Genomic DNA, 46,968 nt, shown 5'->3' with positions numbered 1-46,968 from the left:
CCGAAATGGCCCCGCCCAGCAAGCGAGAAATACGCGATCTTAAAGATGAAAACCATCAACTCAAGCGCGAATTAAATCGCAAAGAGAAAGCTTTGGCGGAGGCTGCTGCTCTGCTGATACTGCAAAAAAAGTTTCAAGCTCTGTGGGAGGACGAGGAAAAATGACCTCTCTCACAGAGCGCAACAACATTATTTCTTTGGTCGCTGACAGCATCGCTGCAGGTGCGCGCCAGCGTCAATGCTGCACAGTAATAGAACTTTCTGAACGCACGCTACAACGCTGGCAGCGTGATGCTAACAGCGAAAATAGTTTAGGTGATCAACGACCAGGCAGAATGCAAATACCCAAGAATGCCCTCACTCCAGAGGAGCGCGAGCAGATAATTACTGTCGCCAATTCAGAAGAATTTGCCCATCTTCCACCGAGCCAAATTGTTCCTTGCTTACTCGACCAAGCTTGCTATATTGCCTCTGAATCGAGCTTCTATCGCGTCTTAAGAACAGCGAAGCAACTCGCCCATCGTGGTAAGGAACGGCCAGCACAAGCGCGGAGCAAACCTCGTGCATTGTGCGCGACAAAACCCAATCAGCTTTTTAGTTGGGACATTACTTATTTGCCGACACAAGTCAAAGGTATTCACTATTACCTGTATTTGTTCATCGATATTTTTAGCAGAAAAGTAGTCGGTTGGCAGATCTATGAAAACGAAAGCAGTGAGCTAGCCAGTGAAGTGGTGAAAGACATTTGTGTCAGAGAAAATATCGCACCAAACCAAGTGGTTCTTAATTCAGACAATGGCAGCCCCATGAAAGGCGCAACCATGCTAGCGACCTTACAACAACTTGGTGTCGTTCCGTCATTTAGCAGACCGGCTGTCTCAAACGACAATCCGTACTCTGAGTCGTTCTTTAAAACCCTCAAATATCGATCAAGCTATCCACAGCAGGCCTTTGCCAATCTGCTAGAGGCCAGAGTGTGGGTTGGTGGCTTTGTTCAATGGTACAACCACGAGCATCGCCATAGCGCGATCAACTTCGTTACGCCAGCGCAGCGCCATGATGGCGAGGATCGCGCCTTGCTAGCTAAGCGTATCGCTATCTACAAAGCGGCTAAAGAACAGCATCCTGAACGCTGGAGTGGTGAGATCCGAAACTGGCAACGTATCAACATCGTTCATTTAAATCCAGAGAAGCAAATAGACACAAAGGAGCTGCAAGCAGAACTCAAAAAAGCCGCATGACAACAACTACTTTAGGCGACAACTAGATTGACAATTACCGCTACTCCAGCAATACGTCGGGGCCGGTAAATACGCGCCGTTTGTAGAAGAGTATTTAAAATCAGCAAACCGAGGTTTTTTCAACATATTTATGATTAGCGGTGCGGGCAACGACGCCGTTGACTATCATCTTGCTCTGCGCAGCAATTGCTCTAACATTCCTGACCCTAAGGATTGTATTGATCCTGACGGTATCGATAATCTGTTACGCATCATCGTGACTGCAATGGGTGGACTGATCCATGAAATACGATGGGCATATAAAGACCTTCCTGCACAGCCTCGCCCCATTTTCATCAACGGTTATGATTATCCTGTACCTGATGGCCGAGGTTTTACGTTAGCCGGTATTCAATTCAACGGACCATGGCTAAAGCCGGCACTAGATCAATCGAAAGTGAATCCTGATTTAATTTATCGTATCGCAGTAATCAAAGAGCTGATTGTTCGACTGAACACAACGCTCGCGAGCTTCAACGATTGGGAAAATGATGTTGTATTTGTGAGTTCGCCAGGGACGCTACGCACGGACGACGGATATCAAGAGGATTGGGCAAACGAATTGCACCCAACACCGAGTGGTTTTAATAAAATTGTTAATGCTCATTGGATACCGCATTTTAAGCGATGGGGTATGGCTAATTAGATTCGCGACGCGTCTATCTAGTCTTGACCAGGACAATTAACGCTTCCCAGTCTGCAATTATTAAACCCCACCTAAAATACACAAGATTGCTGCGACGTTGATTGTGCTTAATGGTTCGTGAGCAAACAAGCACCCGATCATCAGTGCAACTACTGGCGGTATGTAAGTCACACTTGCGGCTTTTACAGCACCCAAGTGCTGAACGATAAAATAATAAAGTACATACGCCAAACCTGTGCCAGTGAGTCCTAGTCCAAGCACTAATCCTGTCAGAGCTATTTTATCTTCGAGGATATGCTCGATGCCCTTAAGATCGGTAACGAGCAATAGCATTAGCAATCCCAAGCCAATTTGATAGGTCGACAGCGCTACAGCGGAAATATTCTTGTCTGCCAAAAATAACCTCGCATAAACAAAAGAACAACCCACGCTGAGTGAGCCGACGATCATACAGCCCCCCCTTTTTGGATCTATACCTAATTTCATCGTGATTTATCGACAGTTTGATAGGTTAAATTTAATATACTCCCCCATTATCTTTAATAATATGCCTTGATATCCAATGAATATATGGACGACTAAAATTACTGGGATGGAGTATATTTATGGGCATTGCTTAGATCGCATTATTATTTGATACGAGGAGCATTGCGATCTCAGGAGATTTTATCGTTGCTTAGCCTTCTCATTTGCCCTTGATACGCCGTTAGGGCGGTCAGGTTTTCTTCCTTCCACCAAAATATAGTGTCATTGCAACGACACCAGACAGCAACATCATCATCAGGCTAATGGCATTGACTACCGGAGTTGCGCCCTCCTTCATTCGTCCATACATTAAGACAGTGAGCGGTGCGTCACTTCCGGCAAGCATGTACGTCGTATTGAAGTTTTCAAAAGACAGTAGGAATGACATCAGTACAGCGCCCCAAATCGCTGGTTTTAAATAGGGTAGCGTGATGGTTAAAAAGATGGCGCGTTTGTTGGCACCTAAGTTCATTGCAGCTTCTTCCAGGCTCATATCCAGACGCTTTAAGCGGGCGCTGATCGTCAGTGTTGCGATGGCGACGATATAAGAGAATTGCCCTAACGCGACCAGAAACAAACCGGGCCTTAAAAAATCTAGCTCCCATCCAAATACATCATCAGCAAACTGAGCGAGTTTGCTCATCAGCGACAAAATAGAAATTCCTAAAATGACACCAGGAATAACCAGCGGGATCAACATCATCTGCGATAGCAATTGTTGCCCGCGAAATCGGAATCGCTCCAGTAAAAATGCATTTCCCGTGCCCACAAGAACACTAAAAAATGTCACGCCCAAAGCCACCTTGCCGCTATTGATTAGGCTATCCAAAATCTCCTGGTCAAAAAATAAACCTGTTCTCTCGCCTGTTCCGTTGGCAAAAAACCAGTCCCAGGTAAAACCTTTCCAAGGTGGCAAAGGGTAAGGAGCATCATTAAACGAAAAGACCGCAACAATGGATAAAGGCAGGAACAGAAAAATGAAAAAATAAACCAGGTAACTGCTTCTGATGAATTGCGTGAAACGCGATTGTCGAATACTGGGGATCATGAACGCCTCATTACTTCATCAAATGATTGGCCGCTCAATTTCAGGCCCAACCAGACAAAACAGCTGGACAATCCTAAGAGAATAAAAGCCAGTGCGGCACCCTGCTCCCAATTAAAACGGGTAATGAACTGCGTATAAATCTGCTCTGTGAACCACATAGAATTTTTGCCGCCCAACAGCACGGGTGTTAAATAATTACCCAAGGTCAGCATAAATACCATGATGCATCCGGCAGCAATCCCAGGGGCGGCGTGCGGTATGAGTATCTGCCGCAAAATATTAAGACGGCTTCCGCCCAGATCGTATGCCGCCTCTACCAAGCTGTTATCCAATGTTTCTAAGGCATTGACCAATGGGATCAACATAAAGAGTAAGGATGAATAGACCAAGCCGAGCATGACTGTTCCATCGCTATACAAAAGGTCAACAGGATGATCTGTCAGACCTAGCCGATACAGCACTTGGGGAATAACACCATTGCTGCGCAGAAGAATCATCCACCCCAGTGTTCTTACCATTTCGCTGACCCAAAATGGCAAAACGATGACCGTCATTAAAAATAACTTTGATCGTCCAGCGGCTATTTTTGCGATATACCAGGCGACAGGAAATGTCAGTACCAAAGTAATCACGGTTGCAGATAACGACATCAGTGCCGTACGCAGAAAGGTATACCAATACAAAGGCTCATCTATAAACGTCTGGTATTGCTTTAAGCTGAAATGAAATGCCTGTGGTCCGGCGCGTGTTTGCAAAGAGAGAAACAGCATCTCCAGGTGGGGAAATATAATCAGCATCGACAACCAGATTACTGCTGGTGCCAATAGAACCCAGAGCAATACGGGCGAATTATTGGTTTTCATCATTGGCTGTTTAATGTTTTCCGTGCTGAGTCGCATCGATAGCAAATGCATGCACATGCTCGGCATTAAAGCTCAAATAAACATGCGTACCAGACTGGAATGCATTACTTAACCCGGTGTGAGGCATCGCTACCTTAACGGACAAATCGGTGTGCGCGATCTTGACTTCAACCGATGAATTAGCGCCGTCAAATAAAACATTGCCGATTTTTCCTGCCAATTGATTGTCACTAACGATATCCGTTGGCCGCGTCAAAGACATACTGATGTTTTCAGGCCGAATAAATAGTGAGGCAGCTATACCGTCATTTAATTTTTGTACGTTAGCAGAACGAATAAAGGTATTTTTATCTATCTTTATTTCAAGTAGCTTATCGTTCGCGACAGCGACATGACCTGACAACTGATTGCTATTACCCACAAAGCTGGCGACGAACGCGGTTTGCGGCCGATAATACAAATCTTGTGGCGATCCCAGCTGTTCAAACTTCCCTTTATTCATCACGCCAACAAAATCGGACATGACTAATGCCTCAGACTGATCATGGGTGATGTAGATAAATGTGGTGCCAATTTCTGCTTGCAACTGCTTTAACTCCAACTTCATGTGTTCGCGTAACTTAAGGTCAAGCGCGCCTAATGGCTCGTCAAGTAATAGCAAGGTAGGATCGAGAATTAGCGAGCGTGCAATCGCAACCCTCTGTTTTTGTCCACCAGAAAGCTGGTCGATGCGCTTATCCGACGCATCAGGCAAGCCAACCCGGCGTAACATATCGGCGACTTTTTGTTTGATCTCTGCTCGCTTGATAGAGCGTCGTTCCAATCCGTAGGCGACATTCTCACCCACCGTCATCATGGGAAATAAAGCCAGGTGCTGAAAAATCATGTTCACTGGACGAGCATTGGGAGCAAGCTGCAGCATGCTTTTTCCACCAATGAGAATATCCCCCTGATTTGGCTGAATAAATCCAGCAATCATACGAAGCAAGGTAGTTTTTCCACAGCCGGAAGGTCCTAATATGGAACAGAAACTCCCCTTCGGAACTTCAAGAGATACGTTATCAACTGCGGTAAATAACTGGTTTTGATACGTATATTGTTTAGTGACGTTACAGACCGCTAAATCGATTTTTTTATTAGAAATATGACTCATGTACTCTTGCAAAAGTGAGCTGCCAGGTTAGAAAAAAATCGATTAGGAACTCGCTTTAATACGATCAAGGATTTTTCCGTCGATTTCTTCCAAGCCGGCGGGAATAGCGGGATACCATTTGATGTTTTTAAATGCATCAGGCGAAAATGAGTCATTCAATTGTGATTTCATCTTGGCATCCATAAAACTATCAGCCCCTTTTACCGCAGTAAAACTGCCTGAAATTTGCGCCATGCGTGCTGCGATTTCTGGGCGGGTGACAAAATTAATCCATGCGTAGGCCGCAGCATCATTTTTGCCCTTCGCAGGAATAGCATAGGCGTCAATCCAGCCCAACGCGCCTGACTTTGGCGCAATGAATTTAAGTGCAGGTAATTCGCGATTCAATTTCCATCCGCCGCTGTCCCACATCTGTGCGGCAACCAATTCGCCGCTACGTAAATCATTTAATAACTGATCTTTGCTTTCCCAAAAATATTTATAATTCTTCTTACATGCCATCATTTTTTCGCCTGCTGCCTGCATGATTTGTTCATATTGTTTAGGGTTTCCGTACGCCTTAAACGGGTCCTGTCCCATCGAAAACGCAACTGCAATCAGACTCGGGCGTTTTAATCGTACTGCGACTTTTCCGCTATATTCAGGACGGCATAAATCGAGGTAGTCTACAATTTTTGCTTTGTTGGTTGCTACGACTAATCCATCTGTTCCCCAGAAAAATGGTACGCCATAGGATTTACCTTGATACGTCGTGACCTTTTTTGAGGCCTCAAACATTTCTGGTAAAAAACGATCTGTTTTTATTTTTGTGAGATCAAGCGGCTTATACATGCCGAACTCAGAAAGTGGTCCGATGATCCTGTCCTGACTTGGCTGAGCAAGATCAAAACCGGCACCACCTGTGGCACGTAACTTCGAAATCATTTCCTCATTATTAGAGATAGTGACTTCGACGACGATGCCAGTTTCTTTGGTAAATTGCTCGGTAATTTCTTTGGGAGCGTAATCCGCCCAAGTTAATAAGCGGAGCTTTTCTGCGGCGATACCTGTCTGAGAAAGAGACATTGCGACAGCAGCGAGGACGAACGATATTTTTCGGGCGGTCAATACATTGGCAAAATACATGGATGTTTCCCTAGAGAGCGGCAAATAACCCAATATTTTTTCATACAGATATGACCCTCTGATGACCAAAAGGTTTTTTATCAATCTGTGAGTGAACTCGTGTCTTGTTGCGTCAACATTGAACACTAAGATCAACAGGTTATTAATGCGATGTCTAAGTATTCGTGCTGGAATGCAGCAATACGACGCCAGCAATGATCAGTAGTATGCCGATGATTTTGGGTATGCTGACACCCTCATTAAACAAGAACACACCTAAAATGGACGTAGCTACCGTCCCTACTCCCGACCAGACGGCATAGGCTATGCCGATTTCTAAACGACGCATGACAACTGACAATCCCCAAAATGCCAATCCATAGCCAACCACCACAATCGAGGATGGAATAATTTTGGTAAAACCATCTGACAGACGTAAATTAATCGTCGCGATGACTTCGCTCAAAATGGTCAACATGAGTAAGAGCCAGGGATTCAAATTTTTTCCAATACAGTACAAATGAGTTGAGTCAAGCAATCCTAAAGTTGTGCCCTGCACTTCAGCACTAAGACGCTTGTGTGAGGACTATTTGGTGGCAGCTGGCGCACGTTGTTCAAGGCGCAGACCAACCGCGCTGCGGGCCGGAAAACCTTTCCAATAAGTGTGATCACTTTTAAACGTGCCGTTAGGTTCAGCTGACCATTTGCCGTCTTTAGCGTTCTCTACCAAGCTCAGGTAGGAATCCATAGCGGATTCTTTTTTCAAATATTTACCTAAAAAAACCGTACTAAAATGCTGCGCAATATTATTCATCCGGGTGTTATCCCATACTGCGTCGATATAATGTTCGGCCGGAATAACTTTAAGATTAGGGACCGGCAACCAGGTTTCTTTAGGGGCAGGTATAGGTGCACCTGCATTGTGGTTAGCGTTTTCATAGGTGAGCAAATAACGTGGCGCATTGACGCTGGCCTCAAAAATATTTCTTACCCCCGGCGAATAACCAGACACATCATCTGCGCTACCTGCAACAAAAAATACTGGGATTTTGATCCCCGCTAATCCTGATGCATCCCAGAAACCGGCATTCCATCCCCAGGGGGCAAATACCACTGCCGCTTTAATGCGAGTATCAATTGAGGCGACATAGTCGGCGTTACCCGATTGACGCACCGCTAAAGCACCGTTCGGTGTACCCCATGAAAAACCGACACTCGCAGCCGTAACCCCGGCACCAATGGTGTTCAGCGCGCCATACCCACCCATGGAATAACCGATCAATCCAGTCATATCCGCATTGATCATGCCTTTGAGAGAATCGGTCGAATCATTGTTGAGTTTTGCCATCGCATTAAGTACGAACAACTGATCCAGTGAACGATTTAATAGTGTGCTGCCAAAAGCACCTTGATCGCTATAGGTACTATCAGCATGATCAATCGACGCAACAACATAGCCTTTGCTTGATAAATTTTCTGCTAAGTGGCTTAGCAAAAAACGATTGCCCGGATAGCCATGCGACACAATCAGTAAAGGATAGGGCCCGCCAGAACGATCCGCTGCGGCATTGCGTACCGCTTTGCCATGCAAGGTCACTTCTGTTTTACCGTCTCGTGTCATGACGCGTAAATCACCCGAATTAGGCTGATCTTTCTCTAGCTTTGCTGGATACCAGACTTCTACCGTAACTGGCCGGTCGTAATACGGTGTTGGTAATCCCGGCTTGGCATGGACGATATCCAGCTGGTGTGGATTAGTAAAATTAAACGTCTTCACCCCGATAGAAAACTTGCCGTAGTGTGCAAGTTCTGGCGCATCAGGGCGTATCGTATCGATATGATTGTCCTCAGCACTCACATCGATGGCGAGACACGACAACAACATAAATCCAACTAAGCCAAATTTCAGCATATATATCTTTTAGACCTTTTGAAATGAAGTTCCGATGTCTGCCTGACGGGCGTCCGAGCAAAACAGCACAAGTTTGTTTGTAAGGATTGAAAAAGCAGGAATTTTAATATACTCCCCCATTATTTTAATAAATAAGGCTTATTGTCCAATGATTATATGGACAATAAATAATACTCCCTATTTTTTCTATGAGCGGATCTGCAACATGTTTATATCTGACGGCTCAATTTTAGGGACTACTTTCGTTACTGCTTTGCGTCACTAAGCCACATCATTGCCGCGCATTTTTAGCTAAATTTTTAGCTAAATTTTTAGCGGCGACAGCATTGCATCCGGCATTAATTTTACTGCCTCTTTTACCCTAAGTTTATGTCACTGAAATGACGAGACTACAAACTAACATCAAACTGTGGTGAAAAAGTTGATTGGTGCCTATTTGTTGCGAGTGTCATTTTTTCGTCATATCACCGCGCTACAGTGCGCTGCGTTGAGGTCAATTTTAGTCTACTACTTCACGAACACCATTACACCAATTCAGATCAACTATTTATCCACTGAAGGGATAGAACTGTGTCACACAATTTTCGCAATTTTCGATACACGCCTCTTTATCTGATTTTGTTGCAAGCTTTTGCAAGCAACGCATTTGCGCAAGATACGCAAAATGAGCCAATCAATGTCACAATTTTTGGCCAAGGTAAAACACGCCAAGTACAAGACATTACCAAAGATGATTTGATGAAGGTTTTGCCAGGATCAAGCCCTTTAAAGACATTGGACAAATTACCTGGCGTGTCATTCCAGTCCGCCGATCCTTTTGGCGCGTATGAATGGTCGACCCGTTTCAGCGTACGTGGATTCAATCAGAATCAAATGGGATTTACCTTAGACAATGTGCCATTGGGTGACATGAGCTACGGCAATAACAACGGCCTTCATATCAGCCGTGCGATTTCTTCTGAAAATATTGGCCGAGTAACTTTATCTCAAGGCGCGGGTGCCGTTGGTACAGCATCGACCAGTAACTTAGGTGGCACAGTTCAATTTTTCTCGTCGGATCCGACGAACGATATGGGTTTCAGCGCAGCGCAAACAGTTGGCAGTGACAGCACCTACCGCACCTTTGCCCGTGTTGATACCGGTTTGTTATCCACTGGTACCAAAGCGTATTTCAGCGTTACACGTCAACGTGCAGACAAATGGAAAGGCGCGGGTCCGCAAGATCAAGATCAATTTAATTCAAAACTGGTTCATGTTTTTGGCGAGAATAAACTGACGGCTTTTTTCAATTATTCTGATCGTCGCGAGACTGACTATCAAGATATGTCCATAGAAATGGTTAAGCGTCTTGGGTACAAGTGGGACAATTACCAACCTGATTGGCAGCGTGCCGTCAACGCCGCAAAAGGTATCTTTACCGGTGGCGTAAATAGTCTGGACGACGCGTATTATCTTGGTAGCGGCCTGCGTAAAGATTATTTGTTTGGTGCGACCTTAGACAATAAATTAGGTGAATCGACGTATTTAAAAACGACGGTTTACCATCATAGCAATGAAGGTCAAGGCCACTGGTACACACCGTACACGCCATCTACCAACGGTATTCCTATTTCTATTCGCACCACCGAGTATTCAATCAGCCGTGATGGATTGATCTCTGATGTGACATGGGATGTCGGCCAACATTCAGTGAACGCTGGTTTTTGGGGTGAGCGCAGCCTGCATACTCTGACCAGAAATTTTTATGATGTCAGCGGACCGCAAGACACCAATTATTTCTTAAGTAATCCGACCAGCACCGGATTCAAGCAAGACTTTACAACGACGACGACACAGTTCTATGCGCAGGACACAGTGTCTTTAATGGCAGATCAGTTAAAGCTGAACTTTGGTTTTAAAACACCGAAAGTCACGATTGACTCGACTAGCCTGATCGGTACACGTGCGGCAGGTCAGATTGTGGCGAAGAAAACCTTTTTGCCTCAGTTGGGCTTAAGCTATTCGCTGAATAAAAATGATGAGCTATTTACTAGTTTGTCTCAAAATATGCGTGCTTTCCAGCCCGGTGTGAATGGTCCGTTCTCACAGACACAGACTGCATTTAATTTAAGCTCCGCAACGATCAAGCCAGAAACATCTACTACACTTGATTTGGGTTATCGCTTTAAGCGTGACAATCTGGTTGGCTCTGTAGCAGCTTATTACGCGAACTTTGATGACCGCCTGTTGCAGGTCGCTACTTGTGCAGGGATCGTCGGTTGCCCAAGTACCTTCGTCAACGTCGGTAAAGTTCAGACTAGCGGTGTAGAAGCTGCGGCGATGTGGACTTTGATGAAAGACTGGTCCTGGTTTAACTCGCTGACGTACAACAATTCTCAATATAAATCTAACTATCTGGACAACGGAAAAGTCGTAAACATCGAAGGCAAGCAAGTTGTTGACTCACCAAAAGTTATGTTTAAGACAGAAGTGTCGTATGAGAATCCAGTCTGGTTTACCCGACTTGGCGGTAAGTTCACAGACAAGCGTTTCTATACCTACACCAATGATGCACAGGTTCCTTCTTACGTGATCATGAATTTGTCTGCGGGTTACAAACAAAAGAGCTTTATGGGTCTGAAAGACTTCTCTGTACAAGTCAATGTTGAGAACTTATTAGACAAACAGTATTTCAGCACGATAGGCTCAAATGGTTTTACTACATCTGATCCAACTGGCACTTTCCAGACCTTGCTGACTGGTGCTCCACGTCAATTATTTGTGACGATTAGCGGACGTCTGTAATTCTCTTTTTGTCATAAAAATTAAAAATGGAGTGCTGTATCTGTATAGCACTCCATTTTTTATTCTTTACTTGAGTACGTAATGGAAGCTTAGCAACCCGCTACGCATTTAGCCTCTTTATCAAACTCCATGGTTTTTCCGCTTAAGGGAACGTAGGTCGGTACTTTGACCGCAGTTTTAAATTCCATGGTTTTACTTCCTTCGATTAATTTTCCCTCCTTAGTCGCGGCCTCATTTGCGTGTGATGCGATCACGGCATTCGGTTTAACCAGATCATTAATCACATAGGCAGCCTCTTGAGGGCCAGTTGAAAAAGTGCCGCCAATATTTAATACTGCCAGCTTGGCTTTATAAAACCGTCGCACAACGGCCTCCTGATCGGCGATGATGCCGGTATCTCCCGACAAGTAGACGACGAGTCCGTTTGAAAATGTCAGAACGTAACCGCCAGCAGGGCCGACATACGCGGTCAGGCCATTACTGGACAGTGTATCTGAAAGAGGTGCTGCCAGGAACTTAGAATCCAATCCGTTAGAGTGAGCGGCAGGGACACTCGCAATTTTGACTCCGCCGATTTTGCTCTGCCCACCGAACCGGACTAGCTGAACAAGGTCGGTACTACCTCCGGCTTCTTTAATTCTGCGGGAGAAAAAGCTAGCCATCTCACCGCCAACAAATAGTTTCGCCTTCTTACTCAAGACCACCTCTTCCATCACCGATGATGGAATACTTTTTACTGAGAAATCAGGGGCCGCACAAGTACCCGCGTTGGCTGCCGCCTGATGCACATCACCCAGATGGTCGCCATGCACATGACTCAGCAGGACACCATCAATTTTGCCTAATCGCGTGTCAGTTCCACCGCGCACCGTACGACCGGCATCGTAAAGAATACGAGTGCCATCGGGGTCTTCAAAAATCAAAGCGCGATCGGCCGCACAGAACTCACCATCATGGCTACCTAAGGGCGTAATTTTTACCGTAGCCTCTGCGGCTACAGCAGAGGCAGTCAGACTCACAGTACAAAAAATCATAACGATCAGATTACTAAGAATGGAAGTTTTAACTATGCTTTTAGTTTTCATCAAAATTCTCCAAATGAGACATTAAAAAATCAGCGTTAAGTATTAAGCGTTAACGAGTCACGTGCCAAATTAAAATTACTTTATCGAGCAAGCATAGCTTGCAGCCAGGTTAACATCGCCCTGCCCTGCATATTTGGGCCAGCTTGGGTACTCGCACAGGGGTCGGGTGCGGCCAGGCACCCCGGCACTATCAGCCACTATTTGTGGTGCCGGTGGTGTGTTGTTTTCAACCCAGTTCTCCAGCGTCGTTAAAGAATCCCATGAGGCATTGAATACGCTACTAACAGCATGGCCATAACCCGGAATCTCGTAATAACGCATGAAGCTATCTACCTTCGCCGTACCCATGACTTGTTTCACATGCTCATAGTATTGCTCGGTCGCTCTGGTACTAACTAAGGCGTCTGCCATGCCATGTGCCATCAATATTTTGCCGCCCTTTGCCTTAAATGCAGACAAGTCAAACTTGGTCACATCTTGAATTGCCGTCAGTGCGATTACACGCGATTTAAAAGTGCCGGGGTTTTGTGGATCAAAAAGTAAGCTATTAAAACTAGCGTCACGAGTAACGAAATACTTCACCCATTGATCCCAGAACGTACTGCCGTAAGGTGGGCTTGTGCTGGCAGTGACTGACGGCATCGGGTTGGCAGGTTGCTCGGTACCGTAGGCTAAGGTCAGGACAGTCGGTTGTAGCGGACTTTTATTGGGAATACCGAAATCCGTACCCCAGGTGTTAAAGCCCGGATATTGGGTTTCGCCAGTAGCCAGTGTGTAATTGAGTGTTAGCGGTGTGTTGACTACGTTGAACGCGGATATCTGCGCATCCGACAAGCAAGTGTCGCCCGTATCAGCACCTCCGGCACAGCGCACAATTGCGGGATTAAACGTTGCGCTACAGGTGGAGACGTTGCTGATCAAGCCGTCAGCTACGCCGTCTAAATTATCGCAAGCTGCCATCGCCGCATCATATAGAACTTTTCTTTTGGTTCTGTTGGAATACGCGCCCGGCTTGGCCAGCTCTCTGGTGATACGTCCAAACTGCAAATCCAGGCTAGCGGCATTCCAGGCCGGATATAAAACAATCGCGCCATCAAAGTCTTGCGGCCAATTTGTTACTGCTATGAGTGCTTCGCGCCCTCCGGTAGAGCCACCGGCAAAATAGGTTTTTACCGGTGCTACGCCATAGCGTTGTTGAATTAAGTACGTTGCAACATCATGAGTTTTTTTCAGCGCATCGCTGGAGAAATTCTTTAAGGCCTCGTCGTTGACACCAAAAGTGCCGTCACGACTTCCGTTGGCATTGGCCTGATGACCAGAATCGCTGCCGTAGGTCGCATAGCCTCGTCCTAATGGCAACAATTTATCAACGGGTCCTGCCGGTACATTGCCAACTCCAGTGGCAATACTGCCGTTATAGCCACCACCACCAAACATCATGGCTTTGTTGTTCCATGCAGTCGGCAGATTCAGCTGAAATTTAATCTGTGGCGCAGCAGGGTCAACAGGCTTGATCGCACCGATGATTTTGCAATATTCACCTAAAGCAGTTGCACCAGAACCGGCAGCCGGAATCGTCGTTGCACTGTTGATCACGGCACCCGTCGTCGGCAATGAGATCGATTTGGGTGAAACTATCAGCGCGCCCAATTCTGCACAGCTGATCGGCTTGGCGATAACAACAGGAGCACCAGAATCTGACGCACGCGGTTGCATTTCTCCACAACCGGCGATGCCAGCACTTAGTAACATCAGCGAAACCGGTAATACCTTTCGATCAGGTCGCAATTTCATGTTCATGTCTCACTCCAATTGGATATTTTTAGATTTATTTTTTAATTTATTTGCAGGCTATATTGCCAGTCAAATGTTACTAGCTTGAATTTTCAAACCTATCTGATTAATAATTTCTGCTTACTTTTACTGCTATTTAATTTGCTCTGTGAGTCCACCCGTTTTACAACTTCATTGCTACCCAGTTTAAATACCGCAACTGTTCTGGATAAATTGACTGCCTGCTCTTGCAGACTTTGTGCTGCCGCCGCCGCTTGTTCTACTAAAGCCGCATTTTGCTGCGTCATATCATCCATATGGGTGATGGCACCGTTGACTTCTTCAATCCCGGTGCTTTGCTCCTGACTTGCTGCGGTAATCTCATTCATGATATCGGCAACACGTTGAATAGACGACACAATCTCTTGCATCGTTTTGCCTGCTTCATCTACCAGCGCACTTCCAATGTCGACTTTATCAACCGAGTCACCAATCAGGGCTTTAATTTCTTTTGCAGCACTAGCGGATCGTTGTGCCAGATTACGCACCTCAGATGCGACCACCGCAAAGCCACGCCCCTGCTCGCCAGCACGTGCTGCTTCGACCGCTGCATTCAATGCCAAAATATTAGTTTGAAACGCAATGCCATCAATTACGCCAATAATATCGACCACCTTGCGTGAGCTGTCTTTGATTGAGCCCATAGTCTCAACCACGCGCGCCACCACCTTGCCACCAGATGCGGCAACATCAGATGCGGATACCGCGAGTTTGTTTGCCTGGTGCGCATTCTCAGCATTGATTTTGACGGTTGAAGTCAATTCCTCCATGGTGCTGGCGGTTTCTTCCAGCGACCCTGCCTGTGCCTCTGTACGTGCAGACAAATCAGCATTGCCAGCAGCAATCTCGCCCGATGCACCTTTGACCGATTCACTGGCAGTCCGGATCTCGATTAAAACCGATTCGATCTTATCGACGAAACGATTAAATGCGCTTGAAATTTGCGCTAGCTCGTCACCACCTTCGGTGTCAAGACGGCGAGTTAAATCGCCATCGCCTGAGGCGATCTCAGTCATTGCATCACGCACCAGCGCCATCCGTTTGAGTGACTGCGATACCAGCACCGTCAATAGCAACACCGCTAATACGGTCAGTACAATTGCAGTTACCGCAGAGGACACCAGCAAGGCACTCAACACTTGGGTCGCCTCTGACTTATCGAGTGCAATCGCCAACAGCCAATCGGTACCAGCGATCTGGGTCACATAGAGCAAATCCTCACGACCACCAAAATTCGCTTCGCTACTGCCTTTTGATGTGTTGATTTCTTCTAGCCGTTTGACGGATAGTGAGGGATCCATATCCGCCAATGGTTTAAGCATCAGATCTTGATTGGGATGCGCAATGATGTTGCCTTTACTCTTATCAACCAAAAATGCAAAGCTGTTTGGCGTCGGCTTAATCGCTTTTACGTTGCTCACTACCGAGTCTAGTAATACATCTGATGCCACTACCGCTGATACTTGACCGGCAGATCCGATTGCCTCGGCAAAGGTGACTAATAATTTACCGGTACTGGCGCTGGTGTAAGGAGAAGTCACTACCGGGCCGCTGATCTGAGCAGCCTTAACGTACCAAGGACGTGCCGTTGGGTCATAGTCAGCAGCGCGAGTGCGCTGTTCTGAAAAAGCGTGATGTTTATCCGCGTAGCCAATATATGAAAGATCAAAACCACCAGCCTGCTGCGCTGCTTTTAATGCCGGAATAGGATCAGGCGCATCCACAGCAAGCTTAATAGAAGACACCACGGTTTTTTGAGATTTGACCCATTCTGCAATCGTTGACGCATTATTCTGTGATAACTGGGTCATCTGACTATTCAATGACTCCAGCATGCGGGACTTTGTCGTGAAAAAGTTGGCGAGGACGATAGAAAACATCCCCAGCATCACGATAGAAACGCAAATAGCAATGAGCTTGTTACGCAGAGATAAAGAAGCCATCCAAATTCCCCTCAGAAATTGTAATAAATTAAATGATCGTTATGTGCTCAGGATAACTTAATTCAGTCACTTATTCAGTTACTTAATATCCCTTGTATTGATGGTCATGATCAATTGGATATGGACAAAAGGGATTACATAAAATATTGTGAGTAAGATGAAATAACATTAAGTCTGAGTGATCTGAGTGACATAGCTTGATTCAGAATAATTAAATTTGAGGAAAAAATGAACTTCACGCAACTGGGCGACCTCGTCTTGCACTTTGATCATTACCTCGGAGCCATTAGCGATCGATATGGCGCTCTGGTATATGGCGTCATATTTGCCATCGTATTTTTAGAAATGGCGGTATTGCCGTTATTTTTTCTTCCGGGAGACCCTTTACTCTTCATCAGCGGCACGTTTTGCGCTACCGGCACATTGCATGCCGGCGTACTGATACCACTATTATTTATCGCCGCTGTTACTGGCAGCACAATCAACTACTGGATCGGTCATGCGATCGGACAGAAAGTATTTGCCAAAAATTACAAATGGCTCAATCGTTCCGCGCTGCAAAAAACTCATACGTTTTATGAGAATCATGGAGGAGTCACCTTCATCATGTCGCCTTTCATTGCGGTGGTTCGCACCTTTGCCCCGTTTATTGCCGGCGTTTCGAATATGACTTTTTCTAAATTTCAATTATTTAATGTTGCAGGTGCTGCGATCTGGGTGATTTCGCTGGTGTTGGGTGGGTACTTTTTTGGCAATATTCCATTGATTCACAATCATCTCAACGCGATTGTTTTACTGGGCGTTGGTGCAGGAGTTGGTTCGCTGGTGATTGGCGGATTATGGAAGTTCATTAAAAACAACGGATCTGTCACTTAACTCTGTAAAAAATGAGCGATGCCAGTGATAGAAAATGGCAGCTACGGATTGCGTATACCTGCATCGATTTATGTCGATACCTCAAATAAAAAGCCCGAATCGACTTCGGGCTTTTTATTTTTACTCACTTTGGAAATCAGATGTTAAAAATCAAATCCCAATTTTCTCTAACATACCACCAAGCTCACGTAAGACTGGTTCCAGCTTAGGATGTTGCGCTGCAAATTTTGCTGATAGTTCTTGCGATCTTTCGCTTAAGGCGGCAAAGACCGGATCGTCCGGGCTGTCATCTTTATCTAAAACATGATGAATATCATTACTGAGTTCTTTTAACAACGATCTCAGTTCGACATCTGCCGTGTCCACTACTTGTGCGCCCTCTTGCCCGCCCGTTCCTGCACCTTCTTGCAAACCTTCGTGTAATTGCTTGAGCAAATCTTTCAGGTTTTGTTTGTCCATTTTTAGTTCTCCAGTCAATGATTCTGTATTCAGTGTAGTCCCGTCAGTTACGAAACACCAGCACCACTGCCTCGGCGGCGATGCCCTCTTCCCTGCCCAGGTAGCCAAGACGCTCGTTGGTTTTTGCTTTGATATTGACTTGGGCAATGCTGATTTGTAAGTCTGCGGCAATATTGGCAACCATACCGGGTATATGAGGGGCCATTTTAGGTGCTTGTGCGATGATGGTCGCATCGAGATTGCCCACCTGATAGCCGGCCTTGCGCAGACGTGCAACCGCTTCACGCAAGAGCACGCGCGAATCCGCACCGGAAAATTGTTTGTCGGTATCTGGAAAATGGCGGCCAATATCCCCCAAAGCAGCTGCACCAAACAATGCATCCGTAATTGCATGCAGCAACACATCCGCGTCTGAATGCCCAAGCAAACCGATTGTATGTGGAATATCGACACCGCCAATAATCAATTTACGCCCTGTTACTAAGGCATGGCAATCGTATCCCTGGCCGATTCTGAATGGCGGAAAGGTAGGTGTTTCAGCGGAAGCTTCAATTCTGTTCGATGGTTCAGTCATAGCATTCTTAAAATACAAAATATGTCAAATTAGGGGAGTATAGGCAGTAAATGGCATTTATGTCCTTATATCACATGGACAATAAATAATACTACATCCCAGTATAAATATACGCTTTAAGAAGAAATTAGATAGGATTCAAGCAAAGCCAGATCGCTAGGCAAGGTCACCTTCAGATTACAGGCATGCCCTTCGACCAGCATAGGAATCTGTCCGGTAGCTTCCATCGCGCTGGATTCATCGGTTATTTCGACTGCGGCATGTAAGCTTGCATCTAACGCAGCACTCAGCGCAGCATGCCGAAACATTTGCGGCGTTTGCGCCAGCCACAACCCGTCTCGGCTAATCGTCGTGACTTTGCCATTGGCCATACGTTTGACTGTATCGACCACCGGTAGCGCCAGCAAACCTCCAGTTGTATGGTTGCCGACTTGCTCAATCAACTTGCTGATCAGAGCCGGCGTCAATCCCGGACGTGCCGCGTCATGGACCAATACCCAATCTTGTTCGCCGATTTTGCCAATTAGCTTGTTATGAGACTCTATAGCATCGAGTCCATTCCGCACGGTTTCACGCCGTGTCGCACCACCACAGCGCAGGATGCTGACCTTATCCAGTCCGGCCAGCGCCTGTTCCACATAAACATCTTCCGCGCTGACCACTACATAGGTGTGGCTGATCAGCGGTGAGGCCAAAAATGCCTGCACCGTGTGGCGCAAAATGGTTTGACCGGCGACGGTCAGGTACTGTTTAGGCACAGCGCCACCCATGCGGGCGCCAATACCTGCGGCGGGGATTAGCGCAAAGTAAGTCACTGGAGCCGTTGGTGTTGTAATTTTCGGGACAGATGTCATCAAAGCAGGATGCTCCAAAAAAGCTGGTTCAGCTTCGTTTATAATTGGGACACATTTTAACCTCCAACATCTTGGTGGCAAAACGCATTTGCGGGCATGAACAGTAATAGTTTCAATATTAATCAATTGTTACCATGCTCCTATCTTATAGTGCGATACCCCCAGCCACACAGAATAGCCAACCAACTCCGCAATGTCATTTGATCTCGTTAAGTCGCTTCCTAAAGCGGGCAATCGCTTTGTACTCCCCACATTACATGGTTCCGCCGACGCTTATGCATTAGCGCAAGCGGCAATTGCACTCAAAGCGCAGCAGCGCATGCTCAGCGTGGTGGTCGCCAATCCGGCAGATGCACAACGTCTGCTGGATGAAATCCCCTGGTTTGTGCCGACGCTACGCTGCCATTTGCTGCCTGATTGGGAGACCTTGCCTTACGATGCGTTTTCACCGCACCAGGATCTGGTGTCGGAACGATTATCGACCCTGCATGAAATCCAAAATGGTAATTGTGATGTTTTGCTAGTGCCTGCTACCACAGCGCTGGTGCGGATGGCACCTCCCTCATTTTTAGCTGCCTACACGTTTTTCTTCAAACAGGGCGAAACCCTGAATGAAGCCAAGCTTAAAACGCAACTAACGCTGGCAGGTTATACCCACGTATCGCAAGTGATGTCGCCTGGCGAATACTCAGTGCGTGGCGGTTTGATCGATTTGTTCCCTATGGGCTCGGTCCTGCCGTATCGACTCGATTTATTCGGTGACAGCATCGAAACCATCCGCACTTTTGATGCCGATACGCAGCGCTCTTTGTATCCGGTGCGTGAAGTACGTTTATTGCCAGGTCGTGAATTCCCTATGGACGAAGCGGCTCGAACGGCGTTCCGTGGTCGCTGGCGCGAGACCTTTGAAGGCGACCCTTCGCGCTCCATGGTGTACAAAGATATCGGCAGCGGCATAGCTTCTGCCGGGATTGAATATTATCTGCCGCTGTTTTTTGAAGAAAGCGCGACCTTATTCGACTATCTGCCAAAACATACGCACTTCACACTGATCGGTGAGATTGATGAAGCCATCCAGCGCTTTTGGGTAGATACCCGCTCACGTTATCAATTTCTCAAATCCGACCGCGAACGTCCGGTTTTACCGCCAGAATCAATTTTCTTAAGTGACGAGAATTTTTTTACTGAACTGAAGTCATTGTCGCGCTGGGTGATCACGACTGGCGACGCTGTATCCAAGGCCAATTCAGAAATTTCTGGTCTGTTGCCTGATATTGCCGTCAATCGTCGCGCCGATGATCCGCTCACCAATTTGCGCTCATTTTTGTTGCAAACAGACAAACGCGTAATGATCTGCGCGGAAACCTTAGGCCGACGCGAGACGCTGCAACAATATTTCAATGAATACGATATTCGCCTGACGCTGTGTGAAGGCTATGATGACTTCATCACAGGCAGCGACAAACTTATGCTGGGCGTTGCGCCTTTGCATTCGGGCTTTATATTAGCCGATGGCGTTGCCTTCATCACCGAAGCCGAGTTATACGCCGGATCGGGCAAGCGTATTGGTCGTAAAAAGCAAGAAGCTGTCACTCAGGTCGAGCACATGGTGCGCGATTTGTCCGAGCTAAAAATCGGTGATCCGGTGGTACACAGCAATCACGGTATCGGTCGCTATATGGGCTTGATCAGCATGGATCTGGGCGAAGGCGAAACGGAGTTTTTGCATCTGGAATACGCCAAAGATACCAAACTGTATGTGCCCGTATCGCAGTTGCATGTCATCTCCCGCTACTCCGGCGCTTCGCCTGATGATGCGCCATTGCATAGCCTAGGTTCTGGTCAATGGGAAAAAGCCAAACGCAAAGCAGCGCAACAAATCCGCGATACCGCCGCAGAATTACTCAACTTGTATGCGCGCCGCGCTTTGCGCCAAGGCCATGCGTTCGAGTATTCACACAAAGATTACGAAGCCTTTGCCGACAGCTTTGGCTTTGAAGAAACCGTTGATCAGGCTGCTGCCATTACCGCCGTCATCGGTGACATGACGTCCGGCAAACCAATGGACCGACTGATTTGCGGCGACGTTGGTTTTGGCAAAACAGAAGTCGCTTTACGTGCTGCCTTTGTCGCGGTCATGGGCGGCAAACAAGTCGCCATCCTCGCGCCGACCACACTATTAGCCGAACAGCATGCGCAGACATTTGCCGATCGTTTTGCTAACTGGCCTGTAAAAATTGCCGAGTTATCGCGTTTCCGCTCTGGTAAAGAAATCGCCCTTGCGATCAAAGGCATGGGCGACGGCACTTTGGATATTGTGATTGGCACTCATAAATTACTGTCTAATGATGTCAAATTTTCACGTCTGGGATTAGTGATTATTGACGAAGAACACCGCTTTGGTGTGCGTCAGAAAGAAGCGCTTAAATCGCTACGCGCGGAAGTCGATGTATTAACACTAACTGCTACGCCAATTCCACGTACTTTGGGCATGGCGCTAGAAGGCTTGCGTGATTTCTCCATCATCGCGACGGCGCCGCAAAAACGACTAGCGATCAAAACTTTTGTGCGTAGCGAGAACGATTCTGTTATACGTGAGGCCTGTCTGCGCGAGCTAAAACGCGGCGGACAAGTGTATTTCCTGCACAACGAAGTCGATACGATACAAAACCGCAAAGCGATGTTAGAGGCCCTTATTCCAGAGGCCCGTGTGGTAGTCGCCCATGGTCAAATGCATGAGCGCGATCTGGAAAAAGTCATGCGTGATTTTGTCGCCCAGCGCCATAATATTTTGCTCTGCACCACGATTATTGAGACGGGTATCGACGTTCCAACAGCCAATACCATCATCATGCACCGGGCAGATAAATTTGGTCTGGCACAGCTGCATCAATTGCGTGGACGTGTGGGCCGCTCACATCATCAGGCTTATGCTTACCTGCTGGTGAACGACGTACAAACCCTGACCAAACAAGCGGATCGACGGCTGGAAGCGATTCAGCAGATGGAAGAGCTGGGTAGCGGTTTTTATCTGGCTATGCACGATTTAGAAATCCGCGGTGCGGGTGAAGTCTTAGGCGATAACCAGTCTGGCGAAATGCATGAGATCGGCTTCCAACTTTACTCAGACATGTTGAACGAAGCAGTGCGCTCGCTCAAAAATGGTAAAGAACCGGATCTGGCTGCACCTTTATCCAGCACGACAGAAATTAATCTGCACATCCCTGCCCTGCTACCAAACGACTTTTGCGGTGATGTTAATGAGAGGCTATCGATCTATAAACGTCTCGCCAATTGCACCAAGCAAGACGCCATCGACAATTTGCAAGAAGAAATGATTGATCGCTTTGGCAAATTGCCAGAACCGGTGAAATCTTTACTAGAAACGCACCGACTGCGTGTCGCGGCCAAACCTTTAGGTATCATCAAAATTGATGCTCATACCGAAGCCGCCACCTTGCAATTCGAACCCAAACCGCCGATTGATGCGATGAAGATTATCGAATTGGTGCAAAAAAATAAGCATATTAAAATTAATGGTCAGGACAAATTGCGCATTACTGCCAATATGCCAGACTTGGCAGCGCGGGTTGCACAAATTAAAGCAACCTTACGTGCATTGCATTAAGCTCCTAATATCAACTTACATCACTCAAAATAAAAATGCATTTAACGATACAAGGCTTACGGCAAATTTTAAAAAGCGATCTTGCGCTGATCAAGCATATCGCCAGCATAACCCATGCAGAACGCATTCTTGCGATTGGAACGCATGCAGTCCGCCTCGACAATCTGCGCTGCGATAAAGAGCTTAACGTGCTGAAAGCGCAAATTGAAGCAGATTGCCTTGCAGCGCATCTTGATGTGAGTTTTAGCGACCTGCCTCGTACCTTAGCTGACTTTAAGCTGGTCGCGATGGATATGGATTCCACCTTGATTACGATTGAATGCATTGATGAAATCGCTGATATGCAAGGGCTGAAACCACAAGTATCGGAAATTACCGAAGCTGCCATGCGTGGTGAGATTGAATTTCAAGAAAGTCTGACGCGTCGGGTTGCGCTATTAAAAGGTCTGGATGCTGGCGCGTTGCAAAAAGTCTATGACGAGCGTTTGCAGTTATCGTCAGGCGTAGAAAAGATGCTGAAGACGGTACAGCAAGCCGGGTTGAAAACTTTGCTGGTCTCTGGTGGATTTACCTTCTTTACCGACCGCATGAAGACTCGTTTGAACCTGGACTATACCCATGCAAACGTGCTGGAAATTGATCAAGGCAAACTGACCGGTAAGGTCGTCGGTGGCATCGTCGACGCAATAGAAAAACAAAATACGGTAGAACGTGTCGCCGCCGAAATGGGTATCACCACCGATCAAGTCATCGTCATGGGTGATGGTGCCAATGATTTGAAGATGATGAGTATCTCAGGCATGTCAGTCGCCTTTCGCGCAAAACCTATCGTCAGAGCACAAGCAGATGTGGCGCTTAACTTTGTGGGCCTGGATGGGATGCTGAATGTCTTACATGCTTTTCATCAGGAATAAAATCAGCTGACTATAAAAATAAATAGCCCGTCTTTAAGCGGGCTTTTTTTGGTCTATTTTTTTGCCTTAGTAGTACACGAAATAAAAATAGTACGGACGTACGATTTTTTGAGCTAAAATAGTTTTATAAGTAAGACTTACGTAAAATTATTCCATTAAAGCATAGCGGCGACGGTACACATCCTACCGATGTGACTAATACTTGGAGCTACAACGCAACTGGCGCGGTTTTACTTAATTCCTCATAAAATAAAAACACCAAACTGCAGTAAAACAGGAGACAAGATGTTTGAAGAATTTATGGGCACAATGCCCGTTGCCGATCGCCAAAAATTTGATGTAGCTACACTGGCGGATTACATGCGCCAGCATGTAGAAGGCTTTGATGCAAAAGCCGCAGATGGCATGACGGTAGAGCAATTCAAAGGCGGTCAGTCCAATCCCACTTTCAAAATCACCGCTGGCAATCAACCCAGCCAACGGTATGTAATGCGTGCCAAACCCGGTCCGGTCGCTAAATTACTTCCCTCAGCACATGCAATTGAACGTGAGTTTAAAGTCATGAATGCGTTGAATAAGGCGGGTTTCCCCGCTGCTAAACAATATGCATTGTGCACTGATGAAGACGTCATCGGTAGAGCTTTTTATATCATGGAATTTGTCGATGGCCGCGTACTATGGGATCAATCCTTGCCTGGTATGACGCCATCCCAACGAGCCGAGATTTATGATGAGATGAACCGCGTTATCTCGCAATTGCATACGATTGATTACGCCGCAATTGGTTTGGCAGACTATGGCCGACCTGGCAATTATTTTGCACGCCAGATTGATCGCTGGACCAAGCAATATAAAGCGTCAGAAACCGAAAAAATTGAGGCAATGGATAACCTGATCGCCTGGTTGCCTAATAATATTCCTCCTGGCGACGACACCAGCATCGTTCACGGTGATTATCGTCTGGATAATATGATGTTCCATAAAACTGAACCACGCATTTTGGCGGTATTGGATTGGGAATTATCTACCCTCGGCCATCCGCTTGCAGACTTCTCTTATCACTGCATGAGCTGGCATGTCACCGCTGGGCAGTTCCGTGGCATTAAAGGTCTGGATCATCAAGCGCTCGGCATCCCTAGCGAGCAAGAATATATCGCCAAATATTGCGAGCGTACGGGTAAGACGATACGTCAGGAGGATTTCAGCTTCTATCTCGCCTACAACATGTTCCGTATGGCAGGTATTTTGCAAGGCATTATGAAGCGTTATGTCGATGGCACAGCATCCAGCGCACAAGCCAAAAAATCTGGCGAAGCCGCGCGTCCTATGGCGGAATTGGGCTGGAGTTACGCGAATAAGTAATAGGCTTTAAGGCAAATGTTGAACGAGCCTAAAGAAACAAAGCAAGCAGTTAAAAAAATGCATATCAACAGCAATAATAGCAAGACAAACCCATCAGGAGACAAGCATGGAATTTGAATACTCAGACCGTTGCAAGGAACTACAAAGTAAATTACTCAAGTTCATGGATCAGCATATCTATCCGAACGAGAAAGCCTACAAAGAAGAAATCGACCGCAACGGCACAGAAAAAGGTAATCGCTGGATTGCTACTAAAATCATTGAAGACCTCAAGCCAAAAGCACGTGAGCAAGGTTTGTGGAATCTGTTCCTGCCAAAATCAGCGCGCGCGCCAGAAGGTTTATCCAATCTGGATTACGCACCGTTGTGCGAAATCATGGGTAAAGTCAGTTGGGCACCCGAAGTATTCAATTGTTCCGCACCCGATACCGGCAATATGGAAACCATCGAACGCTATGGTTCCGAAGAACATAAAAAACAATGGCTAGAGCCTTTGCTGCGCGGTGAAATCCGCTCTGCATTTGCCATGACAGAACCTGGCGTCGCCTCATCCGACGCCACTAATATTGAAACCCGCATCGACCGCGATGGCGATCATTATGTGATCAATGGCCACAAATGGTGGATCTCTGGCGCGGGCGATCCACGCTGCTCCGTCTATATTTTGATGGGCAAAACCGATTTCAATGCGGCACGTCATTCACAACAATCAATGATACTGGTTGATGCCAAAACACCTGGCATTACTGTCGTACGTCCTCTGCCGGTCTTTGGTTATGACGATGCACCACATGGCCATTGTGAAATTTTGTTTGAAAACGTACGGGTGCCGGCATCCAATCTATTGCTAGGTGAAGGCCGTGGTTTTGAAATCGCTCAAGGTCGTCTTGGCCCTGGCCGTATTCACCACTGTATGCGTGCCATCGGCGTTGCAGAGCGTGCGCTGGAACTGATGTGTAAACGTCTGAACAGCCGGGTCGCTTTTGGTAAAAAAGTCTCGGAGCAAAGTATCTGGCGTGAGCGGATAGCAGAATCCCGTATTCAGATCGACACAGCACGTTTGTTGACGATGAAAGCAGCGTACCTGATGGATACCGTCGGTAATAAGTTTGCCCAGGCAGAAATCGCTATGATCAAAGTATTAGCACCGAATGTGACTCAACAGGTACTGGACTGGGCAATTCAGGCGCACGGCGCAGGCGGCGTATCGGGCGACTTCCCACTTGCAGCGCAATGGGCAGGCAACCGTACCTTGCGTCTGGCCGACGGCCCGGATGAAGTGCACCGGAATGCGATCGCCAAATTAGAGCTGGCAAAACACATGTCACTACCTGGCGAAGAATTGAGCTTGCCTATTACTCGTTCGTAATTGATCAGTTGATCATGCTGGAAGGCATATTACAAAAAGCGTGTCGGCTCTATTAAGAGCGACACGCTTTTTTTCAACCAACATTCAAACTATGCAATAGGTAAAATATACTCCCAGTATGTATATATTAACTGTCCATAAGATCATTGGTCTATAGCCAATATCTTTAATATTTAATGGGGAGTATATTAAAATTCTCTCTTATTTATATCAGAAAAATCTACGCGAGAATGCCAATAAGTTGCCACCGTCGTCGCCAGCAAGACGATCACACAACCGATCATTGCCTGCACTGACGGCACCTCATTCAAGATAAAAAATGCCAGCATAATTCCATACACTGGTTCCAGCGAAGTCATTAAACTCGCAAATCGGGTAGGCACATGACGCAAACTAAACATAAACAAACCATGCGATAAGGCGGTGAACACCACGCCAAGCAAAATCAATCCCCACCAGACGCCCATCGACACATTAAGGACGGCGTCGTAAAAAATCACAAATGGTAACAAGCTCAGACAAGCCACGCTGTTTTGCAAAAATGCCAGTTTAAAAGGCGGAATGTCTTCGCCCTGCCACCGGTTTGCCAGCGCCAGTAAAGCAAAGCTCAAACCCGATACCACACCCGATAATAAACCAAGCACCGCATCGCCCTGCCCTGGCAAACCATCTACCAACGGTCCTGAATCGCTCACCATCACCGCCATACCGATCACCACCGCTAGCGCCGAGATCCAATCACTACCAAGCCGCTTTTCTTTAAACAACCAAGGTTCTAGCCAAGCCACAAACAGGGGAAAACTCGCAAAACCCATCAAACCATAAGCGACCGGAGCCACCTTCAGCGACGCAAAAAAACTCAGCCAATGCACCGCCAGCAACACCCCGCACAAGATCACGGTTTTAGGAATGCCGCGTAAGGACAACTGCCGCTGCACCAACAGGACGGGCAGCAAACTCAAGGCGGCAAACAAAGTACGTCCAAATACCAGCAACAAAGAACTCACCGCCAAAGCCTTGCCCAATACGCCTGCACTACCGAATAAAAATACGGCAAGATGCAGAGCTAGCATGGCTTGTAGGGATTTTGTTTGATTAGAAAGCATTTTTAAAATTTTTATCGATTGATTGAAAACAAACTTATCCGCTTAAATGACATATGCTCACGAATTATTAGCGATAGTCATACTGTCTGGTTATGTTGTGACTAAACAGATTTCAATATGTGTTTCGCCAACGCGATTACCACGTCACGCAGCTCTACTGGAGTTTGGATATCCCACTCAAAAGGTAGCGACACTAATTGTCGTGCGAACCAATTTAAATTGTCGGACTGGTTATGCAATAAGACGCCAAAGTCAGTCTGCTCCAATAAACCAATCGCATCAAACAAATGATCACGTGCTGTTGTTAGGTCAGTTTTCAGCAATACATTAATAGAAAATGTACGCGGTATTATTGCCATAGATTCGCGTAAATAATTCAATGCATTAAAGCTGACAGGTCGTTGAAAAATATCGCTTAAAAGCTCTACGGCACTAATGCGGTCAAGCCTGAAAGTCCGTATTCCGGCGCGTAAATGACACATACCAATCACATACCAAAAACCTAAATAGAACACTAGGCCGTAAGGATCAAAATTGCGCTCGCTATGATGAGCTTGCGCGGAGCAATAATGCAGATGAACCCGTCGCAACTCCATCGTCGCAGCACTCAATGTCACCAGTGCCGCGTTATCTTCTGGTGAAGTAGCTCTCACCAAATCAAGTTGGACTGATTGATCAATTGCTCTTAAACGTTGTTGCAGCTTGACTGGCATGATCCGTTCTAATTTCGCTTGAGCACTGGCTACGGCCGGTACGGCTCCAGAGAAGCCCAAGTTGCGCGCAGCAAGTAATCCCAACGCTAAGGCTAATGCCTCATCATCGGTGAACATCATCGGTGGTAACTTGTAGCCAGGCATCAGCGAATACCCGCCATATCGGCCACGCTCAGTCATTATGGGAATACCGATTTCTTCTAATGTCACGATGTAACGTCGTAACGTGCGTCGATCTAATCCCAGTTTTTCAGCCATTTCCGCGCCGCTTAGTTGGCCGTACGTTTGCAGTAATTCTAGTGCTGCGAGTACGCGAGTTGCAGCTTGTGCCATATATAAAATTGAAATCAATAAGATGGGATTAATAGGGCTAATTTTGTCCTATATTACCTATATTCTATGGTTTTTAGGCCTACATTTGCTCCCATTGTGGAACATAAATTTATGAATGGAAAGAGATGGAAACTCTGATTACTACTTCAAATGCATCTGACTTTGACTTCTTCATTGGTCGCTGGAATGTTGCGCATAGACGCCTTAAAGAACGACTAGCAAACAGTAATGAATGGCTTGAATTTACTGGCTCATGCATTACTCAAAAAATTCTTGGCGGGCTAGGCAATTTTGACGACAATATTCTCGTTCTACCAGAAGGAACTTATCACGCAGCAACGATACGTTCATATAACCCAGCAAGCGGAACATGGTCAATCTGGTGGCTAGACGGACGTAATCCTGGTAATTTGGATGTGCCGGTGGTCGGACAATTTGAGAATGGTATCGGCAGGTTTTACGCCGAGGATACTTTTAATGGGAAAGCAATTCGACTTAGATTTCTGTGGACTCAACCCGTACCGGATATGCCGCGCTGGGAGCAGGCATTTTCTGCAGACGCTGGCGAGACTTGGGAGACAAACTGGGTCATGGATTTTAGTAGACAAGCATAATTTTATGCTCTCTGACATTTAATCCCGCTTACATTTAAATGCTATAACTTTCGGAGAGACTGAATATAGTCGATCTAAGTGTTATTTAGCTTTCGTTTTTATTGTACGAAACTGGCTTGTTAATTTTTGCGGAAATTAACAAGCCAATAAGCCACAAACACTAGGTATTCTTTTCGATTTTTGACTAGGTGTTTAGTCGCCTACAAAAACATCCCACCAGAAGCCTCAATCCTCTGTGCATTCACCCAGCCACTATTCTCAGACAATAGCGCAGCGATTGCGCCGCCGATGTCGTCTGGCAGCCCTACTCTTCCGAGTGCAGTTTGGCTAGCAACAAAACTGTTTAGCTGCGCATTGTCTCTGACTGCACCTCCGCTAAAATCGGTTTCAATTGCACCGGGGGCGATGACGTTGACCGCGATGCCGCGTGCACCCAGTTCTTTTGCCAGATATTTAGTCAGCACTTCGATAGCGCCTTTCATCGAGGCATATGCGGCATAGCCTGGCAGTGCAAATCTGGTTAAACCTGTTGATACGTTGAGTATGCGTCCGTGGTCAGCGATCAGCGGTAGCAAATGCTGGGTCAAGAAAAATACGCCTTTAAAGTGTATGTTGACCAGATTGTCGAATTGCGCTTCGGTCGTATCTGCAATAGTCGCATGTGAGCCGACGCCAGCGTTGTTGAGCAAAAAATCAAACTGCTTGCGCTGCCATTGTTGTTCTAGTGTTTGTTCGACCTGATTTGTGAAGGCCGCAAACGTCGAGGCCTTACCCACATCTAATTGCAAAGCGGCGGCATTACGACCCATTGCTTTAATCTGAGAGATGACAGCTAAGGCGTCTGCTTGTTTACTTTGGTAAGTGAGGATGATATCAACGCCTTGTTGTGCCAGTTTTAAGGCGGCGCTTTTGCCAAGGCCGCGACTACCGCCAGTAATGAGAGCGATTTTTGTGGTTGTTAATGCGCTTGTGTGGCTGCTTGACTGGTCGTTAGTTTGGCCAGTGGGTACTTGATTGATTGTGCTCATGATTCTGCTCCGGTTGGGTTTGCCCATCTCAGATGGGATGAAGCGAGTTTATAGATTAGAATTATTCAAATAAAGCCCAGTTAAATGATTGCACTGTTCGTTTAATGCGAACAATCAAGTGACCATCAAACGACTAATAGCAGTCAACAGCGTTGATTAGGGTCAACAAGCGTAAAAACTAAAGAAAGCAGCGGATGAATCGTTTAGAGGCTATGCAAATTTATGTTCGAGTGGCAGAACTGGCCAGTTTCACTCAGGCGGCAGATAGTCTGGGATTGCCCAAAGCGAGTATCTCGACGGCGGTAAAACAACTGGAGACCTTGGTCGGCACACGCTTGCTACATCGCACCACGCGTAACGTACAAATGACACAGGATGGCGTCCTATTCTATGAACGCAGCAAAGACATGCTGGCGGATATGGAAGAACTGCAAGCGCTATTCCAGCAAGGTGAAGGCCAGATCAGCGGACGTTTGCGCATGGATTTGCCGAGTGCCTTCGCCAGAAATATCGTTATTCCGCATCTGCCAGAATTTTTACAACTACACCCGCGCTTGGAGGTCGAGTTAAGCAGCACCGATCGCCGGGTTGATTTGATAAGGGAAGGTTTTGATTGTGTAATGCGGGTCGGCAATCTGACGGATAGCGCATTGATCGCCCGTCCGCTGGGAAATTTGCGGCAGATTAATTGCGCCAGCCCAGCTTACCTACAAGAATACGGCACGCCACATAAGCTGGAAGATCTGGCGCAGCACAAATTGATACACTACACCAGCAACTTTGGTGGCAAGCCAGTTGGTTTTGAGTACACGGACGGCGGCAAAACAAAAACGATTGCCATGTCGGGCACCATCACTGTCAACAACAGCGACGCCTATCAAGCAGCCTGCCTGGCTGGTTTTGGCATCATTCAGGCACCGGAAATCGGCACACGAGAACTAATTCAGCAAGGTCGTTTGATCGAAGTCCTAGGCGACTATACGGCAGAGGCAATGCCGCTATCCCTGCTTTACGCCAACCGCCGCCATTTACCCAAACGTACACAAAGCTGGATGACATGGCTGACGCAACTGGTTCAGCCTTATTTGGTTTGATAAACTTTTAAATTAGAATGCCCAATAATTTTTTGACTTGCTAGCAGCAAACATTAACGATCAAAGAATTAATATGGGTTATGTCTCGGAACAAATTAATCTACTAACTTGCATTTAAATTAATTGGCTTCAGATACCTTTGCTGCATTGCCAAAAGGGGCGCACGCTGCATCTGAACTCCAGCGCCCTGCGCATATACGAGAGCGGCATAATCCACCTTCCAAAGAACCCAGATTCTTACAGCGTTGCAGAAGACTTTCGGTCGTATCGCCGGGTTTTCTTTCGACGATATCCCGGCTACGTTCATCCACTTTAATTTTATCCGAACTCGCCTTACTGTTATCCGATGCGGGCACTGGCAAAGCTTTGTCATGAGCGACGATTGCAGCAATCAGAGCGACATCACTGTCTGCAGCTTGACTAGAAGACCGAGATGATGACTTAACTTTGTCTGATGAAGCGCTCGTTGTAGAAGTTGCTATTTTTTTGGCCTTATCTACCGATTTTGATTTTTCTTGCTTGTCATTCGATGCAAGTATTTTGGTCGATGCAGAGCTCTTCTTTTTCTTTTCATCTGACAAAGCCGATTTATTCTTGGTCGCTGAAACTAATGCCGTGCCAGTAGCTGTGGCTGCCAGCATGCTATCGAGACTATTTGCTTTAGATTGCTCGCCATTGTCATTCACGATCAGCGCGGCCAAGCCAGAGATTTTTCCTGTCTCTTGTTCACTAGCTTGATTTGTCTGCGCAGTAGAGGCGGAATTAGCTAAGGGAGCCGGCTCAGCACTGGCAGCAGGAATATTTTTAGGATTTACAGTGGCGGTCGTTGCAGTGGCAAGTTGATCACTTGGTCGAGCTGCCTGTGTTGGCTCAGTTGAATCGTCAAATATAAAAAAAGCAGCAATACCAGCAATTACGATAGCAACAGCACCAATTCCCAGACTCCAATTGCGACGCTTTTTCGGTCGGGCTACGCTTTGGTTTATACGCCCACTACTTTCAAGTCCAGACAAAATACGGCTACTTTGCACATTGGCGCTATCTGCACTGGTACTAGTTGATAACAAACTAGGCTTTGACGAGCTACTTTTTGCTTCTTCAGGACTGCCCAAAATTAAACTCCTTGTAACAAAATGACAAAATTACCTCGCAATTAGTTATAATTACGGCATTACTAAAAAGTAAATACATGGTAAATTACGTTCTTTCATGATCATAATACCAATTATTTAATTAGCAATGTAATATAAATAAGTAGTAATCCGCAAATAAATGTTGTTATGACAGGGTAATCGTGTTTTTTTTAATCGTTGGTTTGTATTTTTTGCTCGCTTGTTTTGCCGCTTGGTTATTGTTGTTCCCTGCGGGACGCGAAGTATTTGCAGCAACAATAGCGAGCGTCGGGTTGCTGATAGGACAACGATTTTCCAGGCTGGAACAAAATGCAACTGAGAAATCGCTTACTTTGGGAAGCGCAACAAGGACAAAATTTAATCAGGCAATAACAGCGGTAAAGCGGCATTACCTGATTTGCGTCGCCGCCATCTCGATTATTGCAATACCGCCGTTAGTAGCACTGATGCTAAGTCATCAAAATACATTGGACGGATATGAGTCAACTGATCGCGAAGTCAATATGCAAATCGCTGAGTTGCTTAAAGGCGAGCAACTTGTAGCGCCAGCTCCCCTGCCACCGGCAATCTTTTCTACGCAAGAGGTATTGCTGGAAAGACCAATGCTAAGCAGTGCAAGCCGCAATTGGGAGCTTTTGAATAGCGACTTCAAACAGCGCTTGTTAATGGCTTTTAAAATTATGAAGGAAAAACATGGCTACGACATGGCAATCATTGAGGGTTATCGTAGTCCAGAGCGGCAAAATATGCTCGCAAAACTAGGGGCAAATGTGACCAATGCCTCTGCTTTCCAAAGTTATCATCAATATGGTTTGGCGGCGGATTGCGCATTTTTCCGCGATGGGAAATTGGTGATTTCTGAAAAAGATCCCTGGGCAATGAAAGGGTATGAATTATTCGGGGAAGTCGCAGAGTCAGTAGGATTGACTTGGGGTGGGCGTTGGAAAATGATGGATTTTGGACATGCCGAATTACATTTACCTAATGTCCTGAAAAAATAAATTGAAATGGAGAAAATATGTCAAAACCAGTAATTCGCCTGGGTGATAAAACCTCCCATAACGGTGTAGTGATCGAAGCGTCAACGCAAAGTGATAGCGGCGGGATTCCAATTGCAAGGCTTGGTGACAAAGTGTCTTGTCCAATTAAAGGTCACGGGACAACCACTATCGTTAGTGGCGATCAGACATTTATCGTAGATGGAAAACCTGTTGCACGTGATGGTGATAAAACCGGATGCGGTGCAGTATTGATTGCGAGCCAGCAAGCGACCGTTGATCTGATTTAATGAGATTAATTTTTAATATATGTGTATAGGGAACATAGTTTGATGCGTAGCTGGCTTAGTCGTAGTTTAGTGATTATCGGAACCTTTGCGCTGGTGTGGCTGGCAGTGGCCTACTATTGGCGCTCCAGCAATCGCATGCCAAGCTCTTCAGAACTGGCGCTGTATTTTATTGGCATGCCAGTTGGTGCACTCATCGGTATCTGGCTGATCAGTAAATTAATTACGTTTGCAATGGCCAAAACTACAGTCAATCTATCCCCCACTTCTGATGTCACATCTGCTGGCACGGACTCGGCTCAAGATAACAGAATTGATTCCGAGAAAAATTTATCAATCGCGATCATAGCCTCCGCTATCAGGAGTTCATGCGGCAACTCGGCAGAAGAGTTGGCTGAGACCTTAAAGTCTAGTAAAAAAGCTTTTAAGCTTGATCCTGAATTGACCAATTCTGAAGGCTACCCAATACTTTCAGGGCGCATCGCCTCTATTGATGTAATTAATCAAATTACAGCATTTAACGAATGGTCAAGTACACATCAACGCTCGAATAAAGAATGGACTGAAGAGCAATTGCGGGCAATCATTATCGGTAGTGAAGTAGTGATTGAACTTGCGCAAGAATCGACTCAACACACTTTACTTGAAAAATATTTAGCAGCAGCCGAAGGCAAGCGTGATGCAGTTGCGCTACCGACAATGCAACTCATAGCACTATTGCCAGAGAGTTGGTCAACAGAGCAAAGTAATCAGGTAACAGAATGGTTTAGTCATCTGGTGACGCTGCAAGGATGGCCAGTTGAAAAGCTGAGTTTACGTTCAGAACGTCAATCTTCCCCAACCAAAGTACTGGCTACGGTTGATCGACTTATGCTGGATTCTTTCCAGCAATCACATTCATGCTTTAGCCTCATCATTGCCTGTGAGTCGCACATTGGTTCAAATACGGTAGAAAGCTGGGAGAGTGCTGGAAAATTAGTGGATCAGCAAGGAAACAATCTCTTCATCCCAGGAGAAGCTGCAGCAGCATTATTGTTGGGCGACCATCAACAAACACAATTACTTAACCCAGAAATTAGCGCCAAAATAAGCCGGGTTTTACAAAATGTACTAAAAAAATCTGCTGATAATGCTGGCCTTAAGCCTGACGATACGACGATTGAGATAACCCAACAAGCTCTTACAATAAGCGGCGTTACAGCAGAGCAGATAACACTGCTCGCTTCAGACACAGATCTACGCCCCAGCAGAATGATGGAATTAATGGATTTTGGAGCCCAAGCCTTGCCCCATCTGGAGCCAAGCACGCAATACATGAAAATTGCTGCAAGCTGCGGAACCATAGGACCGACCGCAGGCTTACTTTCTCTGGTTTTGGGACACTATGAAGTTATCAATAACTCGGGAATTGCTGTGTGTATCAGTAATAACGACAGTCACAAACGTGCCGTCGCTCTGGTTAGTTCTTTAAAAAATACTATGGCGAATAATGCCGCTTGAGTTTAACTAAAACTTAACACTACTTCTTAACAAGATAGACTTATGATGCAACGAATCTGGCAATTTTTAACGAGTACCCGCACCCTGGTTTTTATTGGTTTTGCGGCACTTGCCGCCTTCTTATTGATAGGTGCAAGCAGCCTTGAAATTGGTGCTATTTGGGTTGGCATTTTATTGGGTATCGCACTGATTGTCTGGTTGCTGGCCATACTCTATCGACGCTGGAAAGCCAAACGAGAGGCTGAGAGCCTCGGTAATATGTTGCAGCAACAAACCAATCAGGCGCAGAACCCAGCTTCCGGTTTAAAAAGCAGCGAGGTCGAGACGATACGTAAGCGCATGCTGGAAGCGATCACCACTATCAAAACATCTAAACTTGGTTTGATGTCTGGATCAGCCGCACTGTATGAACTACCTTGGTACATGATCATCGGCAATCCTGCCGCAGGAAAAAGCACGGCAATTGCTAATTCAGGTTTGCAATTTCCGTTTGCGGATAAAAATGGCAAAGTAGTACAAGGAATCGGCGGCACTCGCAATTGCGATTGGTTTTTTACAACTGACGGCATTATCTTAGATACCGCAGGACGATATGCGGTGCATGAAGAAGATCGCGAAGAGTGGTTTGGCTTTTTATCACTCTTAAAAAAACACCGGAAACTGGCTCCTATTAATGGCATTATTATCGCAGTCAGCATTACAGAACTTACTAATAATCGTCCAGAGTTTGGTATCAATCTCGCAAAGAACTTGCGCCAGCGCGTGCAAGAGCTCACTGAAAAATTGGAAGTATTTGCACCGGTCTATATTGTTTTTACTAAAGCAGATTTAATCGCTGGCTTTAGTGAGTTTTTTCTGGATACGGAGCGTAGTGAAAAAGACCGTGTCTGGGGTGCAACGCTACCTTACAGTCAAAAAAATACGAATCAGGATGTACTCAACTTTTTTGATGAAAGTTTTGATGAGTTGTATGATGGCTTAAAACAAATGAGCCTGGCAAATATGTCGATGAATCGTGGCGATAGAATGCCACCAGGGGTCTTTACCTTCCCTATCGAATTTTCATCAATCAAAAATCCGTTACGAGCGTTCATCGCCACTCTTTTTGAAGAAAATCCATTTCAGTTTAAACCGGTATTCCGTGGCTTTTATTTGACAAGCGCATTGCAAGAAGGAAGCGCAGTCAGCGCCTCATCAGAGCGTATTGCAGACCGCTTTAACCTCAAAGTTGTACGTCCTCAAAAAATCGAAATCACTTCACAACACGGATTTTTCTTATTAGATTTATTCCGTAAAGTGATTTTTGCCGATAAAAATCTCGTTGCGCAATACGCTAGCAGAACAAAAACTCGTCTTCGCTATGCAGCATTTTTTGCCGCTACAGCGCTGGTCGGACTATCTCTTGCCGCATGGAGTTGGTCTTATGTGGCTAATCGTCAATTGACTATGAACGTGCAGGCAGATCTGGATAAGGCGATCAAATTACAAGACAAAAAACTCGATCTGCAATCTCGGTTTGAAGCCCTAGAAGTGCTGCAGGAGCGAATTGAGCAGCTGACAAAATATCGCACCGATCGGCCTTTATCTTTGGGATTTGGGCTATATCAAGGTGATCTCCTTGAGAGGAAATTGAGAGAAGAATATTTCTCTGGGATTAAAGAGGTCATGCTGCAACCCGTTGGTTCTAATTTAGAAGCGTTCCTGACCGAAATGAATGCATCTAATGACAAATTAGAACCAATGACCAAAACTCCGCAGTCCGGTGCTGTTTCCAGCTCTGCGACTACTGCAACTGGAGTAGCGGGAGCCACTGCCATCGCGGCAACCCCGGCAAATAGTCTTGCTCATCCATATAAGGATGCATCACCTACCAACGTAGAAGATGCCTATAACGCCCTTAAGACATACTTAATGCTTAGTGATCGATCGCACGCGGAGCCTGGTCATCTGAATGACCAACTGACGCGTTTCTGGCGATCATGGTTAGAAAGTAACCGCGGCACGATGAGCAAAGACGAGATGATCCGTAGCGCTGAACGTGTAATTAGTTTTTACTTAGCGCAGATCAATGATCCGTCATGGCCAACGATCGATAATAAGCTTTCGCTGGTTGATCAATCGCGCGAAAATTTACGTCGTGTCGTACGAGGTATGCCTGCCAGAGATCGTGTCTATGCTGACGTAAAAGCTCGTGCCTCAACTCGCTTTCCAGCGGTAACTGTCGCTCGTATCGTTGGTGATCAAGACAAAGAATTGATTGTCGGTAGTTATGCGATTCCAGGAACTTTTACGAGGGAAGCATGGAGTAAATTTATTTCTGAAGCATTTAAAGATGCCGCAAATAAAGAACTGCAAAGTGCGGATTGGGTGCTTAAAACATCAGCAAAAGACGATTTAACGTTAGAAGGTAGCCCAGAGCAAATTCAAAAAGCGCTGGTCAACCAATATAAAACTGAATATGCCAAAGAATGGCAAAAATTTATGCAGGGCGTGACAGTTGCCGATCTCAATGGATTCGATGCGGCAGTCAATGCAATGAATCGCTTGGGTGATCCGCAATCCTCGCCTATCAATAAATTAATTACGACTGTCTATAACGAAACTTCTTGGGATAATCCATCCTTGGTTGATGAGGGAATACAGCGTGCGCAGCGTGGTTTTATTGGCTGGTTTAAAGAAACAATTCTTCGTCAAAAGCCATCGCAAATGAATATCAATCTGGATATCAACGCACCTAAATCGGATATTCCAATGGGGCCAATTGGTAAAGAGTTTTCAGGCATAGCTAAACTGGTCGTGGTCAAAGATAAAGATGCCTCTTTAATGCGCGGCTATATGGATAATCTATCCAAATTGCGCAGTCGCTTTAACCAGTTAAAAAATCAAGGTGATACCGGACCAGGTGCCAAACAGTTAATGCAACAGACGCTGGATGGTAACGGCTCAGAGTTGGCAGACACGCTGAAGTATGTGGATGAACAAATGCTGATCGGTATGACCGACACGCAAAAGCAAACTTTACGTCCGCTGCTAGTACGACCACTAATGCAAACCTTTGTCGTGATCATCAAACCGACCGAAGCCGAGATGAATAAAATCTGGCTAGCTCAGGTATATGAGCCATTCCAAAAGACATTATCGAATAAATACCCATTTGCGACAGACTCCAAAGTTGAAGCCAGCGCTCCTGAAATCGGTCAAATATTTGGCAGTGAAGGTGCCATCGCAAAATTCGTTAATGCATCAATGGGACCATTGGTTGTGCGTCGTGGCGATACACTTTCTGCCAGAACTTGGGCCAACATGGGAATTACCGTATCTCCCGCTGTGTCGAATAATTTTGCAAGTTGGGTCGCACCACTGAGTGCAGGAGGAGTACCTACAGCAAACGGTAACGAGGGTCAATGGGTATTTCAGATTCTACCGATGGCAGCGCCGGGAACCACTGAATACACAGTAGAAATTGATGGTCAGCAGTTGCGATATAGGAATACTCAGGCGCAATGGACTAATTTGGTCTGGCCAAACGCGCAAGGCACGCCGGGTGCGCGTATTACGGCAACAAGCTTTGATGGCAAAGTCATCGAAATTGTGAATTTCCCGGGTAAATTTGGTTTCAAACGTTTGATTGATTCCGCGGTCAATAAGAAAAAAGACGGCGGAATATTTGAACTCAGCTGGGCTAACGGCAATGTCAATGTGGCGGTTGACCTCAAAATTATCAGTAAGCCAGATGCATCCGCAGACAGCAGTAATCCGCAGGCGAAAGGCTTCCGAGGGATGAAGCTACCTGATACGGTGCTTGGTGGACCAGTTGCCCCTGTAGAGCCTGTCGCAGGTGCTGCTAATGGGACGACAACAGAGGTGGGCGCAACGCCTGTAGCTGCGGGAGTAAGCAAATGAGTAATACGACGACACAAACAAAAGTAGGCTATTTTGGAAAAATTCCAAGCCGGGGCGATTTTATTAAGGCAGCAGATAATATACCGCTAATCGATGTACTGGATGACTGGTTAGCGCAAACAATGACTCTGCTGTCTGCAGATCCTCGCTGGAAAATTGGCTACGATGAGGCAAAGCCATTGGATTTTGCCTTTATCGGACCACGCAAAAAACGGGCAATCGCAGGACATATCATCGCCAGTAGTGATATGGCACAAAGACGTTTCCCGTTTTTGACGATGAGTGCGATGGAAATCGAAGACCCTGCTGAATTTGTCAGCTCCAGTCCGGTTATTTTGTCTCGACTATGGAATCGGCTAACAGCTCAGGGCATCAGCATCGTGACCGCTCCTGACCCCGTGATACCGCTGCAAAATCTCTCCTCGACCAGAGTTGATCTGGAACTTCGCAGTAATGCCTATGAGGCTGCATTCTCTGATTTTCTTGAGATGCAGACCTTAGGGGCTTTAGACAATATGCTGCAACTCAGCGGTTTTAAAGGAAATGTCCGTCAACTACTGTTAGCACTGGGCTTGCTGTTACAACCAGTCATGACTAGCAATACAACCCGACTGGAAAAAAGTCTGGTATTACCGTTGCCAAAAGATGCCATGTATCGGTATATGGTTGCCGCATTCTGGATGCATATCATCACCCCGTTTTTATTGCGGGCAGATTTTGAGCTAGCGTTATTTTTTGCTCAATTGCAAAAACATCCTGCGATGATATTAGGATTTAGCGGCGCCTCGGCACGTACTTTGCACGCCATACTCGATCCTCAAATCGGTGAAGAGCACCATATCGCGTTTGATGATACCCAGTGGGTAGAAGATCAGGTCAACGCTGACTTTGGTTTAAAGAAGTTTTCCAGTTATCTGGTTCAACCTGATCTGTCTCTCAAATCGGCCCTCGATTCATTTCGCTCAACTTTTATTGGAACTTAACGCTATGCGTTATCTGTACATCGTCTTATTGCTTTTATCGAATGTCGCCTTGGCTCAACAACCGACGCAACCGCTGGGACAGCAAGCAGCGCCTGCTGTCGCCACACCAAAGCCAGGACAAATACTGGTCAGTGGCACTGTCCCTGACGAAACCACCAAGGCTGGCATATTGGCTCGCGTACGCGAGTTGTATGGTGCAGAGAATGTGGTTGATCAAATTGCGATCGGACCTGTCGTATTACCTGCTAACTGGAATACTTACGTACAAAAACTCATCAATCCGAATTTAAAAATGATCAGCCGCGGCCAGCTCAAAATTGATGGTAGTTCCGTAAGCGTCAAAGGTGAGGTCTCGAACGAAGCCCAACGTCAACAAATTGCCAGTAATATTGCTACTAGCCTAAATCCTACTTACACTGTTAACAATGGTCTTCGGGTTTCTGCGTCGGAACAAAATGTGCTAGACGCCGCGCTTGGTAATCGCATCATTGAGTTCGAAGTTGGAAAAGCGACACTGACACCAGTTGGCAAATCGATTCTGGATGAGCTTGCCGTACCTTTGTTAAAACTTAAAGATAAAAAAGTGGAAGTAATCGGACACACTGACAATCAAGGCTTAAGAGCAAGTAATATCGCCTTGAGTAGCGCACGGGCAGAAGCAGTTAAAACTTACCTGACGTCAAAAGGTATCGCCGGAGAATTGATCAGTACCTCCGGGCAAGGCCCTGACCGCCCGGTCGCAAGTAATGACACACCTGATGGTAAAGCACGAAATCGGCGTATCGAATTCCGCATCGCTCAGTAGCAAATAAAAAAGCAGGAGAACATTCTCCTGCTTTTTTTAACGATGCTTTATTTTACAAAATTCCAATTAGGAGTTTTGATGGAATTTTGTAAAAAGTAGCGACTATATTTTTTGTTGTATTGCAGGAGTAAAGCTGTGCGAGGTTGATTCAACCCCACACTAACCAACCAGTCTTCCGGGTTGATTTAATTGCTTACCCCTTATTATCCGCTTGTGAATTCAAACCCAATAACTCCTCCACATGAGAAAGCGATGCAGCATCTTTGATGACTGTGCTTAACCATGTATGCAAAGGCATATCACCCCAGTGTGCCGCTTTATCTGCAAGATAAGCAACCGGACTATGCGGTTCAGTGCGCCTGAAAAAATCAGCTACTGCACGTAGTTGCGCTAATGCTTGCGCCCTGGTCTGTATCGCTCCATTCATAGCAAGAACGGACGATGATGGCACTGACTGTGAGGTTTCATTGTTCACTTCAGTATCTTCCTGATGAGATGGCGCAGTACCGGTCTGTACTCCAGACTCTTGCGCAAAACGAGTGATCAACTTTAAAGCAGTTTCCAGTACTTCTCTGGCAGCAGAGAACCCCGGACCATCTACGCCCAATCTGGCATCGATTGATTGCTCCAACTGCTGTAATGCGGGTAAAGTCCGCTGGGCATCTGAGAGTAATTTCTCATAAAATGCTCTTGAGCTTTTACGTCTGGCACTTTCCATATCTGCCAATTTCGGTCCCTCCTCCGGACGACCACCTTCCATCGCAATTTTTTCTGCATTGGCTGCACGCGCACGTGCTGCCTCAAAGTCAACAATAGAATAGGCAGTATCACGGCCTTCGGTAATTGGAATTTCTCTTACTAATTGCGTTGAACGAGACAATATCCAAGACAAATTGCCGATACGTTGTTCCTGATCTCCCTCATCTGGAACCGGATACATGCCTTCCCAATATTGATCAAACAAACCAGCGACTAATAAATACCCGTCGGCCAGACCAGCAAAGTGATGAATTTTGGTACTTGCCTCCGTCAGCCAAACAGCTAGTCGTAAATCTTTACTCTTTGTTTCGATTAAAGCAGCGCAATTCTTGACAACGAAGGGCCAGTCCGCCGTTTTAATCTCTGTCAACCACTCGCCCTGATCGAGAGACGAATCCTCAAAGCGTCGGGCCTCCATGATCGCATCGAGTTCGCGGGAAAATGATAAATCCTCCCCAACGGTTGTCGGGCCGCTAATCGGTTGCAATAATTTTTTAACGTCAAACATAATGTATGTAATCCCGTAAAGTGTTTTTACGCCGACAATCAACGCCAGCCGTGAGTTAATCAAGTTTCAGTTTAATAATGCCCAACAGATATTGACGAAGTTGGCAATGGGTTTCATCGGCGTTTAGCAAGCCAATCTCTGGCAAGTGCCTGTGCTGTTTCTAGTTGTGCTCGGCTCATCATGGTCTCAGCCAGTTGTCGATTTTTCAGAGCATCTTTATCGCCAGCAGTCGCAGCCAGGTTAAACCACATGTGTGCCTGCACGATATCGGTTGAAATCCCCAATCCGTTTGCATACATCCAGCCCAAATTATATTGCGCCTCTGGGTAGCCCTGATCTGCCGCTTTTCTATACAAAGAAACCGCCGCGGGAGGATCGGCGATGACGCCTCTGCCTTTGGCATAGATCGATGCCAGATTGCAGGTCGCTGCAAGATGCCCCTGCTCTGCTGCTTTTTTAAGCCAGTTCAATGTCGCAGCAAAATTACGCGGAACCACTTCACCTTTATCGTACAGGTTTGCGATTTGAAATTGTGATTCGGCATCTCCCTGTTCAGCCGCTTTCATATACCAGCCCGCCGCTTGAGATTCATCTTTGGATATCCCTTGACCTGTACTGAATAACTTCGCCAATCTGATCTGAGATTTTAAGTCACCTTGGTTCCCTGCTCTGACATACCATTCGACGGCAACGGGTATATTTTGTGTGATACCTGATCCTGTTTCTAACGCAGAGGCAAGCAAAAATTGCGCTTCTGACAGACCAGATTCTGCTGCTTTCCGGTACCAGATCGTAGCTAGCCTACTGTCTTTAGAAACACCTTTACCACTAGCATAAAATTTCCCTAGCTCTAACTCAGCCTGACCATGCTGCCGCTCTGCCGCTTTCCGCATCCATAAAACGGCGGCACTATCGTCATGAACCGGACTAGGATTGGCTGAATATAGCTTAGCCAGTTCAAACTGTGCATCCGCATGCCCCTGCAATGATGCTTTACGAAGCCATAAGACTGCTGCTTTGATATCTGTAGATGTACCACGTGCGGAGTAGCGTGAACCCAACTTAAACTGGGCATCTACATTTCCCTTATCCGCTGCTTTTGTGTACCAGACCATCGCTTGCTTATTGTCTTGAACAACACCAACGCCCTTTTCGTAAAGCTCACCTAAAAAAAACTGCGACTCTGCGTCTCCGCCCTCAGCAAGTGGCTTGATTTGCGTCAGTGCTGAAGCGAAATCTCCTTGCGCATAAGCAGTCCGCGCCTCTTTTATACCAGACCATGCACTGGCACTAAGGCAAGCAAATCCAATAGCACAACTCAATTGAAACAAGAATTTCTTCATAAATTTGGGAGGTACTTTTTTTGCAGCGATCATCATTTGCGTAGTGTAATCTGATTCGTGCCTTTTTGATATTTTATTACTAAATAATACATATCTCCTGAAGTATCACACCATGCCAGGCCACACCCGATCAAACTTCAAGGTAAATAAATACAATGTAGAGCTTTGCTCAGGCTTTACACCAATATAAAGTCATCTAAAAATCGCTGTCTAAATCTACTTCGTTTTCTAGCTTAATGCGATACGCAGACTTCAATTGTTTTTGTTGAGCCTCGAATTATTAAATCATTTTATATTCTTTCAAATAGATACTATGGATGAGTATATTTTATTGTCCATATATTTATTGGGCAATCAGCCATATTATCAATATTTTATGGGGAGTATATGCGTACTAAGCCATATCAATCCTACTCTGACTAGAGATTTTATTAGAACTTTAGGGCAGCTATCAATACTCCGTCACAGACCAGAATATTACTAGCACCAAGCTTAAACACCGAAATAATGATCAAAAAAATGCGCAGGTTTTAGGCTGCGCATTTGGTACTTAGACTTGGGTGCGTTGACCTAAATCAACTTCCTAGAAACGGTGACGGATACCTAACATGACAGTCTTTCCATTTTCGAGGCCGGTGTACTGGTCTACCAGAAATACCGCATAGAGATCAGTGCGTCGAGAAATAAAATGATCGTACACAATAGAGGTGGTATTGCGGGTCGGATTAACTCCAGATGTAACGGTGCCGGCTGGAAGTGTTGCGACTGGTGTAGGAGAATACGCGGACACGCCAGTTGCTGGCAATGTGATCGACGTATGTCCCCAAGATACTAACAATTTCCCCTCTGCATTGATCGGTATTGCAGCACCTAGCTGACTGGTATTAAACCGGCGGTCAGAATTGGCTGTAGTAAATTCCTGCTTAGTCTGGGCGAATTGTGCATACAGTTTGGCAATGCCCAAATCATAAAAAGCCCCAAGCATCAAGGATTGCTGCTTGTCTTCGGTGGCGAGTGCCAGTGGAATTTTGGTCTGTTCCAGCGCAATGCTCAGACCAAGCGGCCCTTTGATGTAATTCATATTTGCACTAATGCGATTTTTGCTATTGTTGCCTGCTACTTCTCCAAAACTGTACTGAAACGAGCCTTTCAAACCAGATAAATCGGGAGTGCTATATTGCACGGCATTGGAGGCACCGCTGTCCGGCGTATTGAGCGGCGGTGCCAATAAGGGATTTTGCCCGCCAGTGTAGGTATGCAAAAATATAGGTGCAAAAGCGGAAGAATCTCCCATTGGATTGAATATGATCATCGACATGAAATAAGGGGTGCTATTGCGTCCCAGGCGAACTTCGCCAAACGTGCCGTTCAAAGTTACCACGGCACGGCGCGAAAAAAGCGTGTCGTCTGCGACATTAGGTATTCCTGAAAAGCGTCCGCTCTGCCCTGTGTCATTACGGACGAAAGCGGACAAATCAAAACCTGCCCTCAAACCACCACCCAAATCCTCAGTACCTGAAAAACTCAAGTACGATGTGCTCATGCCACCGCTGTTCATGGCGGCTGTACTTTTTTGACCCGCATATTGTGTGATGCCAGTATTCGCATCAATTAATCCGCTCACGGTAACGCTCGATTGTGCATATGCAGAACCCGAAAACAGTGCTGCAAGTAATGTGATGAGTGTCGTTTTTTTCATGTTTGTCTCCGTCTTATTTATAATTGGTAAATCAATAAAATCATTGTTCTAATGCACATTCCTCCGTCACTACTTGAGTAAAACTCTATTTTTTGCGGCAAAATCCCCGGCTTCATTTAATGAAGCCAATTGATTTTTGGGGAAAGAAATTTTCTGGGGTGGGCGGTATAAAAATATCCGCCCTATTTTTTAACCGGTCGTCACCAAGACTGGTTTGGCCGGGACTGATGACATCAAATTATTGTCAAAAATAGCGACTGCGCGCGTCCAGCCAGCCGAGGCACCGCGTATCTTTACCGGGAAGCAGGAAACCATAAATCCGCTGGCGGGAAGTGCGGCCAGATTGCCTAATTTCTCCAGATGACAATATCCAATTAGTCGCCCTGCCTTGTGCCCTTCCCAGATCAGACTGGCATCACCAGTCTCTGCAAATTTTTTAGCAGTGTGAGCAAACGGTGCATCCCAACTCCATGCATCGGTACCGGTCAGACGCACGCCGCGCTCCAACAAATACATGGTTGCCTCAAAGCCCATCCCGCATCCAGAACGCACATAATCTGGCTGTCCATAACGTGCACCGGCAGCGGTGTTGACCAGAACAATGTCCAATGGTTTTAAGCTATGTCCAATACGTGTAAGTTCATCCTCAACATCTTGGGCAGTGACTACATAACCATCTTGAAAGTGACGAAAATCTAATTTAATACCGGGTTGAAAACACCAGTTGAGGTCAACTTCATCGATCGATAAGGCACGTTCCCCCTCATTCATCGTGGAATGAAAATGATATGGTGCATCGAGATGCGTACCATTATGAGTATTGAGCTGTACATCCTCCACGGCCCAGGCTTCACCATCAGGTAAATCTTCTTTTTTAAGACCTGGGAAGAAGGGAGAAATTTGCTCAAAACTCATCTCATGATTGGTGTAATTAATCTTAGGCCCCAGACCTGGCGGATCAGAAATCACATCATTTTCCAGATGAATCGAAATGTCTACAAAGTGACGAATGGGTGCTGTAATACTATTCAAGATGTTCTCCCAAAATAATTGATAAATTTGATTTATAAAATTAGTTGATTGATTTTTTGCCTGCTTGTCATTGCATCAGGCTTTATCTTTTCCAGATCAACAGGCGTTGTTCAAGCAAATACAAGAGAAAATTACTTCCTAGTCCAATGCCACCCAGTAGCAATACTCCTGCAAACAAATCTGCCGCCCGGAACGAGCGTGCAGCCAACAAAATAGCTGTGCCCAAGCCACTTTGCGATGTCAACATTTCACCGACAACTGCGAGGATGAGTGAAATGGTTAGTGATATCCGCATACCCGCTAGTGCATCAACTAATGCGTTCGGTAAGCCAATCTTGACAATAAAAGCGAAGCGAGACAGGCCAAGCACTCTGGATACCTCGTTTAATCTTGGCTCGATACTTGCGAACCCATGTATCGTCCCCAATAACACTGGCCAGATCGCGCCGAAGGTGATGACGAATAAGACCATGGCAGGTGATAAACCAAACAATGCGATTGCCACCGGCACCAGAGCAGAGGCCGGCAGTGGTCGAATAAACTCAAACGAGGGTTGCAACCATGCGCGCATCGTTGCAGAAACACCGATCAAGGTACCGAGCACAATGCCGAACACAGAAGCTAATAACCAACCGTAAAACATCCTCGTCACGGTGCCACGTGTCAGTTCTGGTAAATCACCATTGATCCAGGCATCTTGTAGCGACAAAAATGTGGCTGTCAAACAGCGTGCAATACTTACCAGATTAGGGGTGGAAACAGCGTCCAAAAGTTTCCACCCTAGTGTGTCACCATCCGGTGTTTTAGCCGGGGGTATCTGGAGTGATTTATATGGACATCATTTACGAAATAAGAAGACGTCATTCAGTACAGAAACAATCGATTTCTGCCATTGCGAGAGAAATGGGACTCTCCCGGC

At 46.1% G+C, this 46,968-nt stretch carries 38 protein-coding genes; 16 read left to right on the top strand and 22 right to left on the bottom strand.

Translation table 11 applies throughout. The features are described 5' to 3' along the window. Positions 1–160 precede the first annotated feature (160 nt). Both AAKU64_RS17040 and AAKU64_RS17035 read left to right on the top strand, forming a co-directional pair. Positions 161–1,240 carry an IS3 family transposase gene (locus AAKU64_RS17040; RefSeq protein WP_354362510.1) on the top strand — a complete coding sequence of 360 codons (1,080 nt, stop codon included), beginning with the start codon at positions 161–163 and terminating at the stop codon, positions 1,238–1,240. A gap of 130 nt (positions 1,241–1,370) precedes the next feature. Further along, the gene (locus tag AAKU64_RS17035) at positions 1,371–1,925 is read left to right on the top strand and encodes a hypothetical protein (RefSeq protein ID WP_354362509.1); all 555 of its coding nucleotides are present in this window, start codon (positions 1,371–1,373) and stop codon (positions 1,923–1,925) included. A 60-nt stretch (positions 1,926–1,985) separates the two neighbouring features. Here AAKU64_RS17035 and AAKU64_RS17030 read toward each other — a convergent pair whose 3' ends face one another. From AAKU64_RS17030 to AAKU64_RS17000, 7 genes are all read right to left on the bottom strand, one after another. Continuing rightward, positions 1,986–2,411, bottom strand: a complete 426-nt coding sequence (locus tag AAKU64_RS17030) for an EamA family transporter (RefSeq protein WP_354335165.1) — start codon at positions 2,409–2,411, stop codon at positions 1,986–1,988. A gap of 229 nt (positions 2,412–2,640) precedes the next feature. Next, positions 2,641–3,498, bottom strand: coding sequence for an ABC transporter permease (locus AAKU64_RS17025; protein WP_354332364.1), 858 nt, complete (start codon positions 3,496–3,498; stop codon positions 2,641–2,643). Further along, positions 3,495–4,361: an ABC transporter permease gene (locus tag AAKU64_RS17020; RefSeq protein ID WP_354332366.1), complete on the bottom strand. Its 867-nt coding sequence runs from the start codon at positions 4,359–4,361 to the stop codon at positions 3,495–3,497. The genes AAKU64_RS17025 and AAKU64_RS17020 overlap by 4 nt, the downstream gene beginning before the upstream one ends. Positions 4,362–4,371: 10 nt before the next feature. Further along, positions 4,372–5,514, bottom strand: coding sequence for an ABC transporter ATP-binding protein (locus tag AAKU64_RS17015; RefSeq protein ID WP_503012602.1), 1,143 nt, complete (start codon positions 5,512–5,514; stop codon positions 4,372–4,374). A gap of 42 nt (positions 5,515–5,556) precedes the next feature. Further along, positions 5,557–6,639, bottom strand: coding sequence for an extracellular solute-binding protein (locus AAKU64_RS17010; RefSeq protein ID WP_354332368.1), 1,083 nt, complete (start codon positions 6,637–6,639; stop codon positions 5,557–5,559). Positions 6,640–6,793: 154 nt separating this feature from the next. Beyond that, positions 6,794–7,177: a DMT family transporter gene (locus AAKU64_RS17005; protein ID WP_354332370.1), complete on the bottom strand. Its 384-nt coding sequence runs from the start codon at positions 7,175–7,177 to the stop codon at positions 6,794–6,796. 27 nt (positions 7,178–7,204) lie between these two features. Continuing rightward, positions 7,205–8,530, bottom strand: a complete 1,326-nt coding sequence (locus AAKU64_RS17000) for an alpha/beta hydrolase family protein (protein WP_354332371.1) — start codon at positions 8,528–8,530, stop codon at positions 7,205–7,207. A gap of 570 nt (positions 8,531–9,100) precedes the next feature. Here AAKU64_RS17000 and AAKU64_RS16995 point away from each other — a divergent pair. After that, on the top strand, positions 9,101–11,314 hold the full coding sequence (locus tag AAKU64_RS16995; RefSeq protein WP_354362508.1) for a TonB-dependent receptor: 2,214 nt from the start codon (positions 9,101–9,103) through the stop codon (positions 11,312–11,314). An 89-nt stretch (positions 11,315–11,403) separates the two neighbouring features. Here AAKU64_RS16995 and AAKU64_RS16990 read toward each other — a convergent pair whose 3' ends face one another. The 3 genes from AAKU64_RS16990 to AAKU64_RS16980 all read right to left on the bottom strand — a co-directional run bounded on the left by AAKU64_RS16990 (position 11,404) and on the right by AAKU64_RS16980 (position 16,175). Next, entirely contained in the window at positions 11,404–12,399 is a 996-nt protein-coding gene (locus AAKU64_RS16990) for an MBL fold metallo-hydrolase (RefSeq protein WP_354332375.1), read from the bottom strand. 75 nt (positions 12,400–12,474) lie between these two features. Then, positions 12,475–14,199, bottom strand: a complete 1,725-nt coding sequence (locus AAKU64_RS16985; RefSeq protein ID WP_354332377.1) for a tannase/feruloyl esterase family alpha/beta hydrolase — start codon at positions 14,197–14,199, stop codon at positions 12,475–12,477. Between the two features lie 92 nt (positions 14,200–14,291). Further along, positions 14,292–16,175, bottom strand: a complete 1,884-nt coding sequence (locus tag AAKU64_RS16980) for a methyl-accepting chemotaxis protein (protein ID WP_354362507.1) — start codon at positions 16,173–16,175, stop codon at positions 14,292–14,294. 228 nt (positions 16,176–16,403) lie between these two features. Here AAKU64_RS16980 and AAKU64_RS16975 point away from each other — a divergent pair, with 228 nt between their 5' ends. Beyond that, positions 16,404–17,051: a VTT domain-containing protein gene (locus tag AAKU64_RS16975; RefSeq protein ID WP_354332381.1), complete on the top strand. Its 648-nt coding sequence runs from the start codon at positions 16,404–16,406 to the stop codon at positions 17,049–17,051. Positions 17,052–17,201: 150 nt separating this feature from the next. Here the strand turns inward: AAKU64_RS16975 and AAKU64_RS16970 are convergent, their stop codons facing one another. From AAKU64_RS16970 to ispD, 3 genes are all read right to left on the bottom strand, one after another. Further along, complete coding sequence (locus tag AAKU64_RS16970) at positions 17,202–17,510, bottom strand: DUF4404 family protein (protein WP_354332383.1); 309 nt, start codon at positions 17,508–17,510, stop codon at positions 17,202–17,204. A gap of 43 nt (positions 17,511–17,553) precedes the next feature. Beyond that, positions 17,554–18,084, bottom strand: coding sequence for a 2-C-methyl-D-erythritol 2,4-cyclodiphosphate synthase (ispF, locus tag AAKU64_RS16965; protein WP_354332385.1), 531 nt, complete (start codon positions 18,082–18,084; stop codon positions 17,554–17,556). Between the two features lie 116 nt (positions 18,085–18,200). Continuing rightward, positions 18,201–18,938 carry a 2-C-methyl-D-erythritol 4-phosphate cytidylyltransferase gene (ispD, locus tag AAKU64_RS16960; RefSeq protein WP_354332475.1) on the bottom strand — a complete coding sequence of 246 codons (738 nt, stop codon included), beginning with the start codon at positions 18,936–18,938 and terminating at the stop codon, positions 18,201–18,203. Positions 18,939–19,131: 193 nt separating this feature from the next. On the opposite strand from ispD, the gene mfd reads away from it, so the two are divergent. The 4 genes from mfd (at position 19,132) to AAKU64_RS16940 (ending at position 26,211) form a co-directional block, all read left to right on the top strand. Beyond that, a complete protein-coding gene (gene mfd, locus AAKU64_RS16955; protein WP_354332387.1) occupies positions 19,132–22,566 on the top strand; it encodes a transcription-repair coupling factor in 3,435 nt (1,144 codons plus the stop codon). Between the two features lie 35 nt (positions 22,567–22,601). Beyond that, a complete protein-coding gene (gene serB / locus AAKU64_RS16950; protein WP_354332389.1) occupies positions 22,602–23,480 on the top strand; it encodes a phosphoserine phosphatase SerB in 879 nt (292 codons plus the stop codon). A gap of 285 nt (positions 23,481–23,765) precedes the next feature. After that, a complete protein-coding gene (locus AAKU64_RS16945) occupies positions 23,766–24,842 on the top strand; it encodes a phosphotransferase (protein ID WP_354332391.1) in 1,077 nt (358 codons plus the stop codon). A gap of 106 nt (positions 24,843–24,948) precedes the next feature. Beyond that, positions 24,949–26,211: an acyl-CoA dehydrogenase family protein gene (locus AAKU64_RS16940; protein ID WP_322118879.1), complete on the top strand. Its 1,263-nt coding sequence runs from the start codon at positions 24,949–24,951 to the stop codon at positions 26,209–26,211. A gap of 188 nt (positions 26,212–26,399) precedes the next feature. On the opposite strand, the gene AAKU64_RS16935 is transcribed toward AAKU64_RS16940, so the two are convergent. Both AAKU64_RS16935 and AAKU64_RS16930 read right to left on the bottom strand, forming a co-directional pair. Continuing rightward, positions 26,400–27,284, bottom strand: coding sequence for a DMT family transporter (locus tag AAKU64_RS16935; RefSeq protein WP_354362506.1), 885 nt, complete (start codon positions 27,282–27,284; stop codon positions 26,400–26,402). Positions 27,285–27,418: 134 nt separating this feature from the next. Beyond that, positions 27,419–28,363, bottom strand: coding sequence for a helix-turn-helix transcriptional regulator (locus AAKU64_RS16930; RefSeq protein ID WP_354332395.1), 945 nt, complete (start codon positions 28,361–28,363; stop codon positions 27,419–27,421). A gap of 125 nt (positions 28,364–28,488) precedes the next feature. On the opposite strand from AAKU64_RS16930, the gene AAKU64_RS16925 reads away from it, so the two are divergent. Next, positions 28,489–28,977, top strand: a complete 489-nt coding sequence (locus AAKU64_RS16925; RefSeq protein ID WP_354332397.1) for a DUF1579 domain-containing protein — start codon at positions 28,489–28,491, stop codon at positions 28,975–28,977. A gap of 200 nt (positions 28,978–29,177) precedes the next feature. Here AAKU64_RS16925 and AAKU64_RS16920 read toward each other — a convergent pair whose 3' ends face one another. Then, a complete protein-coding gene (locus AAKU64_RS16920; RefSeq protein WP_354332399.1) occupies positions 29,178–30,005 on the bottom strand; it encodes an SDR family NAD(P)-dependent oxidoreductase in 828 nt (275 codons plus the stop codon). Positions 30,006–30,199: 194 nt separating this feature from the next. On the opposite strand from AAKU64_RS16920, the gene AAKU64_RS16915 reads away from it, so the two are divergent. Further along, positions 30,200–31,099, top strand: coding sequence for a LysR family transcriptional regulator (locus AAKU64_RS16915; RefSeq protein ID WP_354362505.1), 900 nt, complete (start codon positions 30,200–30,202; stop codon positions 31,097–31,099). A gap of 119 nt (positions 31,100–31,218) precedes the next feature. Here the strand turns inward: AAKU64_RS16915 and AAKU64_RS16910 are convergent, their stop codons facing one another. Then, on the bottom strand, positions 31,219–32,211 hold the full coding sequence (locus AAKU64_RS16910) for a hypothetical protein (RefSeq protein WP_354332401.1): 993 nt from the start codon (positions 32,209–32,211) through the stop codon (positions 31,219–31,221). A 182-nt stretch (positions 32,212–32,393) separates the two neighbouring features. Here AAKU64_RS16910 and AAKU64_RS16905 point away from each other — a divergent pair, with 182 nt between their 5' ends. The 6 genes from AAKU64_RS16905 to AAKU64_RS16880 are packed head-to-tail and all read left to right on the top strand — an operon-like array spanning position 32,394 to position 40,708. Beyond that, positions 32,394–33,233 (top strand): M15 family metallopeptidase, encoded by an 840-nt coding sequence (locus AAKU64_RS16905; protein WP_354332403.1) that lies wholly within the window; start codon positions 32,394–32,396, stop codon positions 33,231–33,233. Positions 33,234–33,250: 17 nt separating this feature from the next. Then, positions 33,251–33,520, top strand: coding sequence for a PAAR domain-containing protein (locus tag AAKU64_RS16900; protein ID WP_354332405.1), 270 nt, complete (start codon positions 33,251–33,253; stop codon positions 33,518–33,520). Positions 33,521–33,562: 42 nt separating this feature from the next. Then, positions 33,563–35,017 carry a hypothetical protein gene (locus tag AAKU64_RS16895; RefSeq protein ID WP_354332407.1) on the top strand — a complete coding sequence of 485 codons (1,455 nt, stop codon included), beginning with the start codon at positions 33,563–33,565 and terminating at the stop codon, positions 35,015–35,017. A 45-nt stretch (positions 35,018–35,062) separates the two neighbouring features. Beyond that, a complete protein-coding gene (gene tssM / locus AAKU64_RS16890) occupies positions 35,063–38,920 on the top strand; it encodes a type VI secretion system membrane subunit TssM (protein WP_354332477.1) in 3,858 nt (1,285 codons plus the stop codon). Continuing rightward, positions 38,917–39,903, top strand: coding sequence for a type VI secretion system-associated protein TagF (tagF, locus tag AAKU64_RS16885; protein WP_354332409.1), 987 nt, complete (start codon positions 38,917–38,919; stop codon positions 39,901–39,903). The genes tssM and tagF overlap by 4 nt, the downstream gene beginning before the upstream one ends. A 4-nt stretch (positions 39,904–39,907) precedes the next feature. Further along, a complete protein-coding gene (locus AAKU64_RS16880; protein WP_354332411.1) occupies positions 39,908–40,708 on the top strand; it encodes an OmpA family protein in 801 nt (266 codons plus the stop codon). Between the two features lie 193 nt (positions 40,709–40,901). On the opposite strand, the gene tssA is transcribed toward AAKU64_RS16880, so the two are convergent. The 5 genes from tssA to AAKU64_RS16855 form a co-directional block, all read right to left on the bottom strand. Continuing rightward, positions 40,902–41,975: a type VI secretion system protein TssA gene (gene tssA / locus AAKU64_RS16875; RefSeq protein WP_354332413.1), complete on the bottom strand. Its 1,074-nt coding sequence runs from the start codon at positions 41,973–41,975 to the stop codon at positions 40,902–40,904. 113 nt (positions 41,976–42,088) lie between these two features. Then, a complete protein-coding gene (locus tag AAKU64_RS16870) occupies positions 42,089–43,354 on the bottom strand; it encodes a tetratricopeptide repeat protein (protein ID WP_354362504.1) in 1,266 nt (421 codons plus the stop codon). A gap of 547 nt (positions 43,355–43,901) precedes the next feature. After that, positions 43,902–45,017, bottom strand: a complete 1,116-nt coding sequence (locus AAKU64_RS16865; protein ID WP_354332417.1) for a porin — start codon at positions 45,015–45,017, stop codon at positions 43,902–43,904. A gap of 189 nt (positions 45,018–45,206) precedes the next feature. After that, positions 45,207–46,049, bottom strand: a complete 843-nt coding sequence (locus AAKU64_RS16860; protein WP_354332419.1) for a cyclase family protein — start codon at positions 46,047–46,049, stop codon at positions 45,207–45,209. Between the two features lie 82 nt (positions 46,050–46,131). Continuing rightward, positions 46,132–46,818 carry an ABC transporter permease gene (locus tag AAKU64_RS16855; protein ID WP_354362503.1) on the bottom strand — a complete coding sequence of 229 codons (687 nt, stop codon included), beginning with the start codon at positions 46,816–46,818 and terminating at the stop codon, positions 46,132–46,134. Between the last annotated feature and the right edge of the window lie 150 nt (positions 46,819–46,968).

Origin of the sequence: Undibacterium sp. GrIS 1.8, assembly GCF_040544445.1 — a bacterium.
Lineage (GTDB): Bacteria > Pseudomonadota > Gammaproteobacteria > Burkholderiales > Burkholderiaceae_D > Undibacterium.
Note: the sequence above shows the minus strand (reverse complement) of the source record. Positions and strands in the feature narration are given on the sequence as shown.

Excerpts from the sequence above, each read along its gene's own strand:
- AAKU64_RS17040 (WP_354362510.1), top strand. The coding sequence starts at position 161 with ATGACCTCTCTCACAGAGCGCAACAACATTATTTCTTTGGTCGCTGAC.
- AAKU64_RS17025 (WP_354332364.1), bottom strand. The coding sequence starts at position 3,498 with ATGATCCCCAGTATTCGACAATCGCGTTTCACGCAATTCATCAGAAGC.
- AAKU64_RS16880 (WP_354332411.1), top strand. The coding sequence starts at position 39,908 with ATGCGTTATCTGTACATCGTCTTATTGCTTTTATCGAATGTCGCCTTG.
- ispD (WP_354332475.1), bottom strand. The coding sequence starts at position 18,938 with ATGACATCTGTCCCGAAAATTACAACACCAACGGCTCCAGTGACTTAC.
- AAKU64_RS16985 (WP_354332377.1), bottom strand. The coding sequence starts at position 14,199 with ATGAACATGAAATTGCGACCTGATCGAAAGGTATTACCGGTTTCGCTG.
- AAKU64_RS16915 (WP_354362505.1), top strand. The coding sequence starts at position 30,200 with ATGAATCGTTTAGAGGCTATGCAAATTTATGTTCGAGTGGCAGAACTG.
- AAKU64_RS17010 (WP_354332368.1), bottom strand. The coding sequence starts at position 6,639 with ATGTATTTTGCCAATGTATTGACCGCCCGAAAAATATCGTTCGTCCTC.
- AAKU64_RS16980 (WP_354362507.1), bottom strand. The coding sequence starts at position 16,175 with ATGGCTTCTTTATCTCTGCGTAACAAGCTCATTGCTATTTGCGTTTCT.
- tagF (WP_354332409.1), top strand. The coding sequence starts at position 38,917 with ATGAGTAATACGACGACACAAACAAAAGTAGGCTATTTTGGAAAAATT.
- serB (WP_354332389.1), top strand. The coding sequence starts at position 22,602 with ATGCATTTAACGATACAAGGCTTACGGCAAATTTTAAAAAGCGATCTT.
- AAKU64_RS17000 (WP_354332371.1), bottom strand. The coding sequence starts at position 8,530 with ATGCTGAAATTTGGCTTAGTTGGATTTATGTTGTTGTCGTGTCTCGCC.
- AAKU64_RS17020 (WP_354332366.1), bottom strand. The coding sequence starts at position 4,361 with ATGAAAACCAATAATTCGCCCGTATTGCTCTGGGTTCTATTGGCACCA.
- AAKU64_RS16930 (WP_354332395.1), bottom strand. The coding sequence starts at position 28,363 with ATGGCACAAGCTGCAACTCGCGTACTCGCAGCACTAGAATTACTGCAA.
- tssA (WP_354332413.1), bottom strand. The coding sequence starts at position 41,975 with ATGTTTGACGTTAAAAAATTATTGCAACCGATTAGCGGCCCGACAACC.
- AAKU64_RS16975 (WP_354332381.1), top strand. The coding sequence starts at position 16,404 with ATGAACTTCACGCAACTGGGCGACCTCGTCTTGCACTTTGATCATTAC.
- AAKU64_RS17035 (WP_354362509.1), top strand. The coding sequence starts at position 1,371 with ATGATTAGCGGTGCGGGCAACGACGCCGTTGACTATCATCTTGCTCTG.
- AAKU64_RS16900 (WP_354332405.1), top strand. The coding sequence starts at position 33,251 with ATGTCAAAACCAGTAATTCGCCTGGGTGATAAAACCTCCCATAACGGT.
- AAKU64_RS16990 (WP_354332375.1), bottom strand. The coding sequence starts at position 12,399 with ATGAAAACTAAAAGCATAGTTAAAACTTCCATTCTTAGTAATCTGATC.
- AAKU64_RS17015 (WP_503012602.1), bottom strand. The coding sequence starts at position 5,514 with ATGAGTCATATTTCTAATAAAAAAATCGATTTAGCGGTCTGTAACGTC.
- AAKU64_RS16970 (WP_354332383.1), bottom strand. The coding sequence starts at position 17,510 with ATGGACAAACAAAACCTGAAAGATTTGCTCAAGCAATTACACGAAGGT.
- AAKU64_RS16940 (WP_322118879.1), top strand. The coding sequence starts at position 24,949 with ATGGAATTTGAATACTCAGACCGTTGCAAGGAACTACAAAGTAAATTA.
- AAKU64_RS16935 (WP_354362506.1), bottom strand. The coding sequence starts at position 27,284 with ATGCTAGCTCTGCATCTTGCCGTATTTTTATTCGGTAGTGCAGGCGTA.
- AAKU64_RS16925 (WP_354332397.1), top strand. The coding sequence starts at position 28,489 with ATGGAAACTCTGATTACTACTTCAAATGCATCTGACTTTGACTTCTTC.
- AAKU64_RS17030 (WP_354335165.1), bottom strand. The coding sequence starts at position 2,411 with ATGAAATTAGGTATAGATCCAAAAAGGGGGGGCTGTATGATCGTCGGC.
- tssM (WP_354332477.1), top strand. The coding sequence starts at position 35,063 with ATGCAACGAATCTGGCAATTTTTAACGAGTACCCGCACCCTGGTTTTT.
- mfd (WP_354332387.1), top strand. The coding sequence starts at position 19,132 with ATGTCATTTGATCTCGTTAAGTCGCTTCCTAAAGCGGGCAATCGCTTT.
- AAKU64_RS16870 (WP_354362504.1), bottom strand. The coding sequence starts at position 43,354 with ATGATGATCGCTGCAAAAAAAGTACCTCCCAAATTTATGAAGAAATTC.
- AAKU64_RS16865 (WP_354332417.1), bottom strand. The coding sequence starts at position 45,017 with ATGAAAAAAACGACACTCATCACATTACTTGCAGCACTGTTTTCGGGT.
- AAKU64_RS16945 (WP_354332391.1), top strand. The coding sequence starts at position 23,766 with ATGTTTGAAGAATTTATGGGCACAATGCCCGTTGCCGATCGCCAAAAA.
- AAKU64_RS16920 (WP_354332399.1), bottom strand. The coding sequence starts at position 30,005 with ATGAGCACAATCAATCAAGTACCCACTGGCCAAACTAACGACCAGTCA.
- ispF (WP_354332385.1), bottom strand. The coding sequence starts at position 18,084 with ATGACTGAACCATCGAACAGAATTGAAGCTTCCGCTGAAACACCTACC.
- AAKU64_RS16895 (WP_354332407.1), top strand. The coding sequence starts at position 33,563 with ATGCGTAGCTGGCTTAGTCGTAGTTTAGTGATTATCGGAACCTTTGCG.